The organism is Labrys sp. F242 (assembly GCF_057813875.1).
In genome coordinates, this window is sequence record NZ_JBVASG010000006.1 from 56,609 (window position 1) to 111,746 (window position 55,138).

60 protein-coding genes (2 of these 60 cut by a window edge) are annotated in these 55,138 nt (G+C 62.3%); 32 read left to right on the forward strand and 28 right to left on the reverse strand.

Annotated features, from left to right (window positions below; translation table 11 throughout):
* The 4 genes in view from ACZYTC_RS28570 to ACZYTC_RS28585 are tightly spaced (each overlapping or abutting the next) and all read left to right on the forward strand, a layout consistent with a single transcriptional unit that may run on beyond the window.
* On the forward strand, positions 1-121 hold the 3' portion of the coding sequence (locus ACZYTC_RS28570) for an IucA/IucC family protein (RefSeq protein ID WP_488991136.1). Its footprint begins 1,670 nt before the window's first position; only the last 121 of its 1,791 coding nucleotides appear in the window; the start codon falls outside the window, past its left edge; its stop codon occupies positions 119-121.
* Positions 118-1,209, forward strand: coding sequence for a GNAT family N-acetyltransferase (locus ACZYTC_RS28575; protein ID WP_488991137.1), 1,092 nt, complete (start codon positions 118-120; stop codon positions 1,207-1,209). The genes ACZYTC_RS28570 and ACZYTC_RS28575 overlap by 4 nt, the downstream gene beginning before the upstream one ends.
* Complete coding sequence (locus ACZYTC_RS28580) at positions 1,206-3,065, forward strand: IucA/IucC family protein (protein WP_488991138.1); 1,860 nt, start codon at positions 1,206-1,208, stop codon at positions 3,063-3,065. The genes ACZYTC_RS28575 and ACZYTC_RS28580 overlap by 4 nt, the downstream gene beginning before the upstream one ends.
* Complete coding sequence (locus ACZYTC_RS28585; protein WP_488991139.1) at positions 3,062-4,405, forward strand: lysine N(6)-hydroxylase/L-ornithine N(5)-oxygenase family protein; 1,344 nt, start codon at positions 3,062-3,064, stop codon at positions 4,403-4,405. Before ACZYTC_RS28580 ends, ACZYTC_RS28585 begins: the two co-directional genes overlap by 4 nt.
* Before the next feature lie 50 nt (positions 4,406-4,455).
* On the opposite strand, the gene ACZYTC_RS28590 is transcribed toward ACZYTC_RS28585, so the two are convergent.
* The 5 genes from ACZYTC_RS28590 to ACZYTC_RS28610 form a co-directional block, all read right to left on the reverse strand.
* Complete coding sequence (locus ACZYTC_RS28590) at positions 4,456-6,075, reverse strand: ABC transporter ATP-binding protein (protein WP_488991140.1); 1,620 nt, start codon at positions 6,073-6,075, stop codon at positions 4,456-4,458.
* Positions 6,072-6,911 (reverse strand): ABC transporter permease, encoded by an 840-nt coding sequence (locus ACZYTC_RS28595; RefSeq protein ID WP_488991141.1) that lies wholly within the window; start codon positions 6,909-6,911, stop codon positions 6,072-6,074. Before ACZYTC_RS28595 ends, ACZYTC_RS28590 begins: the two co-directional genes overlap by 4 nt.
* Positions 6,908-7,852 (reverse strand): ABC transporter permease, encoded by a 945-nt coding sequence (locus ACZYTC_RS28600; protein ID WP_488991278.1) that lies wholly within the window; start codon positions 7,850-7,852, stop codon positions 6,908-6,910. Before ACZYTC_RS28600 ends, ACZYTC_RS28595 begins: the two co-directional genes overlap by 4 nt.
* A 49-nt stretch (positions 7,853-7,901) precedes the next feature.
* Positions 7,902-9,479, reverse strand: a complete 1,578-nt coding sequence (locus tag ACZYTC_RS28605) for an ABC transporter substrate-binding protein (protein WP_488991142.1) — start codon at positions 9,477-9,479, stop codon at positions 7,902-7,904.
* A gap of 69 nt (positions 9,480-9,548) precedes the next feature.
* Entirely contained in the window at positions 9,549-10,742 is a 1,194-nt protein-coding gene (locus ACZYTC_RS28610) for a C45 family autoproteolytic acyltransferase/hydrolase (RefSeq protein WP_488991143.1), read from the reverse strand.
* 120 nt (positions 10,743-10,862) lie between these two features.
* On the opposite strand from ACZYTC_RS28610, the gene ACZYTC_RS28615 reads away from it, so the two are divergent.
* On the forward strand, positions 10,863-11,762 hold the full coding sequence (locus ACZYTC_RS28615; protein WP_322434297.1) for a GntR family transcriptional regulator: 900 nt from the start codon (positions 10,863-10,865) through the stop codon (positions 11,760-11,762).
* A gap of 115 nt (positions 11,763-11,877) precedes the next feature.
* Entirely contained in the window at positions 11,878-13,872 is a 1,995-nt protein-coding gene (locus tag ACZYTC_RS28620) for a CocE/NonD family hydrolase (protein ID WP_441771512.1), read from the forward strand.
* A 94-nt stretch (positions 13,873-13,966) separates the two neighbouring features.
* Here ACZYTC_RS28620 and ACZYTC_RS28625 read toward each other — a convergent pair whose 3' ends face one another.
* Complete coding sequence (locus tag ACZYTC_RS28625) at positions 13,967-14,674, reverse strand: glutathione S-transferase family protein (RefSeq protein ID WP_488991144.1); 708 nt, start codon at positions 14,672-14,674, stop codon at positions 13,967-13,969.
* Positions 14,671-15,297: a glutathione transferase GstA gene (gene gstA / locus ACZYTC_RS28630; RefSeq protein ID WP_434959823.1), complete on the reverse strand. Its 627-nt coding sequence runs from the start codon at positions 15,295-15,297 to the stop codon at positions 14,671-14,673. The genes ACZYTC_RS28625 and gstA overlap by 4 nt, the downstream gene beginning before the upstream one ends.
* A 153-nt stretch (positions 15,298-15,450) precedes the next feature.
* On the opposite strand from gstA, the gene ACZYTC_RS28635 reads away from it, so the two are divergent.
* The 3 genes from ACZYTC_RS28635 to ACZYTC_RS28645 all read left to right on the forward strand — a co-directional run bounded on the left by ACZYTC_RS28635 (position 15,451) and on the right by ACZYTC_RS28645 (position 17,133).
* Entirely contained in the window at positions 15,451-16,449 is a 999-nt protein-coding gene (locus tag ACZYTC_RS28635; RefSeq protein WP_488991145.1) for a LysR family transcriptional regulator, read from the forward strand.
* Between the two features lie 142 nt (positions 16,450-16,591).
* Positions 16,592-16,843 (forward strand): type II toxin-antitoxin system ParD family antitoxin, encoded by a 252-nt coding sequence (locus ACZYTC_RS28640; protein ID WP_434961303.1) that lies wholly within the window; start codon positions 16,592-16,594, stop codon positions 16,841-16,843.
* 113 nt (positions 16,844-16,956) lie between these two features.
* A complete protein-coding gene (locus tag ACZYTC_RS28645) occupies positions 16,957-17,133 on the forward strand; it encodes a type II toxin-antitoxin system RelE/ParE family toxin (protein WP_488991146.1) in 177 nt (58 codons plus the stop codon).
* Between the two features lie 39 nt (positions 17,134-17,172).
* Here the strand turns inward: ACZYTC_RS28645 and ACZYTC_RS28650 are convergent, their stop codons facing one another.
* The 5 genes from ACZYTC_RS28650 to bla all read right to left on the reverse strand — a co-directional run bounded on the left by ACZYTC_RS28650 (position 17,173) and on the right by bla (position 22,199).
* Positions 17,173-18,822: a sensor histidine kinase gene (locus ACZYTC_RS28650; RefSeq protein ID WP_488991147.1), complete on the reverse strand. Its 1,650-nt coding sequence runs from the start codon at positions 18,820-18,822 to the stop codon at positions 17,173-17,175.
* The gene (locus ACZYTC_RS28655) at positions 18,819-19,523 is read right to left on the reverse strand and encodes a response regulator transcription factor (RefSeq protein WP_434959827.1); all 705 of its coding nucleotides are present in this window, start codon (positions 19,521-19,523) and stop codon (positions 18,819-18,821) included. The genes ACZYTC_RS28650 and ACZYTC_RS28655 overlap by 4 nt, the downstream gene beginning before the upstream one ends.
* Positions 19,524-19,540: 17 nt before the next feature.
* Positions 19,541-20,644 carry a DUF4153 domain-containing protein gene (locus ACZYTC_RS28660; RefSeq protein ID WP_488991148.1) on the reverse strand — a complete coding sequence of 368 codons (1,104 nt, stop codon included), beginning with the start codon at positions 20,642-20,644 and terminating at the stop codon, positions 19,541-19,543.
* A gap of 54 nt (positions 20,645-20,698) precedes the next feature.
* Positions 20,699-21,100: a hypothetical protein gene (locus ACZYTC_RS28665; protein ID WP_488991149.1), complete on the reverse strand. Its 402-nt coding sequence runs from the start codon at positions 21,098-21,100 to the stop codon at positions 20,699-20,701.
* A gap of 214 nt (positions 21,101-21,314) precedes the next feature.
* Complete coding sequence (gene bla, locus ACZYTC_RS28670; RefSeq protein WP_488991150.1) at positions 21,315-22,199, reverse strand: class A beta-lactamase; 885 nt, start codon at positions 22,197-22,199, stop codon at positions 21,315-21,317.
* 98 nt (positions 22,200-22,297) lie between these two features.
* Here bla and ACZYTC_RS28675 point away from each other — a divergent pair, with 98 nt between their 5' ends.
* On the forward strand, positions 22,298-23,185 hold the full coding sequence (locus ACZYTC_RS28675; RefSeq protein ID WP_488991151.1) for a LysR family transcriptional regulator: 888 nt from the start codon (positions 22,298-22,300) through the stop codon (positions 23,183-23,185).
* A gap of 75 nt (positions 23,186-23,260) precedes the next feature.
* Here the strand turns inward: ACZYTC_RS28675 and ACZYTC_RS28680 are convergent, their stop codons facing one another.
* From ACZYTC_RS28680 to trxA, 5 genes are all read right to left on the reverse strand, one after another.
* Positions 23,261-23,749 carry a GNAT family N-acetyltransferase gene (locus tag ACZYTC_RS28680; protein ID WP_488991152.1) on the reverse strand — a complete coding sequence of 163 codons (489 nt, stop codon included), beginning with the start codon at positions 23,747-23,749 and terminating at the stop codon, positions 23,261-23,263.
* A 5-nt stretch (positions 23,750-23,754) separates the two neighbouring features.
* Entirely contained in the window at positions 23,755-24,960 is a 1,206-nt protein-coding gene (locus tag ACZYTC_RS28685; RefSeq protein ID WP_434959832.1) for a serine hydrolase domain-containing protein, read from the reverse strand.
* 174 nt (positions 24,961-25,134) lie between these two features.
* Positions 25,135-25,335 carry a Trm112 family protein gene (locus tag ACZYTC_RS28690; RefSeq protein ID WP_434959833.1) on the reverse strand — a complete coding sequence of 67 codons (201 nt, stop codon included), beginning with the start codon at positions 25,333-25,335 and terminating at the stop codon, positions 25,135-25,137.
* Between the two features lie 12 nt (positions 25,336-25,347).
* Positions 25,348-26,007, reverse strand: a complete 660-nt coding sequence (locus tag ACZYTC_RS28695) for an LON peptidase substrate-binding domain-containing protein (protein ID WP_434959834.1) — start codon at positions 26,005-26,007, stop codon at positions 25,348-25,350.
* Between the two features lie 188 nt (positions 26,008-26,195).
* Positions 26,196-27,092, reverse strand: a complete 897-nt coding sequence (trxA, locus tag ACZYTC_RS28700; protein ID WP_434959835.1) for a thioredoxin — start codon at positions 27,090-27,092, stop codon at positions 26,196-26,198.
* A 684-nt stretch (positions 27,093-27,776) separates the two neighbouring features.
* On the opposite strand from trxA, the gene ACZYTC_RS28705 reads away from it, so the two are divergent.
* From ACZYTC_RS28705 to ACZYTC_RS28730, 6 genes are all read left to right on the forward strand, one after another.
* Positions 27,777-28,667, forward strand: coding sequence for a helix-turn-helix transcriptional regulator (locus ACZYTC_RS28705; protein WP_434959836.1), 891 nt, complete (start codon positions 27,777-27,779; stop codon positions 28,665-28,667).
* A 341-nt stretch (positions 28,668-29,008) separates the two neighbouring features.
* A complete protein-coding gene (locus tag ACZYTC_RS28710) occupies positions 29,009-29,464 on the forward strand; it encodes a hypothetical protein (RefSeq protein WP_434959837.1) in 456 nt (151 codons plus the stop codon).
* Positions 29,465-29,825: 361 nt separating this feature from the next.
* The gene (locus ACZYTC_RS28715) at positions 29,826-30,416 is read left to right on the forward strand and encodes a hypothetical protein (RefSeq protein WP_434959838.1); all 591 of its coding nucleotides are present in this window, start codon (positions 29,826-29,828) and stop codon (positions 30,414-30,416) included.
* Positions 30,417-30,638: 222 nt separating this feature from the next.
* Positions 30,639-31,178, forward strand: a complete 540-nt coding sequence (locus ACZYTC_RS28720; RefSeq protein WP_434959839.1) for a hypothetical protein — start codon at positions 30,639-30,641, stop codon at positions 31,176-31,178.
* Between the two features lie 101 nt (positions 31,179-31,279).
* Entirely contained in the window at positions 31,280-31,651 is a 372-nt protein-coding gene (locus ACZYTC_RS28725; protein ID WP_434959840.1) for a hypothetical protein, read from the forward strand.
* Positions 31,652-31,760: 109 nt separating this feature from the next.
* Positions 31,761-32,354, forward strand: a complete 594-nt coding sequence (locus tag ACZYTC_RS28730) for a hypothetical protein (protein WP_441771521.1) — start codon at positions 31,761-31,763, stop codon at positions 32,352-32,354.
* Positions 32,355-32,594: 240 nt separating this feature from the next.
* Here the strand turns inward: ACZYTC_RS28730 and ACZYTC_RS28735 are convergent, their stop codons facing one another.
* Both ACZYTC_RS28735 and ACZYTC_RS28740 read right to left on the reverse strand, forming a co-directional pair.
* Complete coding sequence (locus ACZYTC_RS28735; protein ID WP_488991153.1) at positions 32,595-33,110, reverse strand: prolyl-tRNA synthetase associated domain-containing protein; 516 nt, start codon at positions 33,108-33,110, stop codon at positions 32,595-32,597.
* Between the two features lie 126 nt (positions 33,111-33,236).
* Positions 33,237-34,001, reverse strand: coding sequence for an outer membrane protein (locus tag ACZYTC_RS28740; RefSeq protein ID WP_488991154.1), 765 nt, complete (start codon positions 33,999-34,001; stop codon positions 33,237-33,239).
* A 305-nt stretch (positions 34,002-34,306) separates the two neighbouring features.
* Here ACZYTC_RS28740 and mnmA point away from each other — a divergent pair, with 305 nt between their 5' ends.
* From mnmA to glmM, 5 genes are all read left to right on the forward strand, one after another.
* Positions 34,307-35,476, forward strand: coding sequence for a tRNA 2-thiouridine(34) synthase MnmA (mnmA, locus tag ACZYTC_RS28745; protein ID WP_488991155.1), 1,170 nt, complete (start codon positions 34,307-34,309; stop codon positions 35,474-35,476).
* 119 nt (positions 35,477-35,595) lie between these two features.
* Positions 35,596-36,585, forward strand: a complete 990-nt coding sequence (locus ACZYTC_RS28750; protein ID WP_105863874.1) for a flagellar motor protein MotA — start codon at positions 35,596-35,598, stop codon at positions 36,583-36,585.
* Positions 36,586-36,601: 16 nt separating this feature from the next.
* Positions 36,602-37,639, forward strand: a complete 1,038-nt coding sequence (locus tag ACZYTC_RS28755) for a peptidoglycan -binding protein (RefSeq protein ID WP_454819122.1) — start codon at positions 36,602-36,604, stop codon at positions 37,637-37,639.
* Positions 37,636-38,106 carry a GNAT family N-acetyltransferase gene (locus tag ACZYTC_RS28760; protein WP_434959847.1) on the forward strand — a complete coding sequence of 157 codons (471 nt, stop codon included), beginning with the start codon at positions 37,636-37,638 and terminating at the stop codon, positions 38,104-38,106. Before ACZYTC_RS28755 ends, ACZYTC_RS28760 begins: the two co-directional genes overlap by 4 nt.
* Before the next feature lie 94 nt (positions 38,107-38,200).
* A complete protein-coding gene (gene glmM, locus ACZYTC_RS28765; protein WP_488991156.1) occupies positions 38,201-39,541 on the forward strand; it encodes a phosphoglucosamine mutase in 1,341 nt (446 codons plus the stop codon).
* 41 nt (positions 39,542-39,582) lie between these two features.
* On the opposite strand, the gene ACZYTC_RS28770 is transcribed toward glmM, so the two are convergent.
* Together ACZYTC_RS28770 and ACZYTC_RS28775 are read right to left on the reverse strand one after the other, a co-directional pair.
* Complete coding sequence (locus ACZYTC_RS28770) at positions 39,583-40,890, reverse strand: MFS transporter (RefSeq protein ID WP_434959849.1); 1,308 nt, start codon at positions 40,888-40,890, stop codon at positions 39,583-39,585.
* A gap of 25 nt (positions 40,891-40,915) precedes the next feature.
* Positions 40,916-41,974, reverse strand: a complete 1,059-nt coding sequence (locus tag ACZYTC_RS28775) for a histone deacetylase family protein (RefSeq protein WP_488991157.1) — start codon at positions 41,972-41,974, stop codon at positions 40,916-40,918.
* Between the two features lie 483 nt (positions 41,975-42,457).
* Between ACZYTC_RS28775 and ACZYTC_RS28780 the strand changes: the two genes are divergently transcribed.
* Positions 42,458-43,039, forward strand: a complete 582-nt coding sequence (locus ACZYTC_RS28780) for a dienelactone hydrolase family protein (RefSeq protein WP_488991279.1) — start codon at positions 42,458-42,460, stop codon at positions 43,037-43,039.
* Positions 43,040-43,201: 162 nt separating this feature from the next.
* Here the strand turns inward: ACZYTC_RS28780 and ACZYTC_RS28785 are convergent, their stop codons facing one another.
* Positions 43,202-43,681: an SRPBCC family protein gene (locus ACZYTC_RS28785; RefSeq protein WP_434959851.1), complete on the reverse strand. Its 480-nt coding sequence runs from the start codon at positions 43,679-43,681 to the stop codon at positions 43,202-43,204.
* Positions 43,682-44,376: 695 nt separating this feature from the next.
* Here ACZYTC_RS28785 and rpsU (ACZYTC_RS28790) point away from each other — a divergent pair.
* The 7 genes from rpsU (ACZYTC_RS28790) (at position 44,377) to ACZYTC_RS28820 (ending at position 48,432) form a co-directional block, all read left to right on the forward strand.
* Positions 44,377-44,661, forward strand: coding sequence for a 30S ribosomal protein S21 (rpsU, locus tag ACZYTC_RS28790; protein WP_434959852.1), 285 nt, complete (start codon positions 44,377-44,379; stop codon positions 44,659-44,661).
* 700 nt (positions 44,662-45,361) lie between these two features.
* On the forward strand, positions 45,362-45,598 hold the full coding sequence (locus ACZYTC_RS28795) for a hypothetical protein (protein WP_434959853.1): 237 nt from the start codon (positions 45,362-45,364) through the stop codon (positions 45,596-45,598).
* Positions 45,599-45,634: 36 nt separating this feature from the next.
* Positions 45,635-46,705 carry a lysophospholipid acyltransferase family protein gene (locus tag ACZYTC_RS28800; RefSeq protein ID WP_488991158.1) on the forward strand — a complete coding sequence of 357 codons (1,071 nt, stop codon included), beginning with the start codon at positions 45,635-45,637 and terminating at the stop codon, positions 46,703-46,705.
* A 147-nt stretch (positions 46,706-46,852) separates the two neighbouring features.
* Positions 46,853-47,338 (forward strand): hypothetical protein, encoded by a 486-nt coding sequence (locus ACZYTC_RS28805; RefSeq protein ID WP_441771530.1) that lies wholly within the window; start codon positions 46,853-46,855, stop codon positions 47,336-47,338.
* Positions 47,339-47,458: 120 nt separating this feature from the next.
* Positions 47,459-47,749 carry a 30S ribosomal protein S21 gene (gene rpsU, locus ACZYTC_RS28810; RefSeq protein WP_434959856.1) on the forward strand — a complete coding sequence of 97 codons (291 nt, stop codon included), beginning with the start codon at positions 47,459-47,461 and terminating at the stop codon, positions 47,747-47,749.
* A 91-nt stretch (positions 47,750-47,840) separates the two neighbouring features.
* Entirely contained in the window at positions 47,841-48,194 is a 354-nt protein-coding gene (locus tag ACZYTC_RS28815; RefSeq protein ID WP_441771531.1) for a hypothetical protein, read from the forward strand.
* Positions 48,175-48,432 (forward strand): hypothetical protein, encoded by a 258-nt coding sequence (locus tag ACZYTC_RS28820; RefSeq protein WP_441771532.1) that lies wholly within the window; start codon positions 48,175-48,177, stop codon positions 48,430-48,432. Before ACZYTC_RS28815 ends, ACZYTC_RS28820 begins: the two co-directional genes overlap by 20 nt.
* A gap of 236 nt (positions 48,433-48,668) precedes the next feature.
* Here the strand turns inward: ACZYTC_RS28820 and ACZYTC_RS28825 are convergent, their stop codons facing one another.
* From ACZYTC_RS28825 to ACZYTC_RS28835, 3 genes are all read right to left on the reverse strand, one after another.
* On the reverse strand, positions 48,669-48,878 hold the full coding sequence (locus tag ACZYTC_RS28825) for a cold-shock protein (RefSeq protein ID WP_434959859.1): 210 nt from the start codon (positions 48,876-48,878) through the stop codon (positions 48,669-48,671).
* A 406-nt stretch (positions 48,879-49,284) separates the two neighbouring features.
* Positions 49,285-49,485, reverse strand: coding sequence for a hypothetical protein (locus tag ACZYTC_RS28830; protein ID WP_434959860.1), 201 nt, complete (start codon positions 49,483-49,485; stop codon positions 49,285-49,287).
* A gap of 88 nt (positions 49,486-49,573) precedes the next feature.
* Positions 49,574-49,780 (reverse strand): hypothetical protein, encoded by a 207-nt coding sequence (locus ACZYTC_RS28835; RefSeq protein ID WP_488991159.1) that lies wholly within the window; start codon positions 49,778-49,780, stop codon positions 49,574-49,576.
* 563 nt (positions 49,781-50,343) lie between these two features.
* Here ACZYTC_RS28835 and ACZYTC_RS28840 point away from each other — a divergent pair.
* Both ACZYTC_RS28840 and ACZYTC_RS28845 read left to right on the forward strand, forming a co-directional pair.
* The gene (locus tag ACZYTC_RS28840) at positions 50,344-50,592 is read left to right on the forward strand and encodes a hypothetical protein (RefSeq protein WP_434959862.1); all 249 of its coding nucleotides are present in this window, start codon (positions 50,344-50,346) and stop codon (positions 50,590-50,592) included.
* Positions 50,593-51,769: 1,177 nt separating this feature from the next.
* The gene (locus ACZYTC_RS28845) at positions 51,770-52,147 is read left to right on the forward strand and encodes a hypothetical protein (RefSeq protein ID WP_434959863.1); all 378 of its coding nucleotides are present in this window, start codon (positions 51,770-51,772) and stop codon (positions 52,145-52,147) included.
* A gap of 309 nt (positions 52,148-52,456) precedes the next feature.
* On the opposite strand, the gene ACZYTC_RS28850 is transcribed toward ACZYTC_RS28845, so the two are convergent.
* Both ACZYTC_RS28850 and ACZYTC_RS28855 read right to left on the reverse strand, forming a co-directional pair.
* Entirely contained in the window at positions 52,457-52,666 is a 210-nt protein-coding gene (locus ACZYTC_RS28850; protein WP_149250444.1) for a cold-shock protein, read from the reverse strand.
* Between the two features lie 286 nt (positions 52,667-52,952).
* The gene (locus ACZYTC_RS28855) at positions 52,953-53,774 is read right to left on the reverse strand and encodes an aminoglycoside adenylyltransferase domain-containing protein (RefSeq protein WP_488991160.1); all 822 of its coding nucleotides are present in this window, start codon (positions 53,772-53,774) and stop codon (positions 52,953-52,955) included.
* A gap of 435 nt (positions 53,775-54,209) precedes the next feature.
* Between ACZYTC_RS28855 and ACZYTC_RS28860 the strand changes: the two genes are divergently transcribed.
* Positions 54,210-54,671 carry a cupin domain-containing protein gene (locus tag ACZYTC_RS28860; protein ID WP_434959865.1) on the forward strand — a complete coding sequence of 154 codons (462 nt, stop codon included), beginning with the start codon at positions 54,210-54,212 and terminating at the stop codon, positions 54,669-54,671.
* A 125-nt stretch (positions 54,672-54,796) separates the two neighbouring features.
* Here ACZYTC_RS28860 and ACZYTC_RS28865 read toward each other — a convergent pair whose 3' ends face one another.
* On the reverse strand, positions 54,797-55,138 hold the 3' portion of the coding sequence (locus ACZYTC_RS28865) for a GFA family protein (protein ID WP_441771535.1). 138 nt of this gene lie beyond the right edge of the window; only the last 342 of its 480 coding nucleotides appear in the window; its start codon lies beyond the right edge, outside the window; it ends in the stop codon at positions 54,797-54,799.

Consider the following 55,138-nt stretch of genomic DNA (forward strand, 5'->3'; position numbering starts at 1 on the left):
GCTCGGCAGCAAAGGAAACTTCATGATCTGCTTCCGCAACATCAATGAAAACACCGAGGTGACCGATCCTCTCGCCGGCTATGTGCCCTTACGCAACCCCATTGCGGAGGTCGCAGCATGACCCTGCAGATGAAGATCGATCCCACCGACATTGCCGCTTCCCCGGCACCGAGCCGGCACTGGCCCCTCGGCCTCGACGGCGAGGCTATTATCGAGAGCCGCTTGCAGCCAGACGGTACCCTGGCGCTGGTTGCCCAGGCCGGCCCGGCGACGATCGGGCGGGCCGGGTTGCGCGCGCCCGAAGGGGGCGGGCCAGGCATCCTTGCCATCCACCAACCCGATGCCACTTATCCCGGCGATGTCCATGTCATCGCCATCCTGGTAGAGGCGGCCTTTCAGGCCTTCCCCGCCATGGCCGCCCTGCATCTGCCCGACGTCGCCTTCAAGCCGGGGTTGCTTGCCCTTGCCGCGCAGACGGTGACGGACGAGGCCGCCGGCGCAAGTGCCGTGCGCATCGCCCGCGAGCATTTCTACCAATTGCCCCTGCTCTGGCATCGTCCGGAGGGACTGCGCGCCTTTCCCGAGATCCGCTCTGCCATCGGCCCGCAGGACCGCCTGCCGCCCTTGCGGCCACCGCAGCCGACCGGCACCTTCTACCGGCGCTGGATTCCGGAGCTGGGAAGCACGCTGTCGATACGGGCCATCGACCGACGCCGCGATCTCAAGCTTTTTCATGGCTGGATGAACCAGCCGCGCGTCGCCTTCTTCTGGGAGCTGGCCCAAAGCGAGGCCGAGCTCGATCGCTATCTCGCCGAGCAGGAAGCCGATCCGCATATCTTCGGCGCGGTCGGCAGCCTGGGCGACGAGCCCTCCGGCTATTTTGAATTCTACTGGGCCAAGGAAGACCGGCTCGGCCCCTTCTACGACGCGGAGGATTACGATCGCGGCTGGCACGGCCTGATCGGCAATTCCCGCCACCTCGGCCGCGCCAAGACCGGCACCTGGTTCCGCTCGGTGACCCATAGCCTGTTCCTCGACGAGCCGCGCACGCGCCGGGTGGTCGGCGAGCCGCGCGCCTCGCACCAGAAGATGCTGAGCTATTGCGCCCAGACCGCCTATGACAAGGTGAAGGAATTCGACTTCCCGCATAAGCGAGCGGCGCTGGTGTGCTGCCAGCGCGAGCGCTTCTTCCGGGAGGTGGCGCTATGACCCAGGGCACTACACACCTTGGCCCCTTGCCCGACGGCAGCCCGATCGATGCCGGGCTCTGGCTGGCACTGAACCGGGCCGTCATCGCCAAGGCGATCAGCGAACTCGCCTTCGAGGAAGGCCTCGCACCCGAGCCAACCAATGCCGAGGCCACCCAGTGGATCCTGCGGCTGGGCGGTGGGGTCGCCTACCGCTTCAAGGCTGTGCGCCGCATCTGGGGCAACCTATCGATCGATACAGCCAGCCTGATGCGGCAGGACGGCGCCGCCCTGTGCCCCGCCGACGATGCCGCCGGCTTCATGCTCGATGCCCGCGAAACCCTGGACATCGAGCCGGACACGCTGTGCATCTACGCCAAGGAGCTCTTCAGCACCTTGCTGGCGGATGCCCGGATCGCGACCATGGCCGGCTCCGGCGAGAGCGAACACCTGCTCACCCTGCCGGATGACCAGATCCAGGCCTATCTCGACGGCCATCCCAAGGCGCCGGCCAGCAAGGGCCGGATCGGTTGGGGCCTGGAGGACTTCGCCCGTTACGCGCCCGAGTTCCAGCCGACCTTCCAGCTGTTCTGGCTGGCCGCGGATCGCAGCCGCTGCCGCCTTAGCCTGGCCGGGGACATCGACGAAGAGGCGCTGCTCGCTGCCTCCCTTGGCGAGGAGGAGCGCGAGAGGCTGCTGGCCGCCTGCAAGGCAGCGGGCCTCGATCCGACCCGTTTCATGCTCCTGCCCGTGCATCCCTGGCAGTGGGACAACATGATCTTGGCGCAATTCGCCGGCGAAATGGCGGCCGGACGTATCGTGCCGCTCGGGCTCTTCGGCGATGCCTATCGTCCCCTGCAGTCCCTGCGCACCCTCGCCAATGCGGCCTCGCCAGCCAAGCTCCACCTCAAGCTCTCCCTTACCATCCTCAACACCTCGGCCTGGCGCGGCGTGCCCGGCAAATACATGACGATCGGGCCGGCCTTCTCGAACTGGCTCGCCGACAAGACCAGGCAGGATCCCGAGCTTGCCAACGCGCTGGTGCTGCGCGAATGCGCGGGCGCCTTCTATCCTCACCCCCTCTACGAACGCATCGCCGACGCTCCCTACCAGTTCCGCGAAATGCTGGGTGTGATCTGGCGCGAGAGCCCGGAAGCAGGCCTCGCCGCCGGCCGGCGCCCGCTGATGCTCGGCGCCCTCATCAAGAGCGACTTTGCCGGCGTGCCGCTCGCGGCTGCCCTGATCGCGGCATCGGGCCTGTCGCATGCGGAATGGCTGGCGCGCCTGTTCGATGCCGTGGTCCTGCCGCTCTACCACTTCCTCTGCCGCTATGGCGTGGGCTTCATCGCCCATGGCCAGAACATCACCTTGCTGCTCGAAGGTAGCGTGCCCTGCGGTGTCGCATTGAAGGACCTGCAAGGCGACGTCGACCTCGTCGACCAGGCCTTCGCGGAGGCCGCCGACCTCGAGCCCGCCATCCGCGACACCCTGCTGAAGCGGCCGGCGGCGCATCTCCTGCAGCACCTGCAGACCGGTCATTTCGCCAGCGTGCTGCGTTTCCTTTCCGATACGCTCGCAAGCCACGATCGTTTCCCGGAAATCGAGTTCTACGGCGTGCTGGCGCGGCGCCTGCGCCTCTATCAGGCGCGCCATCCCGATCTGGCGGACCGCTTCGAGCTGTTCGATCTCTTCACGCCGAAGGTGCCGCGCATCTGCATCAACCGCGTCCGGCTCGCCATCGGTTATGGCGACGCCAACCGCCGCCCGGTACCCAGCCTGGGCAGCGAACTCGACAACCCCCTTCACCTCGCCGAACGCGAATCCCGCTCCCTCCGGGACCGCAGTTTCGCCGACAAATCCGCAGGAGTTCAGGCATGACACAGCGCAATCCGCTCGACCTCGCCGGTATCGGAATCGGCCCGTTCAACCTCAGCCTGGCCGCACAGCTCGATGCCATCGACAGCGTCGAAGCCGCCTTCTTCGAGAAGCGCGAGCGCTTCAACTGGCATCCGGGCATGATGCTGCCCGACGTGACGCTGCAGACCTCGTTCCTGAAGGATCTGGTCACGGCCACCAATCCGACCAGTCCGTGGAGCTTCATTGCCTATCTTGTCGCGCATCGGCGCTTCTATGACTTCATCAATGCCGAATTCGCCGACGTTCCGCGCCAGGAATTCGCCAATTACCTGGCCTGGGTCGCCAAGGGCCTGGACAGCCTGCGCTTTGGCGAAGACGTCCAGGGCCTCGATTTCGATGGCCGCCACTTCATCCTGCAGACGGGCAACGGCACGGTCGAAGCCCGCAATGTCGCACTCGGCATCGGCCTGCAGCCCTACCAGCCCGACTTCGTACGCAAGCTGACCGGCCAGAACCATTTCCACTCCTCGCGCGCCGCCTTCGAACTCGCCCGTGCCGCGGGCAAGCGCGTGGCGGTGATCGGCGGTGGCCAGAGCGGCGCGGAGATCCTGCTTCATCTGCTCGGAGCGGGCGAAGCCGCCGCGGCCTCGGTCGACTGGATCAGCCTGCGCCCAAACTTCCAGCCGCTCGATGCCACGCCCTTCACCAACGAATTGTTCACGCCGCATTATGTGCGCAACTTCCACAACCTCGCCGAGGGGCGGCGCCTGTCCACCGTGGAGCGCGAGAAACTGGCGGGCGACGGCGTTTCGGCCTCCACGCTGTCGCAGATCTACCAACGCCTCTACACGTTGCGCCATATCGAGCGCGGCGGCCCCCAGGCCCGCCTGATGCCGCATCGCGAAGTGCTGGATGTCGAGCAGAACGCCGGCGGCTTCCGGCTGGTGATGCGCAATGGCTTCGACGGCGGCATCGAATTCAGCCAGGCCGACGTGATCGTGCTGGCCACGGGCTATAGCTATCGCCTGCCCGACTGCCTCGCGCCGATCCAGGACCGCATCGCGATCGACGGAACGGGCCGGCTGCGGCTGGATGCCGACTTCTCCGTGAAATGGGACGGCCCGGCCGACAACCGCATCTTCGCGTTGAATGCCGGGCTGATCAGCCATGGCATCGCCGAACCCCAGCTCAGCTTGATGGCGTGGCGCAGCGCGGTAATCGCCAATGCTCTGCTTGGCCAACCCTTTTTCGACGTCGAGCCGCCGGCCTCGCCGCTGGCCTGGTCAACGGGCGGCGACCAGGCGGAGATGGCCGACGCGGAGGTCAAATATTTGCGCCATCCGTCCCATCGCAGTTGCTGACGATGAGAAGTATGGCGGCGGCAGCCTGGCAGACCCGGGGCGACGGCGCCTCAGGCCGACATCGCCTGCGGTACGGCCAGGGACGGCGTCGCTTCAAGCAAGGCGCGCGTATAGGCGTGCTGCGGCCGGTCGAAGATCTCGGCGACGCTGCCCTGCTCGACGATCCGGCCGTCCTTCATCACCACGATGCGGTCGGCGACCTGCGAGACCGCCGCCATGTCGTGCGAGATGAAGAGGCAGGCAAAGCCGTGCTTGTCCTGCAGGCGCCGAAACAGCTCGAGCACCTGTTTCTGGATGGTCATGTCAAGCGCCGACACCGGCTCATCGGCGACCACGAAGGCAGGGTTGCGCACCATCGCCCGGGCAATGGCGACGCGCTGGCGCTGGCCGCCCGACAGGGCATGGGGAAGGCGCTGGGCGAAACCGGCGAGTCCCACCTCGGCGAGGATGGCGTCCACCCGCTCGCGCCGCTCCGCCCGGCTGAGCCTGGGTCCATGGGCCAGGGGTTCGGCGACGATATCGCCGATGCGCTGGCGCGGATCGAGCGAGGAATAGGGATCCTGGAAGACGAGCTGGCAATTGAGGCGGAAATCGCGCTGGCGCGCCCGCTCGGCCCCGGCCATCGGCTCGCCACGAAAGGCAACCTCGCCGCCGGCCAAAGGCAGTAGGCCGATCATCGCCCGCCCCAGCGTGGTCTTGCCGGAACCGGAGCCGCCGACCACCGCTACCGCTTCGCCGGGGCGCACGGCCAGAGACACGCCGTCGACGGCCAGTTTGGGAGGGGTCGACGAGAACATCCCGCCAGAGCCCGGAAAACGCACGCTGACCTCGCGCGCATCGATCAGGGCGGGCGCGTCGGGAACCGGCGCGCGGTTGTCCTCGCGCCTGGGCAAGGCATCGAGCAGGGCTCGCGTATAGGCCTGACGCGGACGGGTCAGCACCTCGGCCACGCCGCCCCGTTCGACCAGCTGTCCGCGCTGCAGCACCACGACCTTATCGGCATATTGCGCCACCAGGCCGAGATTGTGGGTGATCAGCAGCACCGCCGTACCCTCGGTCTGGGTGAGTTCCACCATCAGCCGGAGCACTTCGCGCTGCGACAGCGTGTCGAGCGCCGTGGTCGGTTCGTCGGCAATCAGCAATTTCGGCTTCAACAGCATCACCGAGGCCAGCATGATACGCTGGCGCATGCCGCCGGAAAACTGGTGCGGATAGGCGGTCAGGCAGCCTTTGGGATCCTTGATCTGCACCCGCGCCAGCATCTCGCAGGCCAGACGATCGGCCTCGGCCGCCGCGACCTTGCGATGCAGCATCAGGCCTTCGGCAAGCTGGGCTCCGATGGTCATGGCCGGATTGAGCGAGACCATCGGCTCCTGGAAGATCATGCCGATCGAGCCGCCGCGCAACCGGCGCATCGCCTCCGCGCTCAAGCCATCGACATCCCGTCCTTCGAACAGGACCTCGCCAGCGATGCGACGCACCTGCGGGGGTATCAGCCGCAAGGCGGAGCGCGCCGCCATGGTCTTGCCGCTGCCGGATTCGCCGACCAGCGCCACGATTTCTCCAGCCCCGACATCGAAGCCGACGTCGTTGAGGATGCGCAGGCCGCCGGGCCCCTCCATGGTGAGGCCGCGCACACTGAGCAGCGGGTTTGCGATCGTCTCGTTCATCGCTGTCCCTCCATGCGCGGATCGAAGCGGTCGCGGATGGCATCGCCCATCAGATTGATGCCGAGCAGCGTGAAAGCGAGGCACAGGCCGGGCGCGATGCCGAGCCAGGCCGCCCGCTCGATATAGGGCCGGGCCGCCGCCAGCATGTTGCCCCAGCTCGCCATCTCCGGCGGCGCTCCGAGGCCGAGGAAGCTGAGGGAGCTTTCGGACAGGATCACCCAGCCCAGCATCGAGGTCGCCAGCACGATGATCGGCGCCAGGCAGTTGGGCAGCACATGCTTGACCATTGTCTTCCATTCGGAATTGCCGATCACGCGCGAGGCCTCGATGTATTCGCGCTCGCGCACCGACATCACCGTGCCGCGCACTACCCTCAGCACGGAGGGTGTATAGGCGAGGCCGAGAGCCAGCACGATCGCCCCGACGCTGTGGTCGCGCCCGACGATGACGATGACGCCGAGCGCCAGCAGCAGGCCGGGAAAGGCCAGCAGGGCGTCGCTGACGACCATCAGGATACGGTCGGCCGTTCCCTTGAGATAGCCGGCGAGGAGACCGAGCGTGGTACCGACCACCACGGCAAAGCCGACGGACAGGCAGGCGATGCCCAGGCTGATCGCCGCCCCGGCCATCACGCCGGAGAGGACGTCGTGGCCATATTTGTCGGTACCGAGCCAATGCGCGGCCGAGGGTGGCTTGAGCAGCGCGGCGAAATGCACCTTCATCGGCGGATAGGGCGTCCAGACCAGCGACAGCAATGCCATCGCCACCACGACGCCGACGAAGACGCTGCCCAGCGCAGCATTGAAGCGAAAACGGGGGATGCGAAAGAAGCTCATGTCGCCGAGACCCTCGGATCGAACAGCGGGTAGCACAGATCCACCACCAGGTTGACCAGCACATAGATCAGCGCTGTCATCAGCAGGCAGCCCTGGATGACGGGGTAGTCGCGCGAGAAGATCGAATCCACCATGAGCCGCCCGAGCCCCGGCAAGGTGAACACCGTCTCGAGCACGGCAATGCCGCCGAGCAGATTGCCGAGTGTGAGGCCGATCACGGTCCAGGTCGGCGCGAAGGCATTGGGCAGGACATGCCGCAGCAGCACCCGGCTTTCCTTCAGTCCCTTCGCCCGGGCATGCATGACATATTCGAGCCTGAGCACCTCGATGGCGCTGGCGCGCGACATCCGGGTCAGCACGCCCGTCTCGATCAGCGCCAGCGTGGCGATCGGCAGGATCACATAGAGCAGGGCCTGGCCGGCATCCTGCGAGAAGGGCACATAGCCTACCACCGGCAGCCAGTGCAGCTTGGCGCCGAAGACGAGCAGGAAGATCATGCCCAGCCAGAAGCTCGGGATCGACAAGAGCAGCGTGGCGCTGGAGACGATGACGAGATCGGCCACCCGATTCTGCTTCCAGGCCGCCAGCAATCCACCCGGCACCGCCAGCAGGGCGGCCAGGAAGACGGCGGCCAGCACGATGATGGCCGAGACCTTGAAGCGATCGACGATCAAGGGCAGCACGGCCTGGCCATTGGTGATGGACTGCCCGAGATCGCCCTGCAGCATGTGCCGGAGCCAGTACCAGAACTGCACGACGATCGGCTTGTCGAGCCCCATGGCGATACGCAGCGCCTCAAGCTGGGCCTCGCTGGCATTGTCGCCGAGCGCGACCTGGGCCGGATCGCCCGGGATCAGCCGGACGAGCACGAAAACCATGACGGCGACGAGCAGGAGCGTCGGGATCGCCCACAGGATCCGGCGTGCGACATAGAGAGCCAGTGCTTTCATTGCTGAGCTACCTCGCCAAGCGGGGGTGTCGGAGGAGATGCTATTTCAGCGTCACGCCCCATCCCCTGGGCTGGCTGAGAGACCAGACCTCGAAGCCCTCGACATTGGCGCGTGTCGCGCCCTTGGCCGCGGGGTTGTAGACCGCGATCATCGGCACGTCGGTGCGGAACATGTTCTCCATCTGGTCGATCAGCGCCTGCCTCCGGGCCTTGTCGGCGATCTGCGTGCTCTGCTTGAGCAAAGCGAGCGCGGCAGGATTGTCCCAGACCTTGCGCGGCGCCTTGGCCTTGTCGCCGCTGACCATATCGAAGGACAGGGACGGATCGAGCCGGGCCGAATAGGAGAAGGCCGCGGCCTCGTAGTCCCCCTTGGTGTAGTGGTCGAGCAGGGTCGCCCAATCGAGCACTTCGAGCTCGATCTTGATGTCGGCTTCCTCGGCCATCGCCTGCACCAGCACGGCCATGTCATAGAGATATTGATAGTGCTTGGAGGTCAGCATCCGGATCGGCTGGCCCTTGTAGCCTGCCTCGGCCAGCAATTTCCGGGCGGCGTCGAGGTCGCGCTCCGGCATCTTCGCCTCGGGCTCGCCGTAATAGGCCGAGCTGACCGGGATGAGCGACCGGTTCGGCTTGCCCTCGCCTTCGGTGACCGCCTGGACGAGTTGCGGCACGTCGAGCGACAAAGCGAGCGCCTGCCGGATGCGCGGATCCGACAGCAGCGGGTCCTTGGTCTGGAACAGGATGGCATTGAGCTCCATGGTGGGCTTGCTTTGCACCTTCACATCCGCGTTCGCGCGCAGCTCGGCCATGTCGGAGACGGCGATGTCGGGAATGACGTCGATGCCGCCCGAGAGCAGGGCGGCCTTGGCCGCGGAGGGATCGGGAATGATCATGAAGCGCACGCCGGCGACCTTGGGCGTCTTGTTGCCGGCATAGCCATCGGGCTTGCCGGGCAAGGCTGCATAGGCATCGTTCCGGGAAAGGTCGATATATTGACCGGGCACCCAGGCCCCGAACTTGAACGGTCCGGTGCCGACAGGCTTGATCCACTTGCCGTCCGCACCGACGGAGCTACGCGCATAGATGCCGGTGCCGCCGCAATCGACCCGCGCCAGCGTGGTCAGGAACAGGGCCGAGGGTTCGGCCAAAGTGAAGCGCACGGTGAACGGATCGGGCGCTTCGACGCCAGTGACCTTCATGCGCCCGCTGCCGTCGAATTCCGGCAGGCAGCGCCAATTGTTCTGCGGCGCCATGTAGCGCTGCCAGTCGAACAGCACATCCGCAGCGGTCAGCGGCGTACCGTCATGAAAGGTGATGCCCTTGCGCAGCTTGAAGGTGTAACTGCGCCCATCCGCCGACGTCTCCACGCTCTCCGCCAGCATCGGCCCCACCGTGGCATCCTCGCGGAAGGCGACCAGGCCCTCCAGCACATTCATCACCACCGCGTCGGAATTGGCGTCGCGATTGATGCCGGGATCGGTCGAACGGATATCGGCATTGAGCTGGATGCGCAGCACATCCCGCGGCTGGGCCACAGCCGGCGCTACGGCCAGCAGCCCGAGGGCTGCCAATCCGCAAGTAAAGATCTGACCGCAGGCGAGGGTCCGAAAGTTCGTCATGTCAGTTCCCTATGCGATTTGTCGTCGGGATGGTGGAATGAACCGGACGGTCTGCGCCGCCTCGGCGTATCAGGCGGCATGCCGGGGCAGGACGCCGCTGCCCGGCACGTGGATGTTCATGTCGAGGCGATAGGTTTCGAAGCTGCGGTTGAGCGCCGGCAGCATCGCCACTTCCATCACGCCGAGCGCAGGCTCCATGGCGATCATGGCGACGGTCGCCGAAAGATTGGTGGAGCCCTCCCGGTGCGGCGGGCGGCAGACGGCCCAAGGCGTTTCAAAATCGTCGAACAGGGCCGCCTTGACGTGATCCATGGTGACGGCGCCGAGATGGGGCTCGATCAGCGCCCGCACCCGCAGGTCCCGATAGAGCGAGTCCGGCGTATCGGCAATGCCGCGATCGACCAGTTTGGACAAGGCGACCGGGCTCTGAAAATGGTTCGCATGCACGATCAACCCGGCTTGCGGCAGCACCTGGAAGGTCTCGTCGGGGGCGCATTCGAAGTCGATGGCAATGCCGTTGGCCTGGGCAACGATCATGTTGTTGGCCGCCGATTTCGGCGTGGCGTAGACGGCGTGCATGGCCAGGGCCAGTCGCTTCTGCTCCAGGACCTTGCGCCGGATCAGGGCCAGTGGCACGCCGAGCCGGCGATAATCGCGATCCGTTTCCAGATAATTGGCGGTGATGGAGATGCCGGCCGAATTGAAGCCGCTGCGCGCAAGCCCACCTGCCTCGGTGAAGGTAAGGATGTCCGGGCCGTCCTCGTTGCGGATCTTCAGGACGATGGCGGTTTCGGCGCATTCGGCCTTCCAGTCCCAGTTCTGGGCGTGGAGAAGGCGGCCCGAGGCGGTCGCCTGCGGCATCACGACGGCACCGGTGCAGCCATCGGCTTCGAGCGGCGCGACGATGCCGTTCTCCCGCATTTCGGCGAGCTTGAGAATTTCGGTGCGGGCATTCAGCAGCACGATGGCCGCATAGGGCAGCTCCGCGCCTTCGGCGATGCCGTGCATTTCATCGATATAGGCCGGGGCGAATTCGCGGATGGTCGGCTCGAAGCGCGAGACCAGCCCCTCCACCTCGTTCCAGGGCAGTTTGGCCGCCTCCAGCTGCGCCGAGTAATGCTCGATGCCGTGCCGGATGCGCGCGGCAGCCTGCTCGCCATATTGCCGGCCCCTTTCCCGCGGAGGACCGGCAACCTCGATCAGGGGAAGCGGCAGGACTCGCGGCTGATAGGAGACCGGGCCATCACCGTTTCGCGAACTCATTTCCACCATCTCCCACTTTGTATGTCTGTGCGATGAAGGCCAAGCCTTCATTGTCGACGCGGGACCTGATACATCAGAATTGAACAGGTTCACGCACCATGAATTGTATTTTGTGATTACATGAAACAATCTGAGCTGGATGTCAAGGAGCCGTCGACCCGCTTGCGGCAGGATCTGCTCGACCGCATCGTCCGCCTGATCCACGACGAGGCGATGCAGCCGGGCGCGCGGCTGAACGAGAACCGCCTCGCCCAGGAGCTCGGTGTCTCCCGCACACCGATCCGGGCCGCCCTCGACCAGCTCGCGGCGGGAGGCTTCGTCGGGCGCCGGCCCAACCGGGGCGTCGAGCTCATCGCCCTGCCGCCACCGCCCGCGCCGCCCCCCTCGCGCAGCACCGACCTCGACGACGAATTGCTGGTGCGCATCGCCCACGACCATGAGCGTCAGAGCCTGCCTCTCGACATTTCGGAAGCCGAGCTGATGAAGCGCTACGGCGTCAGCCGCCAGCGCGTGCGGGACGCCCTCGCCCGGCTCGAAGAGCTCGACATCGTCGAGCGCAAGGCCGGCTATGGCTGGCATTTCGCCGATCTTCTACAGGACGACGGCGCCAATCAGGAAAGCTATCGTTTCCGCATGCTGGTGGAGCCGGCCGCCATTCTCGAGCCCGGGTTCAAGCTGAGGCCGGGATGGGCTGGAGACATGCGCGAACGCCATGCCACGGCCCTGGCCACGGCCCGGGCAGGCCAGTGGAGCGCCTCGGCCAGCATCGCCTTTTTCGAAACCAACGCCGCCTTCCACGAAGGCATCGGCGCCGCATCCGGCAACCGCTATCTCGCTCATGCGGTTCGGCGCCAGTCACGGCTGCGGCGCCTGTCGAACTATGACTGGACCTATGGCAGGGACCGCGTCGAAATCTCCTGCCGCGAGCATATGGAGATCCTGGAGAGGCTGGTGGCAGGCGATTTCGAGGTCGCCGCCGCACTGATGCGCCGCCACCTCCAGAATGCAAGTCTGGTTTAGAAACATCTCGGGAACATTATGGCTTTAGTAATCACGAAAGACACAAAATACCCCTGATCGCCCTGCATTCCCCGACCGTGCTATGAGAAACGGTCCAGCCAATTCAGAGTGAACCATGCCCAATCCCGTCCGCACCATCGAACATCTGACGATCGCGATGCCCGACGGCGTCAAGCTGGCAGCGCGCCTGTGGCTGCCGGAAGGGGCCGAAGCCAGGCCCGTCCCCGCCATCCTGGAATATATCCCCTATCGCAAGCGGGACGGGACGCGTTCGCGCGACGAGGCCATGCATGGCTGGTTCGCGGCACGGGGCTACGCCGCCATCCGGGTCGACATGCGCGGGTCGGGTGACAGTGAGGGACTGCTCGACGACGAATACCTGCCGCTGGAGCAGGAGGACGCCTGCGCCGTGATCGCCTGGATCGCGCAGCAATCCTGGTGCGACGGCAAGGTCGGCATGATCGGCAAGAGCTGGGGCGGTTTCAACGCCCTTCAGGTCGCCGCGCGCAGGCCGCCGGCCCTGCAGGCGGTGATCAGCGTGTGCTCCACCGACGACCGCTATGCCGACGACGTGCATTTCATGGGCGGCGCCCTGCTGGCGGATAATCTGTGGTGGGGCTCGGCGATGATGGCCTGGCAGGCCTTGCCGCCCACGCCCTCGCTCCATGGCGAGGGCTGGCGCGAGGCCTGGGAGCAGCGCCTCGACCACCTGCCCTTCTTCCCCGCCATCTGGGCTAGCGAACAGCATCGCGGGAGCTATTGGCGGCAGGGCTCGGTCTGCGAGGATTGGTCCGCCATCGCGGTGCCGGTCTTCGCGGTCGGCGGCTGGGCGGACGCCTATTCCAACGCAATCCCGCGCCTGCTCGAGCGCCTGCCCGGCCCACGCCTCGGCCTGATCGGGCCGTGGGCCCATCATTACCCGCATCAAGGCACGCCCGGCCCCGCCATCGGCTTTCTGGAGGAAGCCCTGCGTTGGTGGGATCATTGGCTCAAGGGGCAGGACAACGGCATCATGAGCGAGCCGATGCTGCGGGCCTATATGCAGGAACGCGGCAGCTCGGATGAGGGCCGCAACGGCCGCTGGATCGGCGAGGCCTCCTGGCCCTCACGTCTGATCACCCGGCGGCCGATGTTCCTCTCGCCCGGCCAATTGTGGTGGCGGCCGGCGCCGGCCGCGGAGCTTGCCATCCGCTCGCCGCTCTGGTGCGGCGCAGGCGGCGGCGAATGGATGAGTTCCGGCCTGCCGGGCGAAGCGCCCGCCGACCAGCGCCTCGATGACGGCCTGTCCCTCGTCTTCGATTCCAAAGAGCTCGCCGACCGTACCGAGATTCTAGGCGCTCCCGAACTCGTGCTGGAAATCGCCTCCGACCGGCCGGCCGCGCAGATCTGCGTGCGGCTATGCGACGTCGCGCCCGATGGTTCTTCCGAGCGTGTCTCCTACGCCATCCTCAACCTCACCCATCGGGATGGTCACGCTGAGCCCAGGCCCCTCACGCCCGGCACTTTCGAGACGGTCCGCATCAGGCTCAACGACTGCGCCCATGCCTTCGTGGCCGGCAACCGCGTTCGCCTGTCGATTGCGACCTCGGCCTGGCCCACGGTCTGGCCCGCACGCGACCAGGCGACACTGACGGTCCGGACCGGCGAAGCCGCCCTGATCCTGCCGGTGCGTCGGCCGCGGCGCGAGGACGCCGCCCTCGCCTTCCCGCCGGTCAGCATGGCCGAGACCGGCCCGGTCCATGCGAGCCGCCCGCCTCAGGCCGAGCGAAGATTCAGCCTCGACCTCATCGAAGGCACGGCCCATCTCGTGGTCGACGGCGACGCCTTCGGCTCGGCGCCGATGCGGTTCGAGGAAATCGCCACCGATTTCGCCCATAAGCTACGCCGGGAATTCTCCATCCGCGACGGCGAACCGCACAGCGCCTGCCAGACGGTGATGCATCATTGCACGCTAACCTGCGATGGCATCGAATTCCGCATCGAGGCGGAAGCCCGCATGATCGCCAATGACGAGAATTTCGAGATCAGCGCCCGGGTCCGCGCCCTGCAGGACTGGGTCGAGATCGCCGACCGCAGCTTCCACGAGGTGATCCCCCGCCTGCTGGTGTGAGAGGCCGGAGCTCAGCGGTGCTTTCCAATTTCGTCAGGCTGACGGGTCTGTCATTCCCGGCGAGGTCGGGGGCCGGGGATGACAGACCCGCCTCTTATCGCCCGCTTCGCGCCGCCTGCTTCAGCAGGAAGGCATCGTGCCGAACGAGAAAGGCGCGCAGGCGATCGGGATAGTCGGGCTCGACCGTCGCCTGCACGCTGGGGCGTGCCGACAGGGCCTGGCGCCAGGCTTGTACACGGGGCAGCCCTGCGAAGACGGCGGTATCGGCAAGCGTGTCGAACAGGTCGAAATAGCGGAAGATCGGTGCAAAGACGGCATCGACCAGGCAGAAGGCTTCGCCGGCAAGATAAGGGCCTTTACCGAGCACATCCTCCACGCGAGCGAATTTGCCCGCGATCTTGGCACGTGCGCGCTCGTAACCTGCCTCATCGGTAGCCGTCTCCAGGCCCCAGAGATCGGCGAGAAGGGAGGAGCCGAATTCCATCCATCCCCGATGCCGGGCCCGCTCGAGCGGATCGGCAGGATGTAGCCTCGGCCCCTCCACGGTCTCCTCGACGAATTCGCAGATGACGTTGCTCTCGAACAGCACGGCCTGTGACTGTCCTGCCCGCTCGACCAGCAGCAACGGCACCTTGCCGAGCGGCGATAGGGCCGTGAACCAATCGGGCTTGGCCGAGAGATCGATGAAGCGCCGTTCGAACGGCGCTGCCTTCTCCATCAGCGCGATGGCCGCGCGCTGCACATAGGGGCAGAGATGGTGGCTGACGAGCGTCAGCCTGGCGGACCGGAACTGCGTGCTCATGCCGCCACCTTCATGCCTTCCGCCTGCATTGCGGCCTGCACGGCAGGACGCGCGCCGACGCGTGCCATGAAGGCGCGGATCACCGGGAAAGGCGCAAGGTCGACCTTGGTGTAGGGCGACCAGCCAACGATGGTGAAGAGATAGGCATCGGCAGCGGTGAAGGTCTCGCCCAAGAGGAAGGGGCCGCCCTCGGCCAGATGACGCTCGACGGTGGCGAGGCGCTCGGCGATCTTGATACGGGCGACATCCTGGGCCTGCGTGCCATATTCGGGATGGAACAGCCAGGGGCTGTACATCTTGTGCAGTTCCGAGGCGATGAAGTTGAGCCAGGATTGCAGGCGAGCCCTCTCGACCGTGCCGGCGGCCGGCGCCAGGCCGCTTTCGGGCTTGAGATCGGCGAGATATTGGCTGATCGCAGCGCCTTCGGTCAGCACCGAGCCGTCGTCGAGACGCAGCGCCGGCACGTAATGGTTGGGATTGACAGTGGTGTAGTCGACACCCTGTTCGGTGATGTGCGGGGTCTTGCGCAGGTCGACGCGTTCGAGCTCAAGCCCGATGCCGGCCTCCTTCGCCACGATATGGGGCGAGAGCGAGCAGGTGCCGGTGGCATAATAGAGTTTCATGTCCCATTCCTTTCAGCTTGAAGCGGCCGCCCCACCGGCATCGGGCGGGACCTGCGGCCTGTTCGACGCAAAGGTTAGGGCAATGCACACACGCATGGCCAATTGGGATTGCACCAGCAGTGCTTGCGTGACTGCAAGCCGTTGCAATGCTATGTGGAAGCCCAATTCTATGTGGAAACCCAATTCTATGTGGAAACCCAATTCTATGTGGAAACCATGGACGACTGGAACGAATTGCGCCTGGTGCTGGCAATCCAGCGCGCCGGTAGCCTCACCGCAGCGGCCAAAGCCCTGGCGATCGATCACTCCACGGCCTTCCGGCGCCTCAACGCCCTGGAAGCCCGCCTGGACCTGCGCCTGTTCGAGCGCCTTCCCGGTGGCGTCTACCAGACGACGGCGGCCGGCGAGCGCATGGCCGTCGCCGCCGAGCGCATGGAGGACGAGGCGCTGGCCTTAGACCGTGACATCACCGGCCGCGACCATCGCCTCTCGGGCCGGCTGCGCGTCACCTCCTCGGAGACCTTGGCCTATAGCCGGCTGACGCAGCACCTCGCTGCCTTCCGTCGCATCCATCCAGGCATCGTGGTCGAGCTTGCCATCGACAATCGCGTGCTCAGCCTGTCGCGGCGCGAGGCCGATATCGCCTTCCGCCCGGTGCGACCACGGGAAGGAGATCTGTGGGGCAGGAAGCTCGCCGGCATGGCCTGGACCTTCTACGGCTCACCAACCCTCGTGGAGGCGAATGGCGGGCCGGCCGCATCCGCCAAGGACCTCGCCGGCCAGACCTTTGTGGGCTGGCAGGAAGGGACGGCAGGCATTCGGGCTGCCGATTGGCTGGTGCAACACCTGCCAGCCGACGCCACCGCCTATCGCTCGAACAGCCTGGTCAACCAGGCGGTGGCGGCCAAGGCCGGCCTCGGCTTTGCCCTGCTGCCCTGCTATCTCGGCGACAGCGATTCCGGCCTCGCCCGCGCCCTCGCCGAACCGATGCCGGAACTGATGGGCGAATTGTGGATCGTCACCCATGGCGATCTCAAGAACACTGCCCGCATCCGCGCCTTCTTCGATCTGGTCGGCACCGGCCTGGCTGCGGAGAAGCGGCTGTTCGAGGGCAATGGCCTCCCGAAGACGATAGATGCAGACAAGATTTGAAGGTGAAAGCGTGCGCGCAATCCTGTGCTGAACGAACCCGGGTCGCAACTGGTTTTACCTTGGGTCTCAGCGTCTCGCGGGGAAACGCGATCGGTAGGGTCTAGTACCAAAAAATAATATATACTGGTATCGATTTGGAGATATAGACAGGGCCCGCAATATCTCGGTCTCCTTGGGAGATCACTTCGCGACCTTTATCGACGAACAGGTCGACACTGGACGTTACGGATCAGCGAGTGATGTCGTACGTGCAGGCCTTCGCCTGCTTGAGAAGCAGGAAGTGCGATTTAAAGCACTGCGCAATGCCCTGATCGCCGGTGAGGAGTCCGGGCCTCCCAAACCATTCGACGGTGAAGCCTTCCTCAAACGGTTGCATGATAAGCATGCCGGATAAAATCAGCCACTACCGTCTCACGCAACAGGCCGAAAGCGATCTCGCGGAAATCTGGCTCTATACGCTCCGAACATGGTCGCGCGAGCAAGCCGAATAGCTATTTTCGTACACTTTTGGCAGCCTTCGAAGGGCTCGCCGCTGGGGCAAAAACCGGCCGCCCGGTCGAGATCCGGGAAGGCTATCTCAAATATAATTTCGGCTCACATATCGTATTCTATCGCCGCATGGAGCAAACCATCGACATTATCCGCATATTGCATCAGCGCATGGATATCGGCCCGCATTTCTAGAGCAAAACGCTCTAGAAAAATCTCGACACTCAACCCAGATCACCCCACCCCATTCCGCTGCAAACGCAGGCGGAAGCAGGCACCGGGACCCTCATCGACATAGTCGATGCTGGCACCGCTGTTGGCGAGCAGGGAGCGGGCGATCGGCAGCCCGAGACCGGTGCCGCCATTGGCGCGCTTGGTGGTGAAGAAGGGTTCGAACAATCGGGTTCGATCGTGGGGGGAAATGCCCGGGCCGTCGTCGGCGACCCGAAGATCGAGATGACCGTCCCCGACCGTCGCCGCCGAGATCGTCACCCTCGATGCCCCGGCCTGGCGGCTGTTCTCGACAAGCGTCGTCAATACCGCTTCCAGAACGTCGGCCGGGACACGCACGGTGGGCAAGCCAGCATCGAGATCGACTTCGACCTTGAAGTCGTCGTCGGAGCCGGCATCGGCGATGCGGCGCACGGGATCGGCCAGAGGCGTGGATACGGCCTCGCTTTCGTCCGCCATGTCGGCGCGGGCGAGTTCGAGCAGGCGGACCACGAGGCGCGACAGGCGCTCGGCGTCGCCCTCGGCATTGGCGATGAAGCGCCGGCGCTCCTCGACGCTCATGGTATCGCCGTGCTCGTCGAGAAGCTCGAGCACCCCGCGAATGCCGGTGAGCGGCGTCTTGAATTCGTGGCTCATCGCAGCAGCGAAATCGCGCAGATAGCGCGAGCGCAGATCGATGGCCACGGCCATGCGCCGGAAATTGTCGAAAAGCGCCCGGATCTCGATCGTGGCAGTTGCCGGGGTCGGCGGCACCTCGGCGCCGCCACGGCCGAGATGACGGCCGACCTCGGCGCTCGCCTGCGTCAACTGTTCGATCGGCTTGGCGATGGCCCTGGACAACAGGCCGGCCAAACCGATGATCACCGCGAGGATGATGCCGAAGCCGAGCGCAATCTTGCCGAGATCGTCGTAGATGCCGCGGAACAGAGCGCGGGGTGAGCGCGACAGCAAGAGGACGCCGACGGTGCGATCGCCCAGCTTGATCGGCCGGGCATAGTGCACGCGAATGGCCGAAGCGCGGCTGAAGACTTCGAAAGCGTAGCGCGGCGCATAATCCCCGCGCCGGCGCAGAACCGATTGCGAGCGCCCATTGATGGCCGACTGGACTTCCGGCAGGAAGGCGTAGCTCTGGCCCTGAAGCGGCCCGTCCGACAGCACCGTGCCCCTGGCGTCGAGGATCAGCGCGCTCGCCAGCGTGGTACGCCGGCTCTGCTCGATCAGCGGCGCTATCGCTCCGGCCGCCACCAGCGCCTCCGCATCCGGCGGCTGCGACGAGGCGATGGGCAGGGGACGCTGGGACAGGATCGGCATGGTATTGAGATCGATCGTCAGCGCCTCCGGCGTGAAATAGGGCTCCGCCGTCGCATCGTCCCGCCGATAGGATTCGTTCGGATCATTGTCCGTCGGAGGCGGCACCGGCGGCGGCTTCGGGCCGGGCCAGGCGAGATCGAAGGCGGCGTCGTAGACGGCAGCCTGGGCGATCAACTCCGCCTCGGTCTGGCGCACCAGGACGTTTTCGTAGACCCGCAGGAAGATGGCACCGAGGCCCGGCATCAAGGCGGTGAACAACAGCACGCCGATCAGGATCGAGCGCAGGCGCAGCGCCGGCCAGCGCGCCTTGACGGCGTCCTTCAGCCGGGTGAGCAGGATCACGCCGCCTTGCCCGCGCAGGAGCCTATGCGATAGCCGATGCCTGCCCGGGTCTCGATCACGTCCTCGGCACCCACGACCGAAAACTTCTGGCGGATATGGCGGATATGGCTGTCGATCGTGCGGTCAGTGATGGCAAAGCCCGGCCCGTGCAGGCGGTCGATGATCTCGTCGCGGGAAAAGACCTTTGACGGCGTCGCCGCCAGGATCTGCAGGAGCTGGAACTCCTTGGCAGTGAGGCCCACCGATGCTCCGTCCCATTGGGTCTGCCAGCCTTCGGGATCGAGGTTGAGCAGGCCGCGCGCCAGCACCGACGCCGGCGCCGCCTGGACCGGCTTGGCGCCGACCCGCTTGAGGATGGCCCCGACACGCGCCACCACTTCGCGGGGCGAGAAGGGCTTCACCACATAGTCGTCGGCGCCCATTTCGAGGCCGAGCACCCGGTCGATCTCATCGTCCCGGGAGGATAGGAACAGCACCGGCAGCTCGCTTTGCGCCCGGAGCCGGCGGCAGACTTCGAGCCCATCCATGCGCGGCATGTTGATGTCGAGGATGGCAAGGTCCGGCTTGAGGGACAGCGCCTTCGCCAGGCCTTCCTCGCCGTCACCGGCCTGGTGCGTGGTCATGCCGGCCTTGGCAAGGGCGAAAGCCAGCAATTCGCGAATATGCGGATCGTCATCGACGATGAGAATGGTGCGGGACATGAGCGATGAATGTCACTTCAAGGGGAAGGTGTCAAAGTGGGGTTCGGCAGTGTTTGACCGGGCAGCGGTCCCGCCTGCTGCAACCGCCAGGCGCCGGCCAGGGTCCATCGGCGCCAATCGACCTGCTGCGCCTCCAGCCTGGTCTGCACCGCCTGCCTCAACCCGCGCAACTCGGCAAGATCACGGCTCTGCGCTGCGTCGGCGGCCACGCTGGCATCCTTGAGCGCCAGCAGTGTGCCCGTACCGCCGAGGCTCGCCACATAGGACGTATCTTGCCGCCATTCGAAGGTTTGCGGCGATCCCCGTCGCTCGAGATTCCAGCGGGCAATGACACCCTCGAAATTGATGAAGCAGCAGACGCCGAGCACGATGGCAAGGCAAAGAGCATTGGCGTTTACAAGCCGCACGCCATCGCGCTGGCGGGCGATACGCCATGAGATCAGCGCCAATCCGGTCATCACCAGGAACAGGAAGATCAGGGCCGCAATACGCAGATAGGTCAGCGAATAGGCCTCGATATAGGCGATGACGCGCAGCATGGTGGAGGCCACCAGCAGCATGGTCTGGCCAATCCACAGATAGACCAGCAGGCGCACGCCCGCCCTGCTCGCCAATGGCGAGCCCGTACGCAGACAGATGAGCACGAAGCCTGCCGCCAGCAGGGCTGCCAAAACCAGGGCTTGCGTACCGCGATGGGCATATTGGGAAAAGGTCACGCCTTCAGGAAGCCTGGCACCGCTCCACAGAAAGGCAATGTCCGAGACATTCTGGAGGGCGAACACCAGATTGAAGGCGGCGAGCGCCATCACCACCGGCGTCACCCCGGGCCAGGCGGGCAGGATTGGCAACGGCGCGTAGGCGGAGGCACTGGCGAAGAGGCGCAGGCGCAGCGGCCTGAAGCTCGCCCACAGCGCCACCACGCTCGCCAGGACGAACAGGCCATGCCAGATCAGGCCGGTGCCCTCGCTCTGCAGGGCGAGCCCATTCCACAAGGCAGAGAATCCCAGGCCGATCAAGGGATTGGCGTCGGAGAACAACAGCAGGAAGAGGATCGAGCCGAAACCCGCCACGAGCAGGCCTCCGGCGATCCCGCGAAGAGCGAGGGCTCCGCGCCGCCGCATGATCCGCGCGAGTCGACCTGTGTCGATCAGGGCCGCCATCGGGCTGAGAACGCCCTAGAGCACGAGGCGGAGGACCCAGAGCAGCGCATTGCCGAATTCCCCATAGCGCGGCAGCAACAGCGCCAGTGCCAATCCCGTCAGAAAGAGCAGGCCGGCAAGCAGGCTCGGCTCGACGATCAGGGCAAAGCCCGCAAGGCTGGCGCCGACCACGGCGATGCGGCTGGCCCGGCTTCGACGCATCAACGTATCGCAGGTCAGCAGCGCTCCGAGCCAGGCGAAAGCCAGGAAGCCGATGATGCTGCCGACCTGCGGCAGCGCCTGCCCGGCCGACAGCGCAAAATCGGCAAGGGCAGCCAACACCATGACGGCCAGGCCCTTGAGAACGAAACTCAATCGAAGAGGTTGACGGTTGCGGGTCGGCAGGGACTGGTCCGGCGAAGCGGATGCGATCGGCATGGGTTCCTCCATGGCCTCCATCTTGCTTCACCGATGTTCAGCCGCGATACAGCACTCGTGGCGGCGTGATGGGCGGTTCGTGCAGAAATCGTGCAGAAACCCGGCCCGGAGCGCGGACATCCTGTCCCCTCATGAGAACGCTGCGCTCGCAAGGTGGCACCAGCGGACATCGCGACATGAAGGCATGTCGCGATGTCCGCGCTCCAAACCGCCCTCAGCCCGGCAGGCTCGCCACCACCGCCTTGGCCACGGCCGCCAAGGCGGCCTCGCGGCGCTCGACCGGAGCAGTACTATCGGTCAGATAGGCGGCAATGAGAAGGGGCGGACGGGCGGGCGGCCAGGCGATGGCGACATCATTGGTTGAACCGCGCTCACCGGTTCCCGTCTTGTCGCCGACGTCCCATCCCGCAGGCAGTCCGGCATGCAGCCGGCTACCGCCGGTTCTGTTGGCCTTCAGCCAGGCATTGAGCTGGCTGCGCGAGAATGGCGACAGCGCATCTGCGACCAGCAGGGCTTTGAGGTCCGCCAGCATGGCGGCGGGGCTGGTGGTATCGCGCGGATCTCCCGGCAGCGATTCGTTGAGCTCCAGCTCCCAACGGTCGAGACGACTGACCGAATCACCGATCGAGCGCAGATAGCGGGTCAACCCGGCCGGGCCGTCGACGGCCTCCAGCAAGAGATTGCCGGCCAGATTATCGCTCCGTGTGATCGCTGCTTCGCAAAGCTCCGCCAAGGTCAGCTGTCCGCCGGCATGCCTGGCTGTTGTCGGCGAATTGGGCAGCAGCCTCGCGGCCTCGATCGAAACCATACGGGCGAGTTGCTCGCGTCCCTGATCGACCCGGGCGAGCACCGCGGCGGCGACCAGCAGTTTGAAAGTGCTGCAGAGCGGAAAAAGCTCATCGGGCCGATAGGCCAGCCTCGTGTTCGATTTGAGATCGAGAGCGGCCACGCCCAAACGTCCTCCCACCCCGCCTTCGATCCGCCCGATTGCCGCTGCGAAATTCGACGAGGCTGGGGAACTGGCCGATGAAAGCGTGCCGCCCAACGGCAGCAGGAACAAGGTCGCACCCGCCCCAACCATGAAATTCCGTCTGGTCATGCCAACTCCCTACAATGTTCAATGCCAGGATGGCGGTAGCTTGAGCGGGCGACAAACGATGATAAATCGCCTCAGACCTGAGAAAAATTTGGGGATACATGATCCGCTCGCATCTGCCTCTCAATGCCCTGCGCGCCTTCGAGGCCGCGGCGCGCCATCTCAGCTTCACCGGTGCCGGGCTGGAATTGCGCGTGACCCAGACCGCCGTGAGCCACCAGGTGAAGAATCTGGAGGAGATCCTGGGCGTGCGCCTGTTTCGTCGCCTGCCGCGCGGCCTTGCCCTCACCGAGGAGGGCCAGGCCCTCGTCCCGGTTCTCAACGAGGCCTTCGGGCGCATCGGCGCCACGCTCGACCGCTTCGAGAAGGGTCATTTTCGCGAGGTGGTGACGGTCGGCGTGGTTGGAACCTTCGCTGCCGGCTGGCTGTTGCCGCGCCTGCATTCCTTTCGCGAGGCTCACCCTTTCATCGATTTGCGCGTCCTGACCAACAACAACCGGATCAATCTGGCCGGCGACGGGCTCGACTATGCCATCCGCTTCGGCGACGGCTTGTGGCACGGCACCGAGGCGATACTGCTCATGCCTGCTCCACTTTCGCCCGCTTGCGCGCCGGCGGTCGCCAAACGCCTGCGTCAGCCGACGGATCTCGTCGGCGAAGTGCTGCTGCGCTCCTATCGCGAGGATGAATGGCAACTCTGGTTCGCTGCGGCACACGCGAGCGGTCCGACCACTTCTGCGGTGGTCTTCGATTCCTCGGTCACCATGGCCGAAGCGATCGCGCAGGGCACCGGCGTCGGCCTGCTGCCGATTGCCATGTTCTCCGATGCGCTCGCGACGGGCCGGCTGGTACGCCCCTTTGAGATCGAGGTTCACGCCGGTTCATACTGGCTGACCCACCTCAAATCCCGCCAGCCTTCACCTGCGATGCTGGCTTTTCGAATCTGGCTCCTGGCAAACTGCCAGACGGAGACAACGCTGCCTGCCTGACGACAACGATTCGCCGATCTCAGACACGATGATGGGGCGGCCTGTGCCGGTCGCGGCAATCAGCTCCGAAATGGCTCATGCCGGTTTGGCAACCAGCTCCATCAGGACGATCTCGATCGGATCACCACCGACACCGTGGGAAAAATGCCCGGTCCGCACCGTCGCAAAGCCATGGTGCCGATAGAAGCTCTCGGCGTTGCGGGTCGCTTCCACCTTGATCGGCCCGCTATGTCCTGCCCTCGCCGTTTCAATGCCGATCTGGAGCAGGCGCTTGCCCAGCCCGGCTCCCGCCGTCTCCGGCAACAGGAACAGGCGCGTCACCTCACCGGCTTCGGCGTCGACGAAGCCGACGATCGAGCCCGCTTTCTCCGCCACCACCGCACCGCCCTGCGCGATAACGCCCTCATAGAAAGTCGCGTCGCGATCCCCCATCCACCCAGCAAGCTGCGCCGCCGAATAATGGCTCCCCGCCAATCCCAGCACCGATCGACGGGTTACCTCGAACAGCGCGGCCCCGTCACCTGCGTGGGCCGGGCGCAACGTGATTCCAGCCGCATGGTCCATGCCGCTTACGCCAAGGCCTCGCGAATAGCCCGGACGGCGGCCAGGCTGGCGCGCGTCCGCGGTGCGTGCAGGAATTCCGGCCAGCTCGACAGCACCACGGCCGCGAATTCGCCGACAGGATCGATATAGATCAGCTGCCCGAACACGCCGCGCGCCATATAGGCGCCGCGCTCGACATCCTCGATCCAGAACTGGTTGTGATAAGCACCGCTCGGAAGGATGTCGCGATAGACGCCCTGGAACAGATCGGGCCGGGCGCCGAAGCGGGTGTCCTCAAGCCAGGCGGAAGGCAGAAGACGCCGGCCGGCGATCTCCCCGCCCCCGAGATGGAGCAGTGCAAAGCGCGCATAATCCCGCAAGGTGGCGTTGAAGCCGCCGTCAGCCAGACCGTAGCCGGCGGAATCCACGGTGAAATAGGCGTCCTCCTCGGCACCCATCGGCGCCCATAGCTCTCGGCTCACCAGTTCGGGCAGCTTGAGGCCGGAAGCGCTCTGCAGGATGAAGGCCAGCACATCCGTCTCGACTGAGCGGTAGTTGAATATGGCACCATGGACGTTTTGACTGGCCTGGAGCTGCAGGATCAGCTCGAAGACATGAGCAGGCCAGCTCGGGTCCTTGCGTGCTTTCCAACCACTGGCCACGTCCATCTTGGCGATGTGAGAATCAAGCGCCGTATAGGTTTCGTCGAATACGACGCCGGTCGTCATGTCGAGCACTTGCTGCACGGTGGCGCCACGATAGGCCGTGGCCTCCAGCTCCGGCAGATAATAGGTGACCGGCGCGGCCGGATCGAGCAGGCCCCGCCCGATCAGAATGCCGGCGACCGTGGCAACCACGGATTTGGCGACCGATTGCGACAGATGCTGGCTATGGCCGGTCATGCCGTTGAAATAGCGTTCGGCCACGACCTTGCCGCGATGCAGCACCAGGAGACCGTCGGCGTAATTCGCTTCGAAGAAGCTTCCGACCGTCGCCGGCTGACCGTCGCTCTCGAAGGCGATCCCGTCTATGTCCTGCAAGGCAGGCGGCAGCGGAGTCGCCGGGCCAGTCCCGCGCCAGACCTGCGCCGTCGGCACCAGCTCCCGCACATGCTGGAACGACCAGCGGTTCCATGGTGCACGATCCCAATCCTCACGTGGGATGGAGGCGGCACCGAGAAGGGTCGGTTCCTGTGTCGATTCTTGGAGCTCCGGCAGGCGGCTGTCATACATTCTCTGCGTCTTCCTTTCGGCTAAAGCGTTTTGTGATTTGACCGAGTCACCTAGAATCGCAAAGACGCGTCGGAACAAAGAGTTAGAGAAAAAGTGCGATTCGGAGAAATCGCGCTTTGCTCTAGCGGGCAAGATGGCTCGAGAGACCGGCCCGATCGTTTTGGTAACCCGTCCTTACTCGATAATTCTTGCCTCCTCGGGCAACATGATAGGGAAACCCTCACGGATGGGATAGGCGAGCTTGGCCGCGCGCGATATCAGCTCCTGCTTTTCCGCATCATATTCCAGCGTCGTCTTGGTCAGAGGACAGACCAAAAGCTCCAAAAGCTTCGGGTCGGTCAGCGGCGGCGGGCGATGCGGCGTCGGCGTGGCCATCGGCACTCACTCTCACTGCAGCGGCGTATCGGAGCCGTCGCCGCTCTTGGCCAGTTCGATCTGGGTGATGGCGATCAGGATCTCGGCGCGCTCGCGCAGGCACGAGGCTTCGAGCAGCGCCTGTTTCTCACGCCGCCCGAACGGACTCATCATCGACAGGGCATTGACCAGCGCCTCGTTGGAGGCCTCGTGGATGTCGTTCCAATCGACCTGGAAGCGGTTGACGGCCAGATAGGCGCGCAGCGTATCGATCAGGCTCTTGCGATCGACCTCTTCCTCGCCCGCACGCGGCGTGAAATCGACGGCGAAAGGTTCGGCCGTGACGCGGCATTGCCGATAGGCCGTCGGGACCGTCTCTTCCGACAAGACCTTGAAGCGCGAGATGCCGGTGAGCTGGATGAGGTAGCGCCCATCGCCTGTTTCGGCAAATTGAGTGAGGCGTCCGATGCAGCCGACCTGGAACAGGCGCGGCATGGTCTCGTTATCCTCGTCCTCGGGCTGAATCATGCCGATCAGGCGTGGCCCCTTCAGCACATCATCGATCATGGCGAGATAGCGCGGCTCGAAGATGTTCAGCGGCAGTTGCCCCCGAGGCAGCAACAGTGCACCTGCCAGGGGAAAGACTGGAATGACGGGAGGCAGATCCGCCTCCGTCTTGAACAAGGGATGCATCGGCTGCCATTCCTCAAACGACCAAAAGCGTTTTGCGATTTGACGGAACCACCCAGAATCGCAAAAACGCGTCGAGACAAAAAGTTAGAGCAAACGAGCGTTCACGCTTGAACGCTTTTTTGCTCAAGAGGCCGCGACTGCGATCCCCCAACAATATCTTACGGCCTGCTGGCGGCGCGCGTCACTATTTATGAGAACAGGATCGACGACAGCCGGCGACGGCCATAGATGGTGTTCTCATCCATCGGGCCCCAGGCCTCGAAGAACTGCACAAGCTGTTTGCGCGCGCCGTCATCGTTCCACTTGCGGTCGCGCCGGGCAATGTCGAGCAGTTGGTCGACGGCGTCCTCACGCCGATTGGCGGCAACCAAAGCCAGGGCATAGTCGAATCTGGCCTGAAAATTCTTCGGATCGGCTTCCACCTGGCGGGCCAGCCCTTGCAGATCGCCGACATCGCTGGCCTGTTCGGCGAGCTCCAACGCAGCCCGGGCGCTGGCGATGAGGGGATCATTCTCCTTGCCCTTGGGGGTAAGCGAAAGTGTGGCTTTGGCCTGTTCCAATTCCCCGGCGGCAAGCGCGCAGCGCGCCAGGCCAGCGATTGCCTTTAGATTCTCGGCATCCTGTTCGAAAATCTGCGCAAAAAGTTGGGCAGCCGCCGCACCCTCGCCCTCGTTCAGCAAGGCCTCGGCCTCGGCCAGCATGGCCTCCGTGTCCGGATCGCCGCCCGGGCCCGCAATCTTCGTGATGAATTCCTTGATCTGGCTTTCTGGAATAGCGCCCATGAAGCCGTCGACGGGCTGGCCCTTGGAGAAGGCGAAGACGGCGGGAATCGACTGCACCCCCAATTGCCCGGCGATTTGCGGATATTTGTCGATATCCATCTTCACCAGTTTGACCTTGCCCTTGGCCGCTAGCACCGTCTTCTCGAGAATGGGGCCCAATTGCTTGCACGGACCGCACCATTCAGCCCAGAAATCGACCAGCACCGGCTGCTTCATCGATTCCTGAATCACGTCGGCCATGAAGGTCTGAGTGGTGGTATCCTTGATCAGGCCGTTGGTCCCGGCAGCATCGTTGCTCATCATTCCTACCCGCTTGGAAAGCTTCGTCTGCGGTTAGATGGGGGCAAATCGCCGCGAAGGCAACCGTCACGCATGTCATTGCCGTACGAAACAATAGATTTCGTCTTGCTTGTTGCGAGAATGGAACGAATGGAACTCCATACCTATTTTTCGCCAACAAGGCTCGAAAGGGGTAACAGTGGTAGTCAACCACCAGCAAAACGACCGCGTGACATATCGAAGAGCGTCGCCTGGTGCCTCGTATAGAAAGAAAACATATTCGCCTATACATACAGAACTGAGAGGATATTTTCGAAGATTAAAGTTTCTTCATCGTATTCGGAAACTTCACTCAAATCACGGCGAATTCACGCCACCCTCAATATAACCTGCCTACACGAACCGGGAAGGCGGAAATCGCCTTATGCCTCAATATGATACCTTTTTGGGCTGACGATAGGGAAGGTCCCTTTCGGATTAATCCCAAAAGACTTTCGCGAATAGTCGTTTCTGTGAGATAAATGACACATCGCGATGATCAATATTCTGGCATCCTATTATTCGTGAATCGTTTTACTTTTCGGACTCCGCGGCAAAGAAGTTCGTGGCGGACGACGAAGCTGGATGTGTGAGACAACAGGCCGTTCAGGCCTGTCACGCAGAACAGCCATACAAGTGTAATGGCTCGCATCCTAACGACGTATTAGGATGAAAGCCCAACTCACAAGAAGACTTGCAGAGGAAGTAACGCCAGAATTTTCAAGAGGCCAAATCATGAGTCATCACGTCACCTGCAATGACATGCTGGACTGCCATGATCACAGACAAACGGAACCAAGCGTTCTGACTGTTGCAGACCGCAAAGTCGTCCTGCTGATCGAGAGTCGCCCCCTGCTGGGCGAGATCTTTTCACATGCCCTCAAAGAAGCTGCCGACGATATCGACGTCCGCATCATGGGCTCTCCCGGAGAAGGTGGCCCGCAAGCCTCGCTCGCCATACTGAGCCTGGTACAGCGCAGCACCGATCCGCTCTTCATCGCCTTTGTCATCCAGCAATTACAAGCCCGCATCGGCAAGCTGCCTTTGCTGGTGGTCACCGACAACAGCGATCCTTCGATTGGCAGATTGATGGACGAGGCCGGCGTCCACAGCTGGATCACCGCCTCGATGGGCTTCAATGCCATGGTAAGCGCGATCCGGCAGGTCCTGTCGCTGCCACCGCGCCAGGAAACGCCTGCTCGGCCTACCGCCTATTCGAACGCAACCGCCCTGTTGGCGGAGCAGCCATTGAATACGCCCAAACCGCAGCCCGAGCGTCGTCTGCGTTCCGATATCCACCTCAACCTGACAGACCGCGAGATGGATGTCCTGAGCCTGCTTCAGAAGGGCAAGCAGAACAAAATCATTGCGCATGCCCTCAACATTTCCGAGAGCACCGCAAAGGTTCATATTCGCAACATCATGCGCAAATTCCACCTGCGCAACCGGACCGAAGTGGCCCTGATGTGCGGCAGCCAGATGCGAGCGCCCGGCACCACCATGATGATCGGGCCCGATTGCGAGGACAGCCAAATGGCCGTTCCAGCCATCGCCTATTGACCACCACGACGTAAGACGTCCGATGGACCGGGCTGGGTGTGTTGGGGAACTCTGATCCAGCCGTTCCACACTTTGAATATCTTCCCTCTTGAACAATCCGGGGCCTTTGAGCTGCATGGCACGCATCAGCGTCGTCACGCGGCAATATTTGTCGTTCCCAAATCAATTTTTAGTATATCGCCATTGAATTAATACCCCTTTGTACTAATTCCAATAGACAAGTTTCCCTACACTGAAAAAACAATAAGATTAAAACTGTAATCACCGCGGGCTTAAAGCACACGCTTCTGCTGATTACAGCCTTAAGCACCTCACAAGACAGACCGAGTGGAGAGACAATTATGAAATCGCTTCTCATCGCATCCGCCCTGATCCTGAGCGTCTCCAGCGCCGCGATGGCCTTCAGCGTCGGCAGTGGCAACGGCAACGGCAACGGCAATGTCGGCTTCGGCAACGGCAACGGCAACGGCAACGCCAATACCGGCGCCTTCAACGGCAACGGCAACGGAAACGGCAACTGGGGCGCCCTCAACGGCAACCTGAACGGCAACGGGAATAGCGGCGCTGTCAACGGAAACGGCAACGGCAACGGCAACGCCGGCATCGGCAACGGCAACGTGAATGGCAACGGCAACACCGGCCTCGGCAACGGCAATGCCAACGGCAACCACAACTTCGGCTTCGGCAACGGCAACGTGAACGGCAATGCCAACTATGGCATCGGCAACGGCAACCTGAACGGCAACCACAACTGGGGTGCCCTCAGCGGCAACGGCAACGGCAACGGCAACCAGTAAGTCTTGCCTGCTCTCAGGGAGCTGGCCTGGCCTTCCTCCCGGCCACCAGTCGGCTCCCACTTCCCCTGGCGTTCAGCATTCGCTCCTGGAATTCTGAAATCTGGATGCGGCATTTCGCTTCCCTCCCTGCTCCGGCGTAGCGTTCCACGGACGGCCGACGGAAGAGGATCCTGCATCCAGGCCTTTTGGCCGAGCTCCAGGTAGCTCGACCTGACGGAACGAACAGCCCCGAGCGTGCAGGCCTAGTCACATTGCATCATGGACGGGCCGCGGCAGCGACTGACCGCACCGCCCGATCATCGAACACGCCTCTCCGCCTTCGGGTCAGGCTGTTTTTCGAGTCGCAAGAAAGGACAGTATTATGCGCACCCTCCTCACGCGGCTGCTGCTGAGTGCGGCACTGGTTTGCACCCCGGTCCTCAGCGCCTATGCGGGAACCGGCAATGGCAACGGCAATGGCAACGGCAACACCGGAACCGGAAACGGAAACGGAAACGGAAACGGCAATTCCGGTACCAACAACGGCAACGGAAACGGCAATAACAACTCCGGAACCGGCAACGGCAATATGAACGGCAACGGCAATACCGGCACCGGCAATGGCAACATGAACGGCAACGGAAACACCGGAACCGGCAATGGCAATATGAACGGCAATGGCAATACCGGCACCGACAATGGCAACTATAACGGCAACGGCAATACCGGGACCGCCAACGGCAATCTGAACGGCAACGGCAACACCGGCATGTTGAACGGCAACTACAATGGCAATTTCAACACCGGGACCGGTAACGGCAACATGAACGGCAATGGCAATTACGGCATTGGCGGGCCCGGCGGCCCGACACCCGGTGGCGTATCGGTCACGGCGACGACGTCCTCCCCTGCAAGGGCCCTAACCGAGCGATACGGTTGCAACATTCTCAACAATGGCTGCACCTCGCATTGAGATGAAAGCCAACAGGGCGCCTCCTCCCGATTTGGAGGCGCACCGAACACCCATTCGGGGCGCACGATCATCCAGCAATCGCCAGGCATCGATCTCGCGGCGCGAAGCGCCTCCAGAAAGAGCGGGCCGCATGTGCATCTGCCCTCGCCCCCGTCAAGGGATCGGAAGACCATAATGGGAAAGCTCTGCCTTTCCCGAACCCAGTCCAGGAAAGGTAGAACCATGAGAATGACCCTGCTCCATGCGGCGCTGTGCGCCGCACTGGCCTGCACCTCGATCTCCGCCGCTCATGCCTTCAGCTCCGGCAATGGCAATGGCAACGGAAACGGCAATGTCGGCATCGGTAACGGCAACGCCAATGGTAACGCCAATACCGGCATCGCCAACGGGAACGGCAACGGAAATGGCAATTGGGGCGGCTTCAACGGCAACGCCAATGGCAACGCCAATAGCGGCCTGGCCAACGGCAATGGCAACGGCAATGGCAATTACGGCCTTGGCAGCGGCAATTTGAACGGCAATGCCAATTCCGGCACACTGAACGGCAACGCCAACGGCAATGGCCCGCCGGACGCCCATGGCAACATCGGTTACGGCAATGGCGGGACCGGCAATATCGGCGCCTTCAACGGCCGTGGAAACACCAGCTCCACCAGCGGCAACAACAACATCGGCGCCGCGAACGGCAACTACAATGGTGGCATGTTCAACGGCAACGGCAATATCGGCTCGTTCAACGGCAACGGGAACGGGCGGCCATAGGAAGCTGTCGAGGCAGCTTCGGCCGGATCGATCACCAAGGGTCGATCCGGCCTTTATGCTTTATACTGAACCACGCTGTTCCTGATCAAAGGAATGCAATCATGATCGCAGACCTCGATATCGGCTGCTGGCAATCCTCGCCTTCCCTGCAGGTTCCGGCGCTTTCCCGCTGCCACATTTCGGCGCGGCATCAAGGGACGCCGCAAATCGAGATACTACGGAAAGATGATGTTATCTTGGTTCAATACAATGTTGGCCAAGGAAACAACAACGGTAATGGCAATACCGGCAACTTTAATGGAAACTTCAACCAGGGAAACAACAACGGCAATTTTAATTCTGGCAATGGCAACGGAAATTGCTTCACCAGCGATAACAACGAAAACCATAACGACACAATGTATAGATGGGACTACAAGCGCATGATGGAAGAACTTCAGCGCTGCGGCATTACTCCCCGTCAGGTTCCTTAGCGAAAAAATATTGTATTCATTGCGAGAATCCCATTTGTAGCGTAGCCTCCAACACACCTCATAGACTTGCCGAAAGTTTGTGAACGTGTTTGTGCTTGGGGGAACGCATATGAAATCGCTTACAAAGAGTATTGTCTATTTCTTCGCCGTCGCCATCTTCCTTGCCGCCGCTTCGCTGGCGCAGGCACAGAACGGGACAGGCAACGGCAATAATTCAGGCGACGGATCGGGTAACGGCAACGGCAACGGCAACATCACCGGCAATGTCGGCGGCGCCACTTTGAATAATCGCGATCGGCGCCAGGCTCCCGCGGCGTTTGCCCCCGGCCTTGCGGCAGCAGGCATCGAGGCCTGCCTCGGCAGTGTCAGCCTTGGCGGTTCGGGCGCCGGCTTCGGCTTCAGCTTCGGTACCACGAAGCTCGACCAGGGCTGCAACATCCGCCTTTTTGCCCGCACGCTACAATCCATGGGCTATCGCAGGGCCGCCACCCAGATGCTGTGCTATGACGCCGATGTTGCCGGCGCCTTGGCGACGGAAGGCATTCGCTGCCAGGTCGGCCCTAGGGCCGCACCATCGACCGGCGTAGCCGGTGTGCAGCAGCCGGCGCAGCGTTATGCCGGCGGCGCCACGGCTGCCCCAACCGCCTATGCGCCTCGCCGCAAATGCATGAAATATGATATTTTCCGCGGCTGCCTCGACTGAGCGAGATCGGGCCCGTCAGCGATCCGACAGGCTTCCTGACCGGTGCCCCCGCATAAAGCCAGAACCAGGAGGCATTGAAAATGGCTTCTGGTTCTTCTTCTCGATTTTCACCTAATCTTTGATTTGGTGTCTGATATCGACAGATGTTCGGGTCTCGGATGCGTCAGCATCTCCGAGACTTGCTCCTAATGTCGGGAACTTTAGAGCCAGGCGCGCGCTTTGCCGGAACCGCGCCTGGTCTCAGGCGTCAGCCTGCTGAGGCTGCGATACCGCAAGGATTTTGGGCTCGTGGCCCGTCGCCCGTAGAAAGGCAATGAGGTCTTCGCGGGCGATCGTGGTGGTCTGCGTATTGACCAGCGGATGATGGTTGAGCTTGTCGTTCTCGAGCAGCCCCTGGTCGAGCACGACAACAACCTGCCCTTCGGTATCGTTGATGGCGCCGAAGGGCGTGACCGCGCCAGGCAAGACACCCCAGATCTGCGTCAGCAAATCGGCCGAACCGAAGGACACCTTGCCTTGGGCGCCGATGATCTCGTGGATGCGCTTGAGATCGACGCTGGCATCTTCTTCCAGAACCACCAGGAACAGCCTGCCCTTGCGGTCCTTCAGGAACAGGTTCTTGGTGTGCCCACCGGCAATCTGGCCCCGCAGCGCCTTCGAATCCTCCACCGTGAACAGAGGCGGATGCTCGATCGTCGTCACGGCGATTCCGAGCTTGTCGAGGAAAGCGAAAAGATCGTCAGGCGTAGCCGGCATGGTTCGAGGTCTCCAGGAAAGGAACCCTGACTAGAACGACAGGCGGGTAGACGCAAGACTGGCCGACCAAAGCAAAGGGCTCCGCCATGCGGAGCCCTGGGAATTGGAACGGCAGCGGAATTGCGATCAGAACTTGTAGTTCACGCCGGCGCGCACCGTATGTACGGAGACATCAGCCTTGGCGGTGACCTGGGCAATGTCGCTGTTCGCCTTGATTGTCTCGGCCTTGCCGAGATCGACATAGAGATATTCGGCCCGAATGGTCCAGTTCTGTGTCAGCGCATATTCGGCGCCTGCGCCCAGGGCCCAGCCGAACTTGGTGTCCGATCCAGACAGATTGGTGCCGGCCGTGCTGACCTTCGACTTCACCTTGCCATAGGCCAAGCCGCCGGTACCGTAGACCAGGACATTGTCGAAGGCGTAGCCGGCACGCACGCGAGCCGTACCGAACCAGTCGAGCTCCGTCTTCACCGTAACGGGAATGTTCCGATCGCCAATGAAAGTCTTCTTCGAATCGAGGCCGGCATATTGCAGGTCGGCTTCGGCGCCAACAACCCAATGCGGGTCGAGCTGGTAGTTGTAGCCGATCTGGCCGCCACCGACGAAGCCATTGGCAGTATCCTTGACGCGGGCGAGGCCACCGTTCAGGCCAAAACCGAGTGCGTTTTCCAGTTCCTGCCCGCCCGTGGTCGGCACCGCCTTCAAATCCGTGTCGAGATTGCCGCGGCCATAGCCCGCGCTCAGACCGGCATAGAACCCGGTCCAGGTGAAGGACGGCACGATTTCCGGAGCGACCGGCTCGACAGGCGGCGGCGCCAAGTCGGCGGCGAATGCCGCTGCCGGCGCAAGAATGACGACGCCCGCAAGCAGAGCATTCCTAAGAATTTGCATTTTAATACCCCAGCACTTGGCACTTGTTACGCTCGAACGCCTGATAGCACCGCCTTTACATGAAATCCTATGACATAAATGCAACACTGGGTTTTTTATTGAGCAATCCATAACAGATATACTTAACAAGCATGGTTAATGACGCCAAGATCGCAGTTGTATTACGCAAGGTAATATAGGAGTTAACGTTGACGATGCCCCGTGCTGCGACTTCCGTTCGAACATCGGCGTTCCCCTCGCGGCCGAAATCGCGTAAAGGAGCGCCGTCGCAGAGACCTTGACCCTCTGATGGACGGAAGGATGCCATGTTGAACTCACTCGACCTGCCGCGCCGGCCGCAGGATACCCGTGTCGTTGTTGCCATGTCGGGCGGCGTCGACTCGTCCGTTTGTGCCGCTCTTCTCAAGGAGCAGGGCTATGACGTGATCGGAGTGACGCTTCAGCTCTACGACCATGGTGCCGCCGTTCACCGCAAGGGCGCCTGCTGCGCCGGCCAGGACATTCACGACGCGCGCGAAGTCGCCGACCGTATCGGCATTCCTCATTACGTGCTCGACTATGAAAGCCGCTTCAAGGAAGCGGTGATCGACCGTTTCGCCGATTCCTATGTGGCTGGTGAAACACCGATCCCCTGTGTCGAATGCAACCAGCGCGTCAAGTTCCGTGACCTGCTCGGCACCGCGCGTGACCTCGGCGCTGACGTGCTCGCCACCGGTCATTACGTCGCGAGTCGCGCCGTGCCCGGCGGGCGCGGCCTGTTCCGGCCGCGCGATGCCGAGCGCGACCAAAGCTATTTCATGTTCGCCACCACCAAGGAGCAGCTCGACATCCTGCGCTTCCCACTTGGCGACATGACCAAGCCGGAAACCCGCCAGGCCGCCGAGCGTTTCGGCCTGTCGGTCGCCGCCAAGCCCGACAGTCAGGACATCTGCTTCGTACCATCAGGCCGTTACGCCCAGGTAATCGAGAAACTCAAGCCAGGCGCCGCCGTCCCCGGCGAGATCGTGCATCTCGACGGCCGGGTGCTCGGCCAGCACCAGGGTGTCATTCACTACACCATCGGCCAGCGCAAGGGGCTAGGCATTGCCACCGGCGAGCCGTTGCATGTCATCCGCCTCGATGCCGAGGCGGCGCGTGTGATCGTCGGCCCGCGCGAAGCGCTGGCGACCCGGCAGGTCGCCCTGCGCGACGTCAATTGGATCGGCGAGGGCGCTCTCGATGCCCTGCCTGCCGAGGGTCTGGAGATCGCAGTGCGCGTGCGCTCGACCCGCGCTCCCAAGCCGGCTTTGCTGCATTTCGGCCCGGAAGGTCCAACAATCGAACTCACCGAGGCTGAAGATGGCGTTTCGCCGGGGCAGGCGGCCGTGTTCTATGACCATGCCGATGGCCAGGCCCGAGTCCTCGGTGGCGGCTTCATCCGTGGTGCGCGGCCGCAGACCGTGTTCGCCTATGGCAGCCAGACGGTAGCGGCCTGAACCGCCTCGCCGACCATTGAGGGCGTGCGTTCCGGCCTTGCTTTGAGCTAAGCTCTGGTCGAAAAGGAGAGCCCTCCCTTCGAGGGTTCGCGTATAGATTGCTGCAACGGCGTGGTGCGATGGCCAGAGACCTAGATCCCTACAAGCTGTCTTCCCCCCGGATTTTCTTCATCCGCATGTTGATCTTCCTGGTGCTGGCAGCCTGCGTCACCGCCGTGCTCTATCGCCAGCTCTATATCGCCTTCATGGCCAATCCCGGCCTCAACGGCCTGATCATCTTCACGCTGCTGCTCGGCATCGTCTTCGGCTTCCGCCAGGTGATCCGCCTGCTGCCGGAAGTGCGCTGGGTCAATGCCTATCGCCTGCGCGATCCCGGCCTCGAGCTTCGCGACCAGCCGGTGATGCTGGCGCCCATGGCCACACTGCTCGGCGACAAGGTCGGCCGGCGCTCGATCTCGCTCTCGACCCTGCGCTCCATTCTCGAATCGATCGGCATGCGCCTCGACGAGCAGCGCGAGGTTTCACGCTATCTCACCGGCCTCCTGGTCTTCCTCGGCCTGCTCGGCACGTTCTGGGGGCTGATCGAGACGGTGGGCTCGGTCGGCAATGTCATCAATTCCATGTCGGTCGGCGGCGGCGACGCCAGCACCGTGTTCGAGAGCCTGAAAAGCGGCCTTGCCGCCCCGCTCAAGGGCATGGGTGTTTCGTTCTCGTCCTCGCTGTTCGGTCTTGCCGGTTCGCTCATCCTCGGTTTCCTCGACCTGCAGGCCGGCCAGGCCCAGAACCGCTTCTACACCGAGCTCGAAGACTGGCTCGCCGCCACCGTGACCGACATCGAGGCCGAGGGCCTGGCCCGCGGCGGCTCCGACGGCGAGATGGCGGCGATCAAGTCGGCGATCGAGCGCATGGCGGACGGCTCGCGCGAAGCCGGCTCTGGCCGCAACGCCACCGCCGCCATGGCCCAGCTCGCCGAGGGCATCCAGGGCCTGGTGCAGCACATGCGCTCCGAGCAGCAGATGATCCGCGACTGGGTCGAAAGCCAGGCCGAGCAGCAGCGCGACATCAAGAGCGTGCTCGAGCGCCTGATGCAAGAGCGCGAGAAGAACTGATGCCGGAGGCAGAATAATGCCCCTTGGACGCAGCCGCCGCCGCAGCGAGGGCATTAATTACTGGCCGGGTTTCGTCGACGCCCTGTCGACCCTGCTCCTGTCCATCATCATGATCCTGTCGATCTTCGTGCTCGGCCAGTTCTTCCTGTCCCAGGAAGTCACCGGCAAGGACGAAGCACTCAACCGGCTCAATGCCCAGATCGCGGAATTGTCGCAACTGCTCGCCCTGGAGCGCACCAACGGGCGGAGCGCCCAGGAACAGCTTTCGGTGCTCACCAGCGGTCTCGACAAGGCCAATACCGATAAGGCGCGGTTGCAGGGCCTGCTCGACGACGCTCAGAAAGACGCCGCAGCCGCCAGCGCCCAGGGTGGCCAAGTCGCGCAGATCCAGGGTGAACTCGACAGCCAGAAGCGCATTTCCGACCAGGCGATGGCACAGGTCGAACTGCTCAACCAGCAGATATCCGCCCTGCGCCGCCAGATCGCCGCGTTGGAACAGGCCCTCGATGCCTCCGAATCCAAGGACCGAGAGAGCCAGACCAAGATTGCCGATCTCGGCTCGCGCCTGAATGCGGCCCTGGCCCAGCGGGTGCAGGAACTTTCGCGCTTCCGTTCCGACTTCTTCGGCCGCCTGCGCGAAGTGCTCGGCAACCGTCCTGACGTGCGCATCGTCGGTGACCGCTTCGTCTTCCAGTCGGAGGTGTTCTTCCAGGCCGGCCAGGCCACCCTCCAGCCCGAGGGCAAAGCCGAGATGGACAAGCTGGCCGCCGCCCTCCTCGACCTGCAGGACAAGATCCCCAACGATATTCCCTGGGTGCTGCGCGTCGACGGCCATACCGACGACCGGCCGATCAACTCGCCGCAATTTCCGAGCAATTGGGAGTTGTCATCCAGCCGCGCCATCTCCGTGGTGCAGTATCTGATGTCCAAGGGTATCCCGGCACAGCGCCTGGTCGCGGCAGGTTTTGCCGAATTCCAGCCGATCGACATGGCTGGCACCGACGAGGCGCGCAAGAAGAACCGCCGCATCGAGCTGAAACTGACCGAGCGATGAGCATCGCCGCGGTCACCCTCCGGCCGGCGGAGGCTGCCGACGAGCCGGCGCTGAGGTCCCTGTGGTGCGGGGCCTGGCAGGCGACCTATCCGGCCTTCGACTACGAGGCGCGCTGGCCGGGGCAGTGGCGCCATTGGCGAGCACTGGAAGCGGAAATTTTCGTGGCCATGCGCGACGAGGACGCCGACGACGACACGATCGTCGGCATGCTGGTTCTGGCGCCGCAGGAGGACGATGCCCTGCTGCTGGAACAGATCGCGCTGCCGCCGGCCGAGCATGGCAGCGGCATAGCCCATCTGCTGATGCTGTTTGCCAAGCAGAAGGCCCGCTCCGTCCTGCGCCTCACCGTCAACGCCTTCAACGAAAGGGCGATCCGCTTCTATGAGCGCGAGGCATTCGAACGCTGCGGCAGCGGCGTCAATCCTGGCTCCGGCCTGCCGACCTTCGACTATGAATGGCGGCGCTGAAAAGGCAGCCGGCTGTTACGGTTGAACACATTTTTTGAAGCAAATTGCCCGAAGATTCAGGCATAATCACCCCAGAAAGTTTTGGGGTTGTCGCATGAGTCGCAAATATTTTGGCACCGATGGCATTCGCGGCCGGGCCAACAGTGTCATTACGCCGGAACTGGCGATGAAGGTCGGCATGGCGGCGGGCCTGGCTTTCCAGCGCGGCGAACATCGCCACCGTGTGGTGATCGGCAAGGATACCCGACTGTCGGGCTATATGATCGAGAACGCCTTGGTGGCCGGTTTCACGGCTGTCGGCATCGACGTGATGCTGCTGGGCCCGATGCCGACGCCCGCCGTGGCGATGCTCACCAATTCACTGCGGTGCGACATCGGCGTGATGATCTCGGCCTCGCACAATCCCTATGACGACAACGGCATCAAGCTGTTCGGCCCCGACGGCTTCAAGCTGTCGGACGAGACCGAGCGCGCCATCGAGGCCTTGATCGACACCGACCTGTCGTCGCGGCTGGCCGGTTCGCGCGATCTCGGCCGCGCGCGGCGCATCGACGACGTGCGCGCCCGCTACATCGAATTCGCCAAGCGCACCTTGCCGCGCCAGCTCCGGCTCGATGGCCTCAGGGTGGTGGTCGACTGCGCCAATGGCGCCGCCTACAAGGTCGCGCCCGAGGCGCTGTGGGAACTCGGGGCCGACGTCATTCCGATCGGCGTGGAGCCGGATGGCTACAACATCAACAAGGATGTCGGCTCCACCGCCCCCGAAGCGCTCTCGCACAAGGTCCGCGAGTTGCGGGCCGATATCGGCATCGCCCTCGACGGCGACGCCGATCGGGTTGCGATCGTCGACGAGAAGGGTCATGTCATCGACGGTGACCAATTGATGGCGGTGGTCGCCGCGGATTGGAAGGAAGAGGGCAGGCTCACCCAGCCCGGCATCGTCGCCACGGTGATGTCCAATCTCGGCCTGGAACGCTATCTCGGCGGGCTTGGCCTGCAACTCGAACGCACCGCGGTGGGCGATCGCTACGTGCTCGAGCGCATGCGGGCGCGAGGCTACAATGTCGGTGGCGAGCAGTCGGGCCACATCATCCTGTCGGATTTCGCCACCACCGGCGATGGTCTGGTCGCCGCCCTGCAAGTGCTGGCGGTGCTAAAGAAGGCAGATCGCCCCGTCAGCGAGGTCTGCCATCGCTTCGATCCGCTGCCGCAGATCCTCAAGAATGTGCGCACGCGTGGCGGCAAGGTGCTGGATGATCCCACGGTCACCAAGGCGATCGAGGGCGCGCGCAAGCAGCTCGGTGATGGCGGCCGCCTGGTCATCCGTCCCTCCGGCACCGAGCCGGTCATCCGCGTCATGGCCGAAGGCGACGACCGCGTGAGTGTCGAGACCGCCGTGGACGACGTGATCGACGCCATCACCAAAGCCGCATGAATGGGAGGCGGATCTTGAGATCCGCCCGCCGCCTCATGACCTCAGGATCGGACCTGCTCCTCTTCGATGGGCAGGAAGAGGCTCGACAGCAAGGTTAACCCGGCGATCACCATGAAGAGCAGCGACAGCGGCAGCCATTGCACGCCATAGGTTTTCACCAGCCAGACCCCGACCACGGGCGTGAGGCCGCTGAAGATGGCTCCGCTCAGCGACGAGCTCAAGGAAATGCCGGTGTAGCGCAGATGCACCGGAAAGGCGCGCGTCAGGAAGGGCGCCATCACGGCATAATGGGCGGCGACGAAGAAGGTGCCGCCCAGGATGCCGATACGGATATTGCCGAGATCGCCGGTCACGATCAGCATCATCATGGGGATGGCGAAGACAAACGCGGCCGCCGACATCGCCACCAGCAGGATGCGCTCGTTGAACCGGGTGGCGATCCAGGAACCGAACGGAAAGGCGACCAGTTCGAGCACGCCGACCCAGAAAATCACGTTGAGAATGTCGGATCTGGAGATGCCGAGCGACTCGGTGGCGAAGGTCGTCATCAGCGTGGTCAGGAAGTAGAAGCCGGCAACGCCGAGCAGGCATAGGCCCATGCCGAGCAGGAGTGTGTAACGCCGCGTGCGGAAGATCTCCTTGGCTGGCACGATATCGTCCTGCGGTGCTTCCTGTAGCCGCTTGACCAGTTCCGGGCTTTCCTTGATGCCGGCGCGGATGGCGAAGGCCACGATGATCAGCACCGCGCTGGCCAGGAAGGGAATGCGCCAGCCCCAGTTGAGAAAATCTTCCCGCGGCAGATCCGAGACCGTTCGAAAGGCGAGCGCCGCCAGCATCAGGCCGATCGGACTGCCATATTGCGGGGCCGAAGCAAGAAAGGTCTTCCATTTCGGCGGCGCGTGCTCGGCGGCGATCAACACCGCCCCGCCCCATTCGCCGCCGACGGCAACACCCTGGATGAGACGCAAAAGGATGAGCAGGATCGCGGCACTGATGCCGATCGAATCATAGCCGGGCAGAAGACCGATCAGCACGGTTGCTCCGCCCATCAGCAACAATGTGATGATCAGCGAGTTCTTGCGCCCGACCTTGTCGCCGAAATGCCCGAACAGCAAGGCCCCGACCGGGCGAGCCACGAAGCCGATGGCGAAGGTGCCGAGCGAGGCGATGATGCCCATGTAGCGGTCTTCTGACTTGAAGAAGACGTCTCCGAACACCAGGGCAGCCGCCGTGCCGTAGACGTAGAAATCATACCACTCGATCATGGTGCCGACGAAGGCGCCGAGCGCGGCACGGATGGGCTGCCGTTCAGGCGTTTGCTGGCTCTCGGCAGTCACGGTCTGTGTCATGGTGTCACTCGCTTATTACGATGGTTCAGCGCGGCGGCCGTGATGCGCGGAAGGCCGAGACGAAGCGCGGCGCGGCTTCGGACACGGCGCTGAGCGAATAGCCGCCCTCCTGCACGATCACGATGGGAAGGGGCAGAGCACCCCAGACAGAGCCGATCGCCTCATAGGCGGCCGTGGTCACCGCGAGCTTGGAGAGCGGATCCTCGCGATGCGCGTCCCAGCCGGCTGATACCACCAGCGCCTCAGCCCCGAAAGCTGTCACGGCGGCGGCCAGCGCCCGGTTGGCCTCGATGAACGCCTCATCGCCGCTACCCTCGGCCAAGGGCAAATTGAGGTTGGCGCCCTCGCCAGGCCCCTCGCCCTTCTCGTCGGCATAGCCGGTGTAATGGGGATAATAGCTCGACGGATCCGTATGGGTGGAACCGAAGAAAACATCGCCGCGGCTGTAGAAGATCGCCTGCGTGCCATCGCCATGGTGGGTATCGAAGTCGATGACGGCCACACGCTGAAAGCGCGTGCGCAGCCGCTCCGCGACGACGGCGGCATTGTTGAAGAAGCAGAAGCCGGCGGCGCGATCGACATAGGCATGATGCCCCGGGGGACGGCAGAGGGCGAAGCTGTCGAAGGCACCGGCGATGAGATCGTCGGCAGCCGCCACGGCGCTCTGGGCGGAGAGATAGGCGGAGGCGAAGCTATGCTCCGTCATCGCGTTGGACAGGCCGTTGATGTACCAGCCCGTCTGCCCGAGAATGCCCTTTGTGCGCGGGGCGGGACGCGGGCGGAAGGCGGCATCCGCGCCCTGATAGGGGCTGACTGCCGGCAGCACCTCGGGGCCGGCATTGGGCAGTTCCTGGAAGCGGCGATAGGCCGTCTCCAGAAAGTCGATGTAATGGCAGGCATGGACGGCCTCGATCGGCGCCCGGCCCGCATCCCTCGGCTCCTCGAAAGTCAAGCCGAGCGCCGTGAGAGATCCGACCAGGGTTTGCGCGCGCTCGGGGTTCTCGAGGGCACTGCCAATTCGACCATTGATCATATATTGGGTCGGGCGATGCGCCATCTGCCTGTCGGAAAAGAACAATTTCATCGAGCAACACTCCAGGCAGCGAATGCGAGGCCCTAAGGCATTTTCCGGAAAAGTCGGCAGGCTTTTCGGCTGAGAAAATGCGTCAGAACAGCAAGTCAGAGAAAAAGTGCGATTCGGATAAATCGCACTTTGCTCCAGTCTTGCAGAAGCTGGCGAGAACGCCACCCATGCGGGCACCAGTCCTGTGAATTGGACTGACGAAAGCAAAGCACCTGGACTTGTTGCCGCTGGCTTGGCACCCCGTTTCGCCGTACTCAATGCCAAGGAGACAGGGTTTTTCCGCCTAACCTTCAATTTGCAACATCGGCGTGGTTATACCAGCTTGCATAATGTTTGACCTGCCATTCCCGGCCGTATCCTCACAAGCATTGCTTGTGAGTGGCAGCGAGGGGAAGGGAATCCAGGGGCCAGTTTGCATACACAGGTCAAACATTATGCAAGCTGGTATGAGGTGCCGGTATCGCTGGCAGCCGGAGATCCATGATGGCTGAGATTTTGCTGTTTCATCATGCTCAGGGGCTCACCTCGGGCGTGCAGGCGTTTGCCGAGGCGTTACGGACCGGTGGTCATCTCGTCCACACGCCGGACCTGTTTGACGGGCGTATCTTCGCCAGCATCGAGGAAGGCCTCGCTCATATCAACGAGACCGGCTTCGACGCCATGCGGGCGCGGGCCGAGCACACAGCAAACCCCTTGCCGCCGGACCTCGTCTATGCCGGCTTCTCCTTCGGAGTGGTGCCGGCCCAAAGGCTTGCCCAGACCCGCCCGGGTGCGCGCGGCGCCCTGCTCTTCTATTCCTGCCTGCCGATCAGCGGCGAATGGGCCTTCGGACCGTGGCCGCGCGGCGTTCCGGTGCAGATCCACGGCATGGACCGCGATCCCATCTTCGTCGGAGAGGGTGACCTCCAGGCAGCGCGCGAAATCGTGGAGACGGCGGAGGACGCAGAACTGTTCCTATATTCGGGCGACCAGCATTATTTCGCGGACAGCTCGCTGCCATCCTTCGACGCGGATGCAACCAGCCTGCTCACCCGGCGCGTACTCGAATTTCTCGGCCGCATCTAGGACAAAAAGCGTTCACATCTGAATGCTTTTTCACCCTAACATCTTGTTTCGACGCGATTTTGCGATTCCGTGCGGCTCCATCAGAGCCGCAAAACCCGTTGGAGCAAAGCGCATTCCGGTGAGAAAGCGCTTTGCTCCGGGCTCGGTCGATCAGATCCCAGCTCAGCGCATCAGCAATTGTTCGCTTTCGGTGATGGCTTCACCGACATTGGGCTGCCCCCTGCCGGTGGCGATCAGATCCCGCAAGCTGCCATTGATGTAGGTGTGCCAGCCGTCAGAGCAGGCATCGTAGCATTCATAGTCCGGCACCAGTCCCAGATGGGTGAAGGTGACCTCGGTCTGGTCCCCCTTCCTGGCGATCTCGAAGACGATGTCGGTCCCTTTCCACTCGGATCTGTCCTGCGTGAAGCTGAAATAATTGTCGAGCACACGCCAGACGACCTTGCGGTTCGGTATCATCTCGCGCAGCTGGATCTCGCAGCGATGGAGGTCTTGGAAGTGATATTTGAACTTCTCGCCGACCCGCGCTGTCCGGCCCTCGATCTCTTCCGACCACCAGCCGCGTACATCATTGATGGCGGCGAAAGCCTGGGCCGGCGTCTGGTCGACCGTGAAACTGGTGGTGTAGCTGCTATCCGTCATGGCTGCCTCCCGTTGTCTGGTTCACTGCCGGGATTGTAGGAAGGCCAGGCGCACGGCGTGAGTTACAAGCATGGCGGGATTCGGAGCGTTCGAGATTGCCTCCCTCCTGGCCCCATGCTCGATTCAACGAGGTCGAAACGGCCGGGTCCATCTCCAAAGCATGGATCGATCCAGGAACGCCGGCCGGCAAGTATCCCTGGCCATGCAGCTATCGGGTTCCGAATTCGGCACCCTGCATGCGGCTATCCGATCCTAGCTATCCCGGGGTGAATGGTGTACAACCATCGGAAGATGGAGCGAAATCAGCGCATGAGACGCTGCCCTAGTTGAGACATGCTCCACAATCGGCGGATTGACCAAAGCTCTTACGGCATCGTGCCTGCAAGCTGCGATTTTTCCAGAAAACTGCAGCTCTTCTCCCGGCTTTGTCACGGCGCGCCGTGGGACGGGTTAAGTCCGTGGTGGGCAATTTGAAAGGTGCCTGCCTCCTCCAGAGCAAAGCGCGTTCAAACGTGAATGCTTATTTGCTCTAGCACCTTGTTCCGACGCGTTTTTGCGATTCTTGGTGTTTCCAAGAAACCACAAAACGCTTCAGCTCCGGCCGATCAGAGCATTTGATTGGTGCAAGACGGTTACGATTCATCTTTGGGCCGGCGCCGCGTTCGGCCCTTTTGTTTTTGGTATTTGGAGATTTTATGCTGATACTCGTTCGTGAGAACAACATTGAGCAGGCGCTCAAGGCTCTCAAGCGCAAATTGGCACGCGAAGGCGTCCTTCGTGAACTGAAGCTGCGCAGAGCTTATGAAAAGCCGTCCGAGCGCAAGGTGCGCGAGAAGGCGGAAGCTATTCGTCGCGCCCGTAAGCTCGCTCGCAAGCAAGCTCAGCGCGAGGGCCTGCTGCCCGCGCCCAAGCCCAAGGTTCCGTCGAGAGGACGGGGAGCCCTGCCGAGAAGCGCCCCCCCGATTGCCGCCAAGACGTGATTATCGCCTGGCCAGCGTCCTTCGGTGCGCCCGAAGCTCGCGGAATTTGTGACACGGCGAGCGCCGTCCCGACACCTCCAATGCATCCAAGGAGGAGTGATTGACGAAGCATACGTTTCAGGTCGGCGATATCGTCATCCTTCATTCGTCTATTTCAAGACACGAAGAAGGAACATATCAAGTAACCCGACAAATGCCCTCGGACGGCCCCGAGCCCGCCTATAGGCTCAAGGGTGTGGCGGATTCCCGCGAAAGGGTGGCTCAGGAACACGAACTGCGCGCTTCCAGGCAAGGCATCAGCCCTGTAGCGGACTCACCCGAGAGTACTCTGCGTCCCAGTCGTACCAGACCGACGCGCCGGCAGACTTGAGATAGTCACACGGGGGGACGCATGCCCCCGGGTGATTGCCCTTGCCGGCTGCAAACCATTGGGCATCTGGCCGCCTTTCGATAAAGAAGGAGAGCAGCTTGCCCAAAGGCGTCACTCCCGGAACGGATCTGTCGGGCGAGGTGTCGTTATCACGGGATGCCCGACAATGCCGCCGCCTTCGAGGGCAAGCCCTTGTGGGAGTCCCATCGAGGCCAGGCTCACCACATGTTGAGGGCCTTTCGCGAGGGCAATCAGATCAGCGACGACCTTGTTGTAACCAGACGGATCGTTCTGCACTGAGGTAGCGGTTCCGGTTCGCGAAAGGTGGCTATGACGAAAACCAAGAGTTCCCACCTGGCGTGGGAGGAAAAATACGCGGCTCTCACAGCAGCCGCGCAGGAGATCATCGATCGCGAAGTCTCGGAACGCGACAAGAAGACCGCGCATCTGAGAGAGCTCAGACTCGCGCAAGAAGCAAAAATAACGGAAGACGGCCAAAGTCACGATAAGCCGGCTGGCTCTGCCGCCAAGCCTCGTCGCGTGCAGCGGGCCAAGACGCAGCGTTAGGTTCAGTGATGTGTGCCCCCAATGGCGGTAGCGGCGATGGATCTCGCCGGATGCTGGCAAAAACATATGTCGGACGCGAATGCCGGTATCGACCGGCGGGCGACTTCCTCCATCTTGCACGCCCAACGCCCTGGTACGCGCTTCTCGTACATCGCCGTGACATTTGGTCGAGCCAGTGGCTTCATTGCGATGATGCCCAACTTGTTGGATATATCTAACGTGATCCCGTCGGAAACAGGGCGCAGCTGGCGAAACAGCAAACACGCCGCCGAATATCTCCTGTTGCGCGGCCTCGTCGGCCTTCTGCACATCCTGCCGCTCGACTTCGGCTCCTGGGCCATGGGCTCCATGTGGCGCCTGGCCGCGCCACGATTACGCCGCCACGAACGCGCATTGCAGCATCTGGCTGCGGCCTATCCTGCAAAGAATGCCACCGAAATCGATGCACTGGCGCGCACGATGTGGATGCATCTGGGGCGGACTTTTGCCGAAAGCCTGATGGTGGATCGCATCGTCAAGGCAGGGCGGATCGAGGACGCGAGCGGTCCGCTGATTGAAGCGGTGAAAGCCACCGGCAAGGGCGTCGTTTTCGTCTCGCTCCATACCGGAAATTGGGAACTCGTCGTTATTCCGACGGTGACGAGCGGCATCAAGGTTGCCGGCGTCTACCAGCGCATGAAGAATCCGAAGGTCGATGACTACGTCGCACTCGTGCGCCGAGACCGCTATCCGCGCGGACTCTTCGTCAAGGGTGCGAATGTCGGCAAGAAACTGCTGCGCATCGTGCGCAGCGGCGGCGCTATCGCATTGCTGGCTGATTTGCGCGACCGCAACGGGCTCTCCGTCCCGTTTTTCGACCGGCCAGCTCCCTCGACCACCTTTCCTGCCCTGCTTGCCCGAGGCAGCGATGCCCTGCTGGTCGCGGCCCGAGTCATCCGGACGCGCGGCGTGCGCTTTCGGATCGAGGCCGAGATCCTCGATGTGCCCCACACCGACGATCGAAATGCCGATGTCGACGCGGCAACACATCAGACTCACCGGCTCTTCGAAAAATGGGTGCGCGAATATCCCGAACAATGGATGTGGGCCCACCGCCGATGGGGATAGCGGCCATGCATCGAGAACGATTATGACCGGTATTACGATACGGCCTTACTCAATGTCTCCAAGACGGCATCAAACTTAGCCTCCAGAGATTTCGTCGTAATTTCAAATATATAATGACAAATCTGAAACCTGATGATAGTTTGAGATATGTCAAAACTAGATTTTTTTGTTCCTTCTGAGCTTTTTGTAAAATCAAAATCTGCCGGATGGACTCGAAATTCTCTAAAATATCGACGGTTTGACAGCCTCGCCTCGGCCGTAAAATTTGCTATGGACGAGTATGGAGCCAATCTTAACGGGACCTCCATTCATACGAATACGTGCGAATATACAGGTTCCGCCATTCGCTCTCTGTATGAGAACGAAGACTATCCGCTCGAGGGAAGGTATGCCGTCCTAGGTGGCGCCAAAGGCGGCGCGCCTTCGGCTTCTCGAAACCCGCAAGCGACAAGCCATAAGTTCAACATCGGCGACACCGTCATCTATTTGCGTCCGGGCTTGGTGGGTCAGAGCGGCTATTACGAAGTCGTCAAGGTCCTTCCCGTCGAACATGCGGAACCAGCCTATCGCATCAAGAGCAAAAGCGACCAGCATGTGCGTGCTGTCAAAGAGCGTGAAATAACGCCCGCGTGACGGCTCGATTCCAGTCGGCCGATTGAGATCGGTTCGATTCCAAAAAAATATCGGCCTTTTGGAGCAACAGACCACGTTCGGGATGGCTCCCATTTTACCAACCGAAAAGGAGACGACTCATTGCAAGTGCTCGTGCGGGACAACAATGTCGAACAGGCCTTACGCGTATTGAAAAAGAAGCTGCAGCGAGAAGGTCTCTTCCGCGAGATGAAGCGCCGCAGGGCCTATGAGAAGCCTTCAGAAAGAAAAACCCGGGAAAAGGCCGAGGCGGTGCGCCGTGCCCGTAAACTCGCGCGCAAACAAGCCCAGCGCGAGGGACTTCTCCCGCGTCCCAAGCAACAGGAAAATGCCGCCAAGCGCAACGGTCCAGGGCGCGCGCCTCTTCCGGTGAGCCCCGCCAAGGTTTTGTGACATCTTCGAGATCTCCCCTTGCGATGAACCGATTCGTCGTCGCAAGGGGACATTGCGCATTCATCGGATCGTCTGGACGCGCGAAGCAAGGATGGCTATTCCACGTTCCACTCTGGGGCGTCGGGCCGGAAGGCGGACGCCGGTTTTCGGCAAAAACGATGCGATAACAACAAGACGCCGCATCAATGCCGCTTCCGAAGCCGGGTCTGATGCTGTCGAGCAAAACGCTCAAGGGAATGCGATGGCGAAGCCTGTTGACCCTATCGAGCGTGTTTGCCGTGCCCTCTGCCGCCATCACGGCCAGTTGAAAGACTCGTCATTTGACGGCAAGCCAATATGGGAATCCTATCGTGACGAAGCGATGGCGATCTTGTGGGCGCTGAAGGATGGAGACTGGTTGCCGAACGGACTCGTGGTGAGGAAAGATGATCGCCACTCGATCTAATGGCCTTGCCCGCGCAATGACACGGGCGCGCATGGATCCGCCGTGGCTTGCCAAGCGAGTCGGTGTCGATCCGGCCGTTCTTGAAGCCTGGATCAAGGGGCACGAACCGATACCGCGCGAGATGGCGGTAAGGCTCTCGGCTAAGCTCAAGACGACCGTCGCCGACATTCTGTTTGGCGTCGACTATGACCAAACCAGTAACGGCAGCGGATGGCAAATGAGGCGCCGAGGACGTTGACGGATATTTTGCCCGGCGGACGCAAAAAAGGCCGGGCGCGAACCCGACCTCCTTCGAGCGTCTCGGCAGACTATGCCAGTATATCCGTGGTCAAAGACTGCAGGCGCTGCAGCAAAGTGCGTTCATGATCGAACGCCTGTTTGCTCTAACTCTTTGTTTCCAAGCCAATCCATGGGATTGGCTGGAGCATCTTTGCGATTCTTGGCATCACCGCCAAATCGCAAAACGCTTTAATTCTATACGGTCTGCAGATTCTCGGCAGAGGCCTTACCGCTACGGCTATCCGTGACGACGTCAAAGCTGACTTTCTGGCCTTCGCGAAGTTCAGACATGCCGGCTCGCTCGACAGCGCTCACGTGGACGAAGACGTCCCGGTTGCCATCTTCAAGAGCGATGAAGCCATATCCCTTCTGGGAGTTGTACCACTTGACGATACCTGTGTTCACGACGATTTCCTTTCAATCGACATAGATAAACCTGCCCATTGATATCAATGGGCGCTACATTTCTACCGAAATTGTCAGGGGGAATCGTCAAAGGCGATTTAAAGATCGCCCGGTAATTCATCAGCAAGATCGATACTTCTCTATATATCTTAAACATGTTCGAAACAAGGTGGCCGTGAGTTTAATTTCTATTGGAGAAATGATTGAAGGAATTGTCGTCATTCTTGGCTTTAGGTCGCCCCGCTCGGCGCTCATTTGCGCCTGTGGAAGCCCCGGCTGCCCCCTGCCCGGCCTCGCTGCCTTCTTTCCGGAGCACCGTGCGATTTCTCCCAATCGCGCTTTTCCGCCAACTTCCTGTTTTGCCTAATGTCTTAAGTCAAAAATCGATCAGCTTTCCTGGAAACTACTATCGCTTGTCCTCGATACGGTTACGTGGAAAGACAATCAGGTCACTGGTAACGCCATAAGACAAAAAGCGACCTCGGTGGTCATAGACAGGCACTGCCCGGGCTCCTGCGCATTGCCCGCGCTCGGCCCAATAGGCATTGATCGTCGTAGCCTGACGTTCTGCTTCGTCCAGCGACGAGCCCTGGTCGATATTGCTCACGATAAGGTCCCCCTGCGGCGCAGATCCTGGGCCGGGCAGGTTGTACTGAAATATGATGCTCGCATTCGCTTCCACTTGCGAAAAAATTTCACCGCCGTGGCGCTGACCCAGCCTGATGTGCGGCTTTCATCGCATCTCTAATTTGCTCAAACCGTAAATTTGACAGGATTTCTTCAACAACCAGGCGATGATCATCCAACACATCCGCGGCCAGAAGTCCTGTAAAATGGATGATGCTTTCCCCTCGCTCGGAGTCATCCATCCGATCGATGGTTTTATTGCCTTTGATAGTCATGTCGCGCCTCAAACGATTCCGTTGCAGGCGAGAGGATTGAGGCCGCTCCGCCATCGACGCCTGTTGGGTAGGCCTGTGTCGATGATGTCTGACATAATGCGCTTCTTGGCGTCATTCCCCTAGTCAATTTTACATGACATAGGCTGCACGCATCTAGGAGATCTTGCACTTCAGATTGAGAAATCCGTGATCCGATCGGCCCCTCAAGAAGTCACGTCTATAAATATAATCGTAGGCCCATCGCCCAAAAGCTGCTACAGTTCTTGGCGAATGATACCTCTCGACAATTTGATCTCTCAGCTTGTGACCTCTGATCGTTACGCCTGTGATCAACATTGAATTTTGCATATTTTTGTACGCTGCCATTTTCGCCGTTCAATTCATGCAACGATCACCCTTTATTACGTGATCGACCTCTCGGCGACATTCAAGCGACAGCCCCTATTCTTGCAAGCATGGATTGATGCCCTTCTCCCTTGAGGAGTGGCTGGCTCTCTCCGTTACATCCTGTTCTGTATCTCGCTGGCCGAGACGAGCGGTCGCCAAACTGCTGGAGGATCGAAATGTCGAACGACAATGTGCATTTCAATGCCGAGGAGTTCGAGCGGGAACAGAATCAGGGCTATCTGGACGGATGGCAAGCCGGCGGTAAACAGCCGACGCGTTCACTGAAACATCGAAGCGCCAGCTATCGATATGGCTGGTCTAATGGAAACGACGACCGCCTCGGCAAGGCGAGAGTGTCCGGCGAGTTGAAACTCATGCACGCCAATGCCGTGCTTGCAGTCGACATGGCCTGGAGCGCCACATGACTGCTGGGCCCTTTGGAGATCAAAAGCTGAATGGACCCGGCGCCACGGTCGGCGTTTCCAGGCGGATTCTTCGATGCGAGGCTGAGATTGAGCCGCTCTATCTCTTCTTGGTGAAAGCCGCGACCGAAGTCGGGTGGAGCATGCCGAGATTGCGATTGCCGTCACCCGCCTCGCGGATCTCTCGCTCATCGGCAGGGAGCCCCAACGTTGCAGGCGACGCAATGATCGAGCATTGAACTCCGGTCACCCGTTTCTCGTTTCACATGTTGCAGGGCTGGGAGCGAGTCTGCCATGCCCTCCAGGACTTTCGGATATATGGATCAGACATGGTCAAGATCGCATTCTCCGAAAGCCTCGCGAGGGGAATTGATGTCCTCACGGAAGGAGGCAAACGCCATGAGTGAAGACAAAGGGCGACCGAATGAATGGGCTGCCAATCATGAGGCAATAGATACGGCAGCCCGATTCAGGATTGATACGGACGCGCTCACCCGCGACGAACAGATAGCCAGACTCAAAGCCCTGCGGCTGGCGCGCGAAGCCTCTCAGCCCAAGGTAGGCGCCGTGGTCAAACCGTTACGATCCAGCAAGAAGCCAAGACGGGCAAGGACCCAACCGCACAGGGGCTGAACATCGCGCCGAAAAGTGGGCGCCGGTTTTCGGAAAAAAACGATGCGGCAACAGTAACCCATGGCATCGGTCAGACTTGAGCGTCCAAACCCGCACAGATTTGAGCGCAGGCGGCCACCTCGGAGGCCGATAGGGCAACCGGGGCTCTTTCGACTACGCTGACCGAGGTCCAAGCCGGCGCGACGACGGATCCCCGTTGCCGGAGCTCCGCAGGATCCCGGCCGATGTTCGTTTGGCATTGTAAACGGAAGGAACGCAACAAAGGCGCCGGTCTCGCACGAAAGGGAGCTCCGACCAGAGGCTCAGTGGTTCGCATCGCCCCTGGCCGGTTCCCACCGGGAGAGAGCGAATCCCTGCAACCAGCGCAGGACATCTATCAGATATGCAACTGCATGTACGATAAATTGGGCTCCTGATTAAGGGCCGCCGGGTCACGTACCGGCAGGCCCGTTTGTTGCGGCCGGCCCCCTCAGGCCAATGGATATAGGCGGCACTTATGAGGCACCCGGCTTGTAGGCGGGCATGAAAACCCGCACGTGCAGGCCCAGTGCCGACAAGACCTTTCCATGCCGTCTCGTCAGTGAGGCGGCAACACACTAAGCTGATCGGCCGTCTTCATGGCGTTCAGTTCGCGCTGCCGAGCCGTCCGCTCAAATGGCTCTCCGAGACTCTTGATCCTATAAACCGGCTCCAAGCCGTCGGCAGGCAGAAGCCGGATGATTTCATAGGCCTTGTCCTGCTCGCAGACAGGAGCAAGCCTCAAGGTGACGAAATCGCCAATCCCAAAAACATGTATGCCCATCCTCTGCCCTATGATTCGATCGTGTTCTGGAATGGGTGTGGCACTGCCGCCGCCATTCTCCCGTGGATCGGATTTCAGCGTTCAACGAAGCAGATCTGGAAGACGAAAATGCTTGAGCTTTGATGGAGGCAGGCTTGCGGACGAGCTTGAGGCTCGCCGCATCGTATCTGCCCTTGTTGCAGAATTTTCACCCGATCGGCACTCCCCGTCGCGAATGTCGATGAGCGAAAGCCTCACACGGAAGTCCCGGCATCATGAGCCGTCGTTGAAGACGACCATGCCACCGAACGTCCGCGGCGTCCCCTAGAGCAATGCACATTCATGGCTGAACGCTTGTTGCTCTAGCTCCTTGTTCCCAAGCCAATCCGTTTGATCGGCTTGGGCGTCTTTGCGATTGGAGGCGTTTCCGTCTCATCGCGAAACGCTTCGGGGTCAGCCCACCCTGAGGTCGCCGGCCGATGATTTGCCGGTCTTGCGGTCACGAACCAGTTCGAAGCTGATCTTCTGACCTTCAGCCAGCTCGCGCAGACCAGCGCGCTCCACAGCGCTCACATGCACGAAAACGTCGGGTGTTCCGTCGTCCGGCTGGATAAATCCATATCCCTTGGTGGAGTTGAACCACTTAACAGTACCTGTGCTCATATCGTGCCCTTTTTGAACTCCCTTCGCACCTTCCAGGTGGAGGACTATGCCAAGTCACGTCGGTGGAAGGCTGGCTTGATTCAAGGGCTTATTGGCCACTGAAGATCGAGGTCACCGGCCAAAATCGACGGTTTTAGTGTGCGCCGAGCGCCGGAGTCCGTCAAGCCGCAAGTAACGCGCATAAGTAACTCGCCGCAAGTAACCGCCGGGATCGCTGCCTTGGAATAGGCAGTCTCGATGCAGCCCGTGATCGATCCGCGGTTCCGGCCTATATCCCCTTTGTCGCTCAGGCCACATGGGTGGACTGCATATAGTCGCGAAAAGCGATGAGTGGCTCGCGGTGCCAGGGGCCGCCCGACAATTGCCTTTCGCGCTGTGTCCGCGGCCAATCGGAGGCCCGGTAGGCGGCAAGAGCCTGGGCGACCAGAGCCCCGTGTCCCCCCGGCAAATGCGTCAGGGCCCATTCGCCAGCTTCCTCCTTCCCCGGCACGATGTGATCCGCGGCCTCAGCCATCATCGCCCAGCGGCAGAGATTGAGAATGCCGTAATAGGGCGAGGCGAGGATATTCTCCCCCTCCAGGATCCAGGCGATGTCGCCCCATACCGAGGCCAGATAGTCGGCCCATGAGAGGTCGCCGATCGCCTCCGAGGGAGGTGGGCCATGCAGGCCGACGCCGCGATATTTAGCGACGGTCAGATGCGCGATCAGATCTTCGTCGGTCGGCGGCCTGCCGCCGGACCACGATTGCGGTGCGGTGGTGGTCTCGCTGAAATGCACCAGATAGGGCAAGGGATGTCGCGGTGATCTGGCGTCATCAGCCCGTATCACGCTGCCCTCGAGGCCGCCGACATAGGGCCTGCGGCGATGGAGGCGTTCGAAAACGGCATGCAGCAGGCCGGCCTCGTCAACCGTCAGATCTTCCACCAAGACGAGAAGATCCACGTCGCTCTTGGGCATGCGGAAACTGCCCGTGGCCAGCGAACCGTGCAGGATGATGGCCGAGAGCCTGTCTGCCAGCGCCCCCCTCAGCGCAGCGACGACTTCATCGAGATAGGAACGCAGCGTCTCCTCGACATCCTTCGAACTCGAACCGGAGATGTCCCGCAATGACCTCCCTGTCTCGCCGCCGATGGTATCGACTGGCTTGAGAAATTGATCAAAAAGCCGCGGAGACCTCGACTTTTGCCACCATCGGGTTTGTCCCACACCGAACAAGTTGTCCGGTGTAAATCCAGAGCTGCCCTCTCGACGCGCAGTGGTGCCTGAATGCTCGGGTCGAAACCCGGGCATGGCAAAATGAGGCTTTTCTTGGCTCCGGTGGCAACTTTTCGATCAGGTTCTGAGGCGAGTCTGTATAGGCGTTTGCACTGATTCTTGGCGATGAGCTGGATTCCCTTAGTCCCCTCCGAACCGCCCGGCCCGGCGCCCTTGGCGGGGCGTCGGGTCGAAACGGGCTCGCCCTTGTTTCCCAAGCCGGAAGGGACATGATCATCGCTCTTCCGCCGTCGCCGCCCAGACTGTCATGACAACCGGGAGCCTGCCATGCCCAAGATCGACCTCGTCGCCGTCCCCGAGCACCAAGGCTCGGGCTACCCGCCACCCTTCGATGCTCCTTGCGCCGAACGGGTGCGGCAACGCCTCGGCGATGCCGGCCGCCTCCAGGATTTCGGCATCAATCTCATGCGTCTGCCGCCGGGGAACTGGTCGAGCCAACGTCACTGGCATACGGCCGAGGACGAATTCGTCTATGTGCTGCAAGGCGAGTTGATACTCGTCGAGGATGGCGGCGAAACGATCCTGCGCGCCGGCGATTGCGCCGCCTTTCCCAAGGACTCCGGCAACGGCCATCACATGATCAACAGATCCGGTGCCATGGCGGTCTATCTCGAAATCGGTTCACGCTCGCCTGCCGACGTGATCTATTGCTCCGACATCGACATGATGAGCCCGAGTTCCGACGGTCGCTTCCTGCACAAGGACGGCACGCCCTATTCCAAGGCCTGACCCGTCGGACCATTCCCGGGAGGGCGAACAGGATGGCCGGCGGCCGTCATTCGGACCCGTGCAAAGCCGGGCCCTGAGGTACGATAGGCGGACGCGGGCTCCGCGAGCCGGCTCTGGCGGCCGTTTCAGCCGTCCGAATCAGGCTGTCCTGCCTGCGCGTGTGACGATGCAACCTGCTCGGCAAATTCCGCCATCAGAGGCTGATACATCTCCGGCGGCGGATATTCAGCATAGCTGTGGCGGGCTGACGTCGATGCCCATGCGAGCTTCTCGGCCGTACAGGTTTCGATGAAGGGCTCGGTCCACACCGCCTCGGCCAGCATGGTCGGGCGGATGTTGACGAAGAAGTCCAGGTCCTCAGGCCTGGTGAACAGCCAGCTCTTGCAATGCGGACAGAAATAATGTCGTGACGGGCCGTGGAGTCCGCCGATCACCGGCTCCCCGCGGGTCACGCGAAACCCTTCCGT

Coding starts and splice junctions, on each gene's coding strand:
- ACZYTC_RS28575 (WP_488991137.1), top strand. CDS start 118: ATGACCCTGCAGATGAAGATCGATCCCACCGACATTGCCGCTTCCCCG.
- ACZYTC_RS28580 (WP_488991138.1), top strand. CDS start 1,206: ATGACCCAGGGCACTACACACCTTGGCCCCTTGCCCGACGGCAGCCCG.
- ACZYTC_RS28585 (WP_488991139.1), top strand. CDS start 3,062: ATGACACAGCGCAATCCGCTCGACCTCGCCGGTATCGGAATCGGCCCG.
- ACZYTC_RS28590 (WP_488991140.1), bottom strand. CDS start 6,075: ATGAACGAGACGATCGCAAACCCGCTGCTCAGTGTGCGCGGCCTCACC.
- ACZYTC_RS28595 (WP_488991141.1), bottom strand. CDS start 6,911: ATGAGCTTCTTTCGCATCCCCCGTTTTCGCTTCAATGCTGCGCTGGGC.
- ACZYTC_RS28605 (WP_488991142.1), bottom strand. CDS start 9,479: ATGACGAACTTTCGGACCCTCGCCTGCGGTCAGATCTTTACTTGCGGA.
- ACZYTC_RS28610 (WP_488991143.1), bottom strand. CDS start 10,742: ATGAGTTCGCGAAACGGTGATGGCCCGGTCTCCTATCAGCCGCGAGTC.
- ACZYTC_RS28615 (WP_322434297.1), top strand. CDS start 10,863: ATGAAACAATCTGAGCTGGATGTCAAGGAGCCGTCGACCCGCTTGCGG.
- ACZYTC_RS28620 (WP_441771512.1), top strand. CDS start 11,878: ATGCCCAATCCCGTCCGCACCATCGAACATCTGACGATCGCGATGCCC.
- ACZYTC_RS28625 (WP_488991144.1), bottom strand. CDS start 14,674: ATGAGCACGCAGTTCCGGTCCGCCAGGCTGACGCTCGTCAGCCACCAT.
- gstA (WP_434959823.1), bottom strand. CDS start 15,297: ATGAAACTCTATTATGCCACCGGCACCTGCTCGCTCTCGCCCCATATC.
- ACZYTC_RS28655 (WP_434959827.1), bottom strand. CDS start 19,523: ATGTCCCGCACCATTCTCATCGTCGATGACGATCCGCATATTCGCGAA.
- ACZYTC_RS28660 (WP_488991148.1), bottom strand. CDS start 20,644: ATGCGGCGGCGCGGAGCCCTCGCTCTTCGCGGGATCGCCGGAGGCCTG.
- ACZYTC_RS28665 (WP_488991149.1), bottom strand. CDS start 21,100: ATGCCGATCGCATCCGCTTCGCCGGACCAGTCCCTGCCGACCCGCAAC.
- bla (WP_488991150.1), bottom strand. CDS start 22,199: ATGACCAGACGGAATTTCATGGTTGGGGCGGGTGCGACCTTGTTCCTG.
- ACZYTC_RS28675 (WP_488991151.1), top strand. CDS start 22,298: ATGATCCGCTCGCATCTGCCTCTCAATGCCCTGCGCGCCTTCGAGGCC.
- ACZYTC_RS28680 (WP_488991152.1), bottom strand. CDS start 23,749: ATGGACCATGCGGCTGGAATCACGTTGCGCCCGGCCCACGCAGGTGAC.
- ACZYTC_RS28685 (WP_434959832.1), bottom strand. CDS start 24,960: ATGTATGACAGCCGCCTGCCGGAGCTCCAAGAATCGACACAGGAACCG.
- ACZYTC_RS28690 (WP_434959833.1), bottom strand. CDS start 25,335: ATGGCCACGCCGACGCCGCATCGCCCGCCGCCGCTGACCGACCCGAAG.
- ACZYTC_RS28695 (WP_434959834.1), bottom strand. CDS start 26,007: ATGCATCCCTTGTTCAAGACGGAGGCGGATCTGCCTCCCGTCATTCCA.
- trxA (WP_434959835.1), bottom strand. CDS start 27,092: ATGATGAGCAACGATGCTGCCGGGACCAACGGCCTGATCAAGGATACC.
- ACZYTC_RS28705 (WP_434959836.1), top strand. CDS start 27,777: ATGAAAGCCCAACTCACAAGAAGACTTGCAGAGGAAGTAACGCCAGAA.
- ACZYTC_RS28710 (WP_434959837.1), top strand. CDS start 29,009: ATGAAATCGCTTCTCATCGCATCCGCCCTGATCCTGAGCGTCTCCAGC.
- ACZYTC_RS28715 (WP_434959838.1), top strand. CDS start 29,826: ATGCGCACCCTCCTCACGCGGCTGCTGCTGAGTGCGGCACTGGTTTGC.
- ACZYTC_RS28720 (WP_434959839.1), top strand. CDS start 30,639: ATGAGAATGACCCTGCTCCATGCGGCGCTGTGCGCCGCACTGGCCTGC.
- ACZYTC_RS28725 (WP_434959840.1), top strand. CDS start 31,280: ATGATCGCAGACCTCGATATCGGCTGCTGGCAATCCTCGCCTTCCCTG.
- ACZYTC_RS28730 (WP_441771521.1), top strand. CDS start 31,761: ATGAAATCGCTTACAAAGAGTATTGTCTATTTCTTCGCCGTCGCCATC.
- ACZYTC_RS28735 (WP_488991153.1), bottom strand. CDS start 33,110: ATGCCGGCTACGCCTGACGATCTTTTCGCTTTCCTCGACAAGCTCGGA.
- ACZYTC_RS28740 (WP_488991154.1), bottom strand. CDS start 34,001: ATGCAAATTCTTAGGAATGCTCTGCTTGCGGGCGTCGTCATTCTTGCG.
- mnmA (WP_488991155.1), top strand. CDS start 34,307: ATGTTGAACTCACTCGACCTGCCGCGCCGGCCGCAGGATACCCGTGTC.
- ACZYTC_RS28750 (WP_105863874.1), top strand. CDS start 35,596: ATGGCCAGAGACCTAGATCCCTACAAGCTGTCTTCCCCCCGGATTTTC.
- ACZYTC_RS28755 (WP_454819122.1), top strand. CDS start 36,602: ATGCCCCTTGGACGCAGCCGCCGCCGCAGCGAGGGCATTAATTACTGG.
- ACZYTC_RS28760 (WP_434959847.1), top strand. CDS start 37,636: ATGAGCATCGCCGCGGTCACCCTCCGGCCGGCGGAGGCTGCCGACGAG.
- glmM (WP_488991156.1), top strand. CDS start 38,201: ATGAGTCGCAAATATTTTGGCACCGATGGCATTCGCGGCCGGGCCAAC.
- ACZYTC_RS28770 (WP_434959849.1), bottom strand. CDS start 40,890: ATGACACAGACCGTGACTGCCGAGAGCCAGCAAACGCCTGAACGGCAG.
- ACZYTC_RS28775 (WP_488991157.1), bottom strand. CDS start 41,974: ATGAAATTGTTCTTTTCCGACAGGCAGATGGCGCATCGCCCGACCCAA.
- ACZYTC_RS28780 (WP_488991279.1), top strand. CDS start 42,458: ATGGCTGAGATTTTGCTGTTTCATCATGCTCAGGGGCTCACCTCGGGC.
- ACZYTC_RS28785 (WP_434959851.1), bottom strand. CDS start 43,681: ATGACGGATAGCAGCTACACCACCAGTTTCACGGTCGACCAGACGCCG.
- rpsU (WP_434959852.1), top strand. CDS start 44,377: ATGCTGATACTCGTTCGTGAGAACAACATTGAGCAGGCGCTCAAGGCT.
- ACZYTC_RS28795 (WP_434959853.1), top strand. CDS start 45,362: ATGACGAAAACCAAGAGTTCCCACCTGGCGTGGGAGGAAAAATACGCG.
- ACZYTC_RS28800 (WP_488991158.1), top strand. CDS start 45,635: ATGGATCTCGCCGGATGCTGGCAAAAACATATGTCGGACGCGAATGCC.
- ACZYTC_RS28805 (WP_441771530.1), top strand. CDS start 46,853: ATGTCAAAACTAGATTTTTTTGTTCCTTCTGAGCTTTTTGTAAAATCA.
- ACZYTC_RS28815 (WP_441771531.1), top strand. CDS start 47,841: ATGGCTATTCCACGTTCCACTCTGGGGCGTCGGGCCGGAAGGCGGACG.
- ACZYTC_RS28820 (WP_441771532.1), top strand. CDS start 48,175: ATGATCGCCACTCGATCTAATGGCCTTGCCCGCGCAATGACACGGGCG.
- ACZYTC_RS28835 (WP_488991159.1), bottom strand. CDS start 49,780: ATGACTATCAAAGGCAATAAAACCATCGATCGGATGGATGACTCCGAG.
- ACZYTC_RS28840 (WP_434959862.1), top strand. CDS start 50,344: ATGTCGAACGACAATGTGCATTTCAATGCCGAGGAGTTCGAGCGGGAA.
- ACZYTC_RS28850 (WP_149250444.1), bottom strand. CDS start 52,666: ATGAGCACAGGTACTGTTAAGTGGTTCAACTCCACCAAGGGATATGGA.
- ACZYTC_RS28860 (WP_434959865.1), top strand. CDS start 54,210: ATGCCCAAGATCGACCTCGTCGCCGTCCCCGAGCACCAAGGCTCGGGC.